We start from the raw sequence: 57,318 nt of genomic DNA, 5'->3' as shown, positions 1-57,318 counted from the left end.
GACGGCTCGCCGCTCGACACCTGCGGCAGCGCGACGCGCGGCGTCGCGCGGCAACTGATGCGGGAAACCGGCATGGCGTCGCTCGTGCTGCGGACCCGCCGCGGTTATCTCGTGTGTTCGCGGGAGACGAACGGCCTGATCACCGTCGAGATGGGCACGCCGCTCACCGGCTGGCGGGACGTGCCGGTCGCCGACGCGCTCGACACCCTCGCGCTGCCGCTGCCCGGCGCGCCGGCCGCCTGCAACATGGGCAACCCGCATTGCACGTTCTTCGTCGACGACCTCCACACGATCGACGTCGCGGCGCTCGGCCCCGCCATCGAAACGCATCCGCTGTTTCCGCAGAAAACCAACGTGCATTTCGTTCAGGTCATCGATCGCACGCATATTCGCCTGCGCATCTGGGAGCGCGGCGGCGGCGTGCCGCTCGGTTCGGGATCGTGTTCGTGCGGTGCGGTCGTCAACGGCATCCGGCGCGGGCTGCTCGACGATACGGTGCGGGTGACCTGCGACGGCGGCGACGTCACCGTTCGATGGGACGGCGCCGGCAGCGTGCTCCTGAGCGGGCCGGTTTCGTTCGGGTTCGACGGGGTGTGGGTGGACGAAGAGAAGCCGGCGATCTGATCGCCGGCATGCGCGGCATTCACGGCGTGTGGCGGCGCACCGCGCCGGTTCGCGCGCGATGCGCAGCCGCATCGGCATCGATCGTCGGGGCAATTCGCCCGGAGCCATGATGCGAGGCCGAGCCCCCGCCGACTTGCGCCGACTCGCATGGTCATCGACGAACGGCGGTCGCCGGACCCGGCGCGGTGCGCGCCGGGCTGCGATACATCGAATCGACGATCAGTGCTTTTCGTCGACCTTCTTCGGCTTCGGCGGCGACGGCACCTTCGCGTACTGGAACGCAGGCGTCGCCTTCAGCGCTTCCTTCGTCGCGCCCGGCAGGTAGATGTTGCCCTTGCGCACGTCGAGCGACGCGATCGGCACCGCGACGTCGTGCGCGGCCACGCCGAGGAAGCCGCCGGCCGACACGATCGCCGCGGACACCGAGCCGTCCGGCGCGACGATCAGGTCGCGCACGGTGCCGACCTTCTGGTTGTCGTCGTTGTAGACGGCCTTGCCGAGCACGCTCTTCTTCACGCTCCAGCCTTCGAGCAGCGCCTGCGATTGCTCGACTGTGACGCTGATCGGCTGCGCACCCGCGATCTGCGCGTGCGCGCTGACGCTCGAGGCGAGGACGGTTGCTGCGATGAGGGTCTTGTAGAACTTCATGTGTATTGCACTCCGGTTCGGTTGTTGTTGATTCCGGGGGCGAAGCGAGGCAGGCGCAACGGCCGATCGGTGAGCACCCCGCGCTTCGTCGGTGGCGTGGCGGCCGGCCGCACCGCCACTGCGTGCGTGCATGACGGACCGGCATGGCCGGGCCGCAGCGTGCAACACGACGTTCATGTTAGCCGCATTCGACGGATCATGCGTTCGGGGTGCAACGTGGCAGGTGGGGCGATCCGGACCGAGATCAACGAACGCGCGGATATTCGATGCCGCGCGGCGGCGGCCTGTCGATCAAACCGTCCGGCTTTCCTCGATCAGCTTGCGGGATGCGAAAAGTTCGGCATCACTACGAATGCCGAGCTTGCGAAACGCCGATTGCTTCTGCGCGCTGATCGTCTTGGGGCTGCGGGAGAACTTCGACGCGATGTCGGATACGGACATGCCGGCGAGAAAGCAGCGCAGCACCTCGTGCTCGCGCGGGCTGAGGCGCAGCTCGGCAGACGATGCCGATTCGGGCGGCAGCGTGCCGTCGCCCGCCGCCTTCGTGTCGGCCATGCGCGGGTCGGGCGTCGCGCTCGATTCCATCCGGGCGGCCAGTTCGGCGCTGATGTACGAACGGCCGCCCGCGACGACACGGATGGCATGCGCAAGCTCGCCGAGATCCTCGCTCTTGCCGAAGAAGCCGAGCGCCCCCGCGCGCATCGTCATGTTGACGGTCGCCGGCGTATCGCTGCTCGACGTCATCAGGATCCGGCATTTCGGGAAGCGCGTATTGACGAGCTTGACGAGATTGAGGCCGTCGATCTCGCCGGGGCCGAGCGTATAGTCGAGCAGCACGACATCCGCGTGATTCGCTTCGAGCCAGCGAATCAGGTCGCGCGACTTCGCGAAACTCGCCGCCACTTCGATGCCGGTTTTCTCCGTCAGGTAACTGGCGATCCCGTGCTGGACGACGGCGTGGTCGTCCAGGATCACGACCCGGATCGGCTGGTGCTTTGGCCTCATTGCTAACCCTTTCTTTATTTCGGTACGACCGTAGCCGGCTGTGCGTTACTGCTTGTCGTCGCAAGCGGCCATCGATGTCATCGGTTATTGGAGTTAGCTTACCGGCTTTCCGGCTAATTTTTAACCCTGTCGGCTAAACGGGGCCGAGGCTTTTCGGCCTGGTCCCCCGCCGCAGGGCGGCGTTGCGCTTCCCTGGCGCGCGACCTATGATGGCGAGCCCGTTTTTCGGCGGCTCCCGGGTTCGTCGGGGCGACCGATGCGGACCCGGCCGCCGCGCGCCGCGATGGACGGGAACCACGACGCCGGAGCGGGCCGGCGCCGCCGCGGCCACGCCGGTATCGCGGCCGGTTCGGTTGCAACCCGAACGATAACGCAAGCGAGGAAAGGACGTGAGCATGGTGAGTTTGAAGGGTTGCGCCGTCCTGATCGGCATGATGATCGGGTTGCTGCCGGCGCCCGGAGACGCGGCCGATGCGCCGCGGTTTACGGCGGAGGAAAAGGCCTGGATCGCCGCGCATCCGGTGGTGCGCACCCGCGTCGATTCGAGGTGGCGTCCGTTCGAATTTCGTGAAAACGGCAAGGTCGTCGGCGTGGTGCCGTCGTTTCTCGACGCCATCGCGCGGATCAGCGGGTTGCGCTTCGAGTATGTCGACGACGTCACTTGGCGCGACTCGATGGACGCATTGCGCTCCGGCCGGATCGACGTCGTTCCCGACGTGACCTGGCGCGGCGCGTCCGATGCACTTCAAATGCCTGGCCCCGGCACCGCCTCCGGTGCGACGGCGGGCGGCGGCGCCACATTGCTCCGCAGCGACCTCATCGTCAGCCGCCCCTATTTCGTCGGCACCGTTTTCGTCATTGCGTCCGAACGCCAGAACCTGTTCGTCGACTCCCGCAATCTCGCCGGCCGGCGTGTCGCGATCAAGGGCGGGGGCGCACTGGAAATCGCGATCCGCCATGGCGACATCCCCGTAACCCTGCTGACCTACGACGACGAACGCGACGCGCTCGAGGCCGTCTCCCACGGTGACGCGGACGTCGCCATCGGCCCCGACATGTCCATCCTGCCGCTGCTGCAGCGGCAATACCGCGACAAGCTGTTCGTAACGGGCGGCCTGCCGGACAGCCCGTATGCGCTCGCGATCGCCACGCGCCCCGACATGCCGGTGCTCGCCTCGATTCTCGACAAGTCGCTCGCGGCGATCCCGGCGCGCGACGCCGAGTACATCGCACGTCAATGGATCGAATCGGCCGACTATGGCAAGCCGTCGCTGCACTCGATCCTTTACTACCGGCGCTGGCAGGTCACCGCGGCCGGAGCCGGCCTGCTCGCGCTGGCCGCAATCGCATTCGTTTCCTGGCGCTCGCGCGTCGCGGCCGTGCGCAGCGAGCGCGACAAGGCAATGTTCTTCGCCTTCATCAGCCACGAGATCCGCACGCCGATGCATACGATCCTGTCGTCGCTGGAATTGCTGCAACGCTCGGCGCTGCCGCCGAAGCAGGCCGGTCGCGCGGACGCGGCGATGGCCGCATCGGAATCGCTGCTGACGCTGCTCGACGACATCCTCGAATACTCGCGCCTCGAATCGCACAACGTGACGCTCGCGCCCGAGCCCACGCATGTCGAGCCCTGGGTGCGGCGCAGCGCCGACATGGTGCGCTGGCGAATCGACGAAAAGAAGCTGAGCCTGGCGCTCGAACTCGCGTGCCCGCCCGGGCTGTGCGTGCTGATCGACCCGGTGCGCACGCGGCAGATCGTGCTGAACCTGCTCGTCAATGCGATCAAGTTCACGTCGGCCGGTTCGGTTGCGCTGCGCGTCGACTATCTCGGCGGCAAGCCGGACCATGCCGGCTCGCTCGTGATCGAGGTCCGCGATACCGGCATCGGCATTCCGCCCGAACGCCAGCGCCGCATCTTCGAGCCCTACCAGCGCGTCGAGCATTCGGGTAACCGTCGCGTCGGCGGCAGCGGATTGGGACTGTCGATCTGTCGCGAACTGGTCGACCTGATGAAAGGCGTGATTACCGTCAGCAGCAGCCCCGACAAGGGCACCATCTTCACGGTGATCGTGCCGGCACGGCGCATCGCTCACATTCAGGCGTCCGACACGACCGGGGCACAGAAGACGACGTCCGACCCGTCGCCGCCGGCACACGGACTGGCGCCAGTCGAAGCCGACACGCGGCAGCCGGCCGGGAGCGGCCCGATGATTCTCGTCGTCGACGATCACGAAGCGGTTCAACATGCGATCGAACATCAACTCGACGCGCTCGCGTGCCGCTCGGCGGTTGCCTGCACCGGCGAGCAGGCCCTCGCGCAGTTCGAGCGCACGGCATTCGACATGGTGCTGCTCGATTGCGACCTGCCCGACATCGACGGCTATACGGTCGTGCGACGCATGCGCGACAGCGAACGCCTGCTAGAACGGGCGCGCACGCCCATCATCGCGATCTCGGCGTCGACCGGCGACGCGCATCGCGAGCGGTGCTTCGACAGCGGCATGGACGGCGTGCTGGGCAAGCCGCTGCGGCTCGATGCGCTGCGCCAGATGATCGACCTGTGGTGTCCGGCCGGCACGGCGGACGAAATCGCGCCACCGGCGCAGGACACGCGGTCGGCACAAGCCGATTTCCGGGCGATCTATCGGCAAAGCGTCGATGCGGATCTGGCGGTGCTCGGCGATGCGCTGTCGAATGACGATGCCGATCGCGCCCGTCATGCGTCGCACCGCATCAAGGGTGCCGCGGCCGTTGCCGGCCATGCGGCGACGAGCGAACTGGCAGCCGAACTCGAGCGCCGGCTGCAGTTCGCATCCGGCCCCATGCCGCCAGGCATCCGGGCGCTCGGCGACGAACTGTTGCGCCTGCATCGCGCCGACATGGCCGGATCGGACGCCCGCGGGCACGATTCGGGCAACGCAGAAACATAGATGGCCCGCGTGGCCGGAAACCCGGGCCCCGGCTGCCGGCGCGCGTCGCGGCCCTATGGCGCGGTCGACGCAACCGGTGCGCCATCCGCATCGGCCGGACACCAGGTCGCGATCGCCTGCCGGAGCGTTTCGAGCCGCAGCGGCTTGCCCAGCACGCCGTCCATGCCGCTTTCCAGGCAACGCGCCTTGTGCGCATCGCCGGACTCCGCCGAAATCGCAATGATCGGAACATGCGTGGCCTTTCGCGCGGTTTCCTCCTGACGAATCATTCGCGCGAGTGCATAACCGTCGATGTCGGGCAGATTGCAATCGAGCAGCACCATGTCGATCCGGCCCTGCGCGAGATGCCGCAACGCATCGTCGCCCGCGCCGGCGACGATGCCGACACAGCCGAGCGCGTCGCATTGATCCTGCAGCGCGGCCCGCACGGCTTCGTGATCGTCGACGATCAGGACACGCGGTGCGCCGCGATGCATCGGCGCTGCCGCTGCGTCGGCCAGTGTCGGCGGCGCCGCGGCGGCCGGTGTCGACGGCACGCCGTCCACTGCCGTCGCCGGCAATTGCACCGTGAATACCGTTTCGACGTGCGGCGTGCTTTCGACCGCGATCGAGCCGTGCATCAACTCGACGAGTTCCCGGCAGATCGCGAGCCCGAGCCCGCTGCCGCCGATGCCCTGTTGCGGCGCACGATCGGCTTGCCAGTAGGTGTCGAAGACCCGCCCGAATCGTTCGGGCGCGATACCGATGCCGGTGTCGCGCACTTCGAGGTGCAACACGCCGTTGCGCCCGTGGCGGGCCGCCAGATAGCGGACGCGCAGCGTAACGGCGCCGGCCGCCGTGAAATTGATCGCATTGACGAGCAGATTCAGCGCAATCTGGCGCACGCGAACCGGATCGATCAGGACGTGCAACGACGGCGCCCCCGAAATCTCGAGCCTCAGCGCCAGCGCCTTTCGCTCCGCACGCCAGCGCACCATGTCGACGGTTTGATGAGCCCACGCCTCGAGCTCGGTCGTTTGCGGAGCCAGCGTCACCTTGCGCGATTCGAGGCGCGAATATTCGAGGATGTCGTCGAGCAGCGTCAGCAGCGTTTCGGATGCCGATGCGGCCGCCTCCACGCGACCGGCCTGCAGCACGGGAAGCCGCGAGCGCTGCAGGAATTCGAGCGACGACAGGACCGTCTGCATCGGCGTGCGGATTTCGTGACTGACGAAAGCCAGGAACATCGCCTTGTCGCGCTTGCTGCGAATGGCCGCCGCACGGGATTTCCACATCAGGTAGGCGAGCACCGCGAACGTCAGCAACGTCAAGGCGATGGCCAGCACCACCGGCGCACGATAATGCACGATCGAGCGGATCGTCGGCTTGCCGTAGTCGCCCAGCTCGATCGAGTCCCGCGTGATCTCGGCCGTCTCGCTGACCGGAATGGCCGCGAGCGACTTGTCGATGATCGACGCGAGCACCGGCAGGTCGGCGCGCGAGAGCATCGCGAGCGACACCGGGCGGTCGGCCAGCATGCCGGACATGTAAAGCTGCCCGGTGAATTGCCGCCGCACGATCGGCAGGATCGTGACGTCGATGCCGAGCGCGGCATCGGCTTCGCCGTTGGCGACCGCGCCAAGCGCCAGTTCCTCGGTGTCGAACGTGAGCACATGGAGCGGCACGCCACTGTGGCGGACGAAGTACTCGACCGCACCGTGCCCCTTGATCGCGATGCGCCGCCCCTTCAGCCGTTGCAGACCAAAGATCATCGCGGAATCGTTGCGCGTCACGACGGTAAGCCGGCCGACCAGGTACGGCGCGCTGACCAGCGCACCGGCGCCGATGCGGTCCGGAACCAGCTCGCGCCAGACACCCGGCAGCAAATCGACCTTGCCTGACGCGAGCGCCTTGTACGCGTGTCCCCATTCGGTGCCCGGCACGGTCTGGAACGCGAGTCCGGTCATCTTCGAGATTGCGCTCAGATAGCCTGCGACAAGACCTGCGTGTCTGCCGTTGCGCATGTACTCGATCGGGTGCCAGTTCGCCTCGACCGCGATATGGACGACCGGGTGGTCGCCGATCCAGCGCAGCTCCTCTTCAGTAAAGATCGGCTTCCAGCAGGCGGTCGCGGCGCCCGTGCCGACCGAGAAGGTCAGCAGCATCGTCGTCAATACGTGGCGAAGCATGCGCCACACCGGGCGATGCGCGGAGAACCTTGCTTCCATGATCGATTCGTTTGGGGTAAAGGCGCTCGGCGCCGCTTCACGGGCGCCGAACGCGCTAGAGACTGGCTGACGACGGCGTAAACGTGATCGTCAGCTTGTTGGTGTACTTGCCCGGACGCTTCCAGGCCGACTGGAATTCCGGTGTCTCGAGTGTCAGTGGCGTCGGCGTGCAGACGACCGGCACCGAAATGCCCGGCAGCGATACCGAGCGACCGGCGCTGTTGTTCACGCCCTGGAGCCGCACCGTCTCGTTGTTCGGCAGCACGATGTTCTTGCCTGCGTACGTCAGGCTCACGTTGTAGTCGATACGCGATTCGTACGCACCGCTCTTGTCCGACGCGAGCAGCACGGAATACTGGCCCTTGTCGCGACGGTCGACCGTCAAACCGTCGCTCGCCGACACGTCGAACCACGTGCTCTGCGAGTTGTAGCCGTCGTACAGGCACATATCGACGTTCGACGTGCCCGACATTCGGCTGCCGTTCGGCAGCTTGCGCAGCTTGAGGTCGACCGTGGGCGTCGCGCTCGTGAACTCCGGCAGATAAACCTGGATGTTGTTCTTGTCGGTGACGTCCAGCTTGATTGACGCCACGAAAGTGGCGATCTTCGGGTTGATTCCGCCGACGTCCCATTGCCTCAGGTTCAGCTTCAGGTTCGCCTTCCAGGTTCCGCCCGACGGGAGCTTCTTCAGCTCCGCGACGGGGATCTTGACGAAAACATTTCGCCCATCCCAGCCTATGGCTGGGCAATTTGCCACGGTAGCGGATTGCGCCATCTCGATTGGCGTTCGCCCGGCCGACAAGCCTTCCGATATGGCGTTGCCGTTGCAATCGCGGTGGCGACTGTATGCACTTTCTCCTTGAAGCTCCAGCACGGCCGTGGCGCCCGTCTTTTCCTCCTTGAACGTAAGCCGGATCGTGGTCGAACTGCCCGCCGCGATCCAGACCGGTTCTTTCGGACACGCACCTGTCGCCGTGGCGGTGTCCGATTCGCACGTCCACGAATTCCGCCCCCATCGCTTGAAATCCGTCGTGTCATAGCCGCCCGACGCGTAGTTGAATACCACGACGTCCCCCGTCGGCGCGCCACGATCCAGCGTGGCTTCCACAGTATCGTTGCGGTTGGCCGGCTGCTGGGAGGCCGCCGATGCATCGAACGCGATCGCGCTCGACGCGACCGCCAGGACGATTGCCCGACAGCGAATTCGACTGATCTGAATCATTTGAATGACTGCTTCCTTGTGTACTCGAAATCGCGGGTCGCGCCGCGCGGCATCCGTGCGTGCGCGTCATTGCGCCGCGTTGATTACGTCCAATGCCTGCGCCCGCATCGACATCACGTAGCGATGCTCCAGCAGCTTGCGCACGCGAGCCTGCTTGCGCAGCGACGCCGGCAGCGCATCGGGTCCGGCCACTTCGCAGCGCACCTTGCCCACCATCATCAGCACGTCCTGCTGCTGCTTCACGTGCAGCGGGCAACGCATCAGCGTCGGACCATCCACAACGAACAGCTCGTTTTCCTTATGATCAAGCTCGGCAATAAAGCCGCCTTCGTTGTCGATCAGCGGCATCGCGCCATTGAGGATCACACTGTCCGACAGCGGCATGCCGCCCTTCGAGAATGCCTGGCCGACATAGGTGTACGTCACCTTCGCTTCGACTTTGCGCAACGCGAGCTGCCCCGGCACCATGAACAGCGTGCGCTTGCCGAGCCCCTCGGTCACGCTCGTCGCGCCCGCGGACGCCTGCGCGCCCGCGTCGTTCACTTCGGTCGTCACGGGCGTGAAGGCAGACACCGGCAGCAGCGCGCGCTGCCCGAACCCCACCTTGATCCGCGCGCTCGAATCGCTGCGCACCTCGGCCGCCATGCCGCTCGCATCGTCGCGCTTGCCGACCCGCACGGCGAACCCCGCGAGCGGATCCGACTGCGACGCGGATGCGCCGAGGAACACGCCCTGCCGCGCCACCGCGAACGACGACGAATAGCTCGCCGTCACCGATGGATTGTTGCCGCCGCTGTCGCGGCTGTAGCTGTTCGCGACCGACGCGGCGACGTCGCCGTAGCGCCCCTTCCAGCGGCCCTGGACCGTACCGGTCAGGCTCTCGGTGCCATAGCCCGACACGCCGATCGCGACTTCCCGGTAGGTGTCGCCCTGCCAGTTCCAGTTGCGGTCGAGCGTGTAGTTCGTCGTCGTGCTGTTGCGATCCGTTCGAACGTCGACGCCCGCCGACGTGTAAGCGGACGCGCGCCCGAGCTGCCTCGCGGGTTCGGCCATCGACAGCGTCACGCCGACGTAACCGCCATACTCGCTGCGGGCACCTGTGCTGCGATTCGCGTACGCGCCGACGCGCAGGTTCGTGCTGACCTTGCGCCATGTGAAGGATCGCGATAGCGATGCCTGAAGCGCACGCGACACCTGGTCGCCCTGGCGAAAGACGGGTGTCGCCCACGGACGATCCGGCGTGTCCGGCTGCCAGTCCTGCGACCGCCCGACGCTCTTGTTGTACGTGTAGCCAAGCATCGCCGACCAGTTTCCCATCGGAAACGACACGGTCACGTTCAGCATGTCGTAGCAACCGATGTCGCGATACGACACGGCCGGGCCGTTGCACGCCGCGCCGCGCATCTGGTAGCGGTACACACTCCACGACACGCCGTCGGCGAACGAAATCTGCTGGGTGTTGCCGCGCGAACCGTCGTTCCCGAAGAAGAACGAACCGCCGGCGGAGAGCACGCCCAGCGGAAATGCATGGCGCCACTCCAGCGCCGTCTCGTTGTACACGTGCCGGCCGACGCTCGCGACGCCGCTTGTCAGCGCCATTTCGCGCGACAGCGGAATCCGCACGCCGGCTGCCGCTGCCATGCCGTCCGGCGCGTCCCGGTCGGACGGGCGGCCGGCCTGCGCGAACCATTGTCGTGTGCGCGAATCGACACCGCCGCCCGTCTTCGTGAACGGCGTTGTCTGCGTGCGCACCTGCACGCCGTTCTCGAACACGCGCAGCGTCAGCGGATACGTGCCTTCCGGAAAGCGAGACGTATCGAGCGCATTGACGCCGGCCTTCATGTAAGACGTGCCCAGCAGCTCCTTCCCGCGGTACGCGTCGATACGCGAATCACGCGGCAACAGCAGCGTGACCGGCGTGCCCTGCTGCGCAACTTCCGGGTTCACGTAGGCCAGCGTCGTGCCGACACGCATGCCGTCGAGCGTGCCGACCGGCAGCATCGTGAACCCGAAGTTGCCGCCGAGCGCACTCGCGAGGTTGCGGTTGTCCATCCGGCCGGCCTGCGCGTAATGCTCGGTGCCGAGATCGTGGCGGTAGTAGAGATCCTGAAGCTGGACGTGGCTGTCCGATCCTCTCGAATAGCCCGTATGGGTGAAGTTCCAGTTCCCGCCGATGAAACTCTTCGGCGTGATGCCGAGCGCCCCCGTGCCCGACACGGACAGGCTCTCGTAGCCGCGCCCGCCCGACAGGTTGATCGTCTGCTGATGGATCAGCGCGTTTTCCGTCATCGGAGACGGCTCGCGAAACCGCTGGTCGCGCTCTTCGACGCTCACCCAGTCGCGCGACAGGAACAGCTCGATGTTGCCTTCGCTTTCGTCGTAGATCACGGCCGCGCTGTCGGTGTCGACATACCCGCAGCCGTTCACGCCCGCCGGCCCCGCGCAGGCGAGGTTGCCGTTGCGCGCCATCGACTTCGACAGCGCGTCGCCGATCGTCGACACGTCCGTCGCCGGGTTCAGCTGCGAGCCGAGCGCCTGCAACAGGCGGGCGGAATCCTCGAAACGCACCGCATCCGGCGTCACGAACACGCGGAACAAGCCGAGCGGCTTGCCCAGAAAGTTGACGTTGATGCGCTCGTCCTGCCCCGTCACGATGTCCTCGAACCCAGGCGGCACAACCGAAGCGGCGTGTGCGACGGACACGATGTCCATCACACAGATAGCGCCCAGGCATGCGACAACGGTCTTCTTGAGGTCGAATGGAATCATGCGGGAATAAGGAAGATTTCCAAAGGAGTGCTACAAAAAACAGGGCGCGCCGTTCAGGCGCGCCCGTCGATACCGTGCAGGAGCTTAGCTACCCGATGCCGCGCTCTGCGTGACGATCACGCTGACGAGGCCTTGATAGCTGCCGGCAGCCGTGATGGCACCGGCCGTCTTCTGTCCGATCGACAGCGGCAGCACGTTCGAGCCCTGCGCCAGTTCGCCGGTAAAGATCTCCGACGCCTTCAGCGTCGTCGCCGTGGTGCTCAGCGCGGTGGTGCCCAGCTTGACCGCCAGCGGAATCTCCTTGGCGCCCGGGCTCGTCTGGTTCTTCAGCGCCGGCTCGGCCGCGAGGCGGATCTGCAGATCCTTCGCCTTGTCGTTCGTGAAGATCTTCGTGTTCATTTCAGCCGCCTGGAGACCCGAGCCCGGCAGATACTGCATCTGCATGGTCGTCGGCAGCGCCGACCCGTCCGCCGACAGCATCTCGAGCGTCGTGTCGACGTTGGCGGTGACGGTGATGTCCTTCTGCACGGCGTGAGCCGACATCGACATCAGGGCGGCGGCAGCGATCGGAACGTATTTCAGCATGGGTTAGTCCTTCTGGTTGGTTGAAACAATGGTATGACCCGACAGGGTCTCGTTATTCGCGCTCGGCGCGTTCATCGCGTCGACGGAATGCGTGCGCACAACCTTCTGCTGTACACCTGCCATTCCCCCCACTCGATATCGGATTCGCACATAAGGTGCGGAATGCAGCCCCTCCAGCCTGAAGTGCTGGCCCGGATAGACACTGCGGTCGAATTTCGTCCATTGGCACGAAGCATCGTCCTTCTCGGACCGGCACGCGCCGGCCTCGAGCAAACCGATCCGCACGTTGCCGGTATTGGCCAGCACGCCATGCGACACGTCGAAATCGGGCACCGGCGTTTTCGGCAGCACACGAATGAGCGGCGCCCAGACGAGGCTGAAGTCGACCTTGCCGGACACATCGCCGGTCGCCGCGGAATCGTCGTCGGACGGCGCCGCCACCGGCTGCAGGTAGACGCGATACAGCACCTCCTTCTTCGGCACGCCCAGCGGAATCACCCTCAGGAGCCGCGTGCCGCCGGCCGGCAACGCGAACCTGGCCGGCGAGATCACGATCGCGTCGTCACCGGAATTCATGCTGGCCTCCTCGCGCTCGTGATCCGTCGCCGGATCGATCACGCGCTTCGCGATCGCCTTCACGTACTGCGTCGCATCGGACTTCGAATAGATGCGCAGCTCCGCGGCCGACTCCTTGCCGCCCCCGATCGATGCCGCCATGGGATAGACCAGCATGTTTGCGCTGGCGACCGATGAAGCAAGCGACATGGCAATTGCGACAAGCAACACCCGATACGGGTGGTATCTCTCGTTTAAAATAATTTGCATACCTTATCTACACGGAATCAATTTCGCGCTATTCCACGCATTAGCGAGCCATCACGCGTCGCTCGACGCAAATTCCAGGCGGCTTCCCAATGACTTGCGACATGCCTGACATGGCTCAGCCAGTCGTTTCCACCGCGGATACGGGCCGGCGTGACACCCGAGCCGCCGAGTCGTCGGCGACGAACGCGGCACGAGTCACGGAGCCCTTCGTCGACTTGGGATGGAAGCGGCAGCCCGATCTTTCCGGCGACCGCGAAATCTCCAGCGCGTTTGCGTATGAGGTGCCATGTCAAGCACCCCGGCTATCCCAACGCATTGCTTGATTAGGATTCTGACTAATCAGGGGGGCACGGAATATAGGATTCGTCCTAAATTTGATGCTTCTGCACCAATCGACAGGGCTAATTCGCCTATAAAGGCCTAACTACCCGCGATCCGCATAGTGAGATGGAACGTGATGGCCTGCAGGGCAAACTCGTTCGCGAGAAGTTTCCGAAGCGAGCCATTTCCGAGCCGCCGAGCGCGGCTATCGGACAATCGAGGCGGGAAGACGCGCGGGCAGGATGCTCGTCGCGCGACGTGACGGCGAAAACGCGGGCGAGCGCGTATCTGGCGGAATGAAGCGATTTGCCCGGCACCCATCTTCGTTGATGTACCACCTCGCCTATGACAACGGCGGGCGTCAACCCGCCGCCGTTATTTCACGCATTGCGCGAATACACTCGCCGATGTCGCACGGCCTCCGCCAGCACGTCGAGCACCGGCTCCGTCTGCGTCCAGCTCAGGCATGCATCCGTGATCGATACGCCGTACTTCAGCGGCACGCCCGGCTTCAGGTCCTGCCGCCCTGCCTCGAGATGGCTCTCGACCATCACGCCGACGATCCGGTGCTCGCCCTGCGACAGTTGCCGCGCGAGATCCTGCGCGACGTCGATCTGGCGGTCGTGCGACTTGTTCGAGTTCGCGTGCGAGCAGTCGACCATCACCTGTTCGCGCAACCCGGCCTTGCGCAGCACCGCACAGCATGCGTCGACATGCGCGGCGTCGTAGTTCGGGCCGTTCTTGCCGCCGCGCAGGATCACGTGCGCGTCGTCGTTGCCGCGCGTCTCGAAGATCGCGGCCATCCCCATCTTCGTCATCCCCATGAACGCATGGCTCGCGGCCGCCGCGACGATCGCGTCGGACGCGACCTGCACGCCGCCGTCGGTGCCGTTCTTGAACCCGATCGGGCAGCTCAGGCCCGACGCGAGCTGGCGGTGGCTCTGGCTCTCGGTCGTGCGCGCGCCGATCGCGCCCCATGCGATCAGGTCGGCGATGTACTGCGGGCTCAGCAGGTCGAGGAATTCGGTCGACGCCGGCAGGCCCAGTGCGTTGATGTCGAGCAGCAATTGCCGCGCGGCGCGCAGCCCTTCGTTGATGCGGAAGCTGCCGTCGAGGCGCGGATCGTTGATGTAGCCCTTCCAGCCGACCGTCGTGCGCGGCTTCTCGAAGTAGACGCGCATCGTGATCAGCAGGTCGTCCTTCAGCGCATCGGCGGCGGCCTTCAGCCGGCGTGCGTAGTCGAGCGCCTGGTCGTGATCGTGGATCGAGCACGGGCCGACGACGAGCAGCAGCCGGTCGTCGCGGCCGTGCAGGATGTCGCCGATCGCACGGCGCGTATCCTCGACGAGCGTCTGCGTGGCGGCCGGCACCGGCAGCTCGTCCAGCAGCAGCGCGGGCGAAATCAGCGGGCGCACGGCGCCGATGCGGACGTCGTCGATGCGCGTGGTGTCCTGCGTCGCGTCGGCGCTGCCTACCTCGCGATCGTGGGAAGGATTGTCGAGGTTCTGCATGGTGATTCTCCGGGGGACGTCTGTAATGATGAGCAGGCTCGATTATGGCACCCGCGCGGGGCGGCGAAGGGTTCCGGCGGGAGGGCCGGGCGCGGCAAAGGCCGCGTTGACGCGACCAGGGTCAATTCCGGAATGAAAAAAGGCGACCCGTGAAGGGTCGCCCGGCCATGCGCCGCGTCGCGCGGTGCGGTGCGGTGCGGTGCGGTGCGGCTAATGCAGCGTTTCGGGCGCCAGCGAATTGCTCGGCAGCAGCGACGTCAGCCAGCAATTGCTCGGCGCGGCTTTCCCGTTGAAACGGTCGTAGAGCCACGGCAGCATGCCGGCCACCCACGGCACGATCGCCCCGGCATGCTCGAGCGGATACTCGTTGTACGTGACCGGCGCGCCGCTGGCGCAGAACTTCTGCGCGAGGGCGCGCACGTCGTACGCGAGCATCACGCCGTCGCCCACCTGGCTGCTGAAGGTGCCGTCCAGCGCGCCCGCGGTGCCCTGGCCGATGAACATCGGGATCGTCGGCGATGCGGCCAGCCCGGCATTCACCTTGTTGGCATACGTCACGTACGCGGGAATGCTGTTGATGTCATTCGCGTATTGCGGCTTGAACAGCGTGCCCCAATGCAGCCCCGTGTATTTCGGCAGGATGTACGCGAGCGACTGGCTCTGGATGTCGTTGAACACGGCGACGCCGGTATCGCTGAGATAGGGCGTCAGGTCGAAGCCGTAGCCGCGCGACAGCCCGGCCAGCGCGGCCGCGGCCACGCCGCCCCACACGATGCTGCCGTCGACATAGCGCAGGTTGTGCGCGGGGTCGACCAGCACACCGCCTTCCGCCGCGCCGACGAGCTGCCGGTTGATCTCGGGCGCATAGCTCGGTGCGAGCTGCGCGGCCCAGTTCGTCGCGATCGCGCCGCCGGAATAGCCGATCATCGCGACCTTGCTCGACGGACTCAGGCCGGTCGACGACGTATTGAGCGCCGCGCGGATCGAATCGAGCGTCGTCATCCCGTATTCGGGGCCGGCGGCGAAGTCGGCCGTCTGGCCTTCCGTATCGGGCACGATGACGTTGTAGCCGAGCAGCAGCAGCGTCGACAGCGGAATCGATTCCGCGCTGTAGAGCAGCGTGCCGACGTTGATGATCTTCGTGACGTCCCGATCGCCGGCGATCACCTGCGACGGCTCGTCGTACGGGTTCAGCGAATCGTAAGCCGACTGGTACGAGATGGCCCGGCCGTTGCTGACCTGGCTCCGGATCACCGACGTCACGTTCACGACCGGCTGGTTCAGCGCGTTATTGGTGCGATACAGCAACTGCTGCGCGGTCAGCGCGGTCGGAATGCCGGCCACGTGATAGGTGACGTTGCGCGTCTTGAGCACCGTGCCCGGTGGAATCGATGCCAGCGGCGTGGTGCCGGTGTAGGTATAGAACGGATCGGACACGGCCGGTGCGCCGGCGCTGGCCGGCGATGCGGCGACCGCCAGCGCGGCGGATACGGCTGCCGCGGCCAGCATGAAACGTCTGGAGGACATGGTTGGGGCCCCTGGGATAACCTGCTTTCATCGAAGGAAGTTCGGCGGTGTTGCAGACCATCGTGTGCGCCGCGTCAAAACCGTTTCCGTGCCATCGACTGTCTCCTGTGAAAGAATGATCCGGCCTGTTCTGAATTCGTAGTTTTAGTAGGAGTACAAATCGGATTAATTGAAGCACATCGAGAACGCGCTCGACGGGCGTTTTCCATTGTTTGAAGGTAAACGTCTAAACCCGCCGCCGCACGATGCGGAGCGCGCCGGCCATTCGGCCGACTGTCCGCGTTTCGCGGAAGTACCGTACGATCACGGCTGTCGGTTACCGAAGCGGCCGCGTCGTGCGATGCCGGCCGCACGGCGCACCGCCTGCCTGTGACCGATCGTTTCCTGCCCAACCGACACGCCACGATGACCGTCTCCGAACTGCTCCGCGCCATTCGCCAACCGTATGCCGACCTGCTCGCGAAAGCGGCCGCACAACCGGCCGTGATCGCCGAACCGGCCTACCGGCGTGCCGACGGCACGCTCGCCACCGAAGGGCCGCTCGCGCTGCCGTGCCGGGCCGACATCATCGCGACCGAAGGCGAATCGGCCGGCCGGCCGGCGATGGTCGATTCCGCCACGCAGCTGGATTTCGAGCCGTTCGCGTTCGATCTCGACACGGCGGCCGTGTCGATCCGCCCGTTCGTGTGGGACTGGGCCGCGATCGAGGCCGACGGTCTCGACGAAAGCGCGGCGGCCGACGCGTTCAAGGCATGGTTCTTCGCGTGGTTCGATACCGACGACGAGAACACGCCGGCCGAAGACGGCCTGCACGGGATCGTTCACTACCTGTCGGAGCCGGTTCGCGCGGAACAGGGGTGGCGCGTCCATGCGGATCTCGGCTCCGCGCCCGAAACGGCCGTGGAGGATCTGCTGTTCCGGCTCGTCGATGCGGGCGCTTCGCGGATCAGCATCGGTTGACTGGTCGCTCCGTTTCCCTTACGCCACCATGAAAAAAATCTTCGCAACCGTGCTGCTTTGCGTGTCGCTTCCGGCACTCGCCAAGGTGTCCACCGACGTGTTCTGCTTCAGGTCGGACGGCGACAAACCCGTGCGCTTCGAGATGCGCACCTACTATGACGATGCAGTCAAATGGTCGGGCGGCATGGTCCGGTACGCGCAATCGAAAACGGCCCTGCCGCTGGTGATCGAACACGAGGAGGATGAAGTGCTCGACGAAAGCCGTCCGCACCAGTACACGACGACCTGGGTCGAAATGGTCGGCGGCAAGGTCAACGGGCGCTACGAAATGATGACCCAGGGCGCGATGGTCTATTCGATGACCTACACCAACGCACGCACCGGCAAGCAGACCGCGTTCGGCCGCGCGCTGGATGTCGACGCGTCCGAACAGACCGGGTGCCGCTGGTGATGCGCCCGCTGATCCGGATCGCATGGGTGCTGGTCGCGCTGCACGCAGGCTTCGCGCATGCCGCGCCGCGCACGGTCTACGAAGGCACGCTGCAAGGTGCCGGAGCCGTCGTGATGGAACTCGACGATCGCCCGGCCGCGGACGGTTCGATCTCGGGGCGCTACTTCTATGCGCAGCACGGCGTCGATATTCCGCTGCACGGCACGCCCGCGCAACTGATCGAACCGCTCGTGCGAACGCAGTTGCCGGACGATGCGCGCGACGCGTCGGGATTCCGTGAGCAAGCCGATTTCGATCATGCCGCGGCCACCTGGCAAGGCACGCGGGACAAGGCCGGCTATCGCGGCCGCTGGACCGATGCGCGCTCCGGCAAGACGCGCAGCTTCACGCTGCGGCGCGTCGCTGAATACGATCCCGATGCGGTTGCGCCCGGGTCCGTCGAAGCGATCACCGCGGTATCCGCAGGGGGTGTCGGTAGCGGCATCGCGCGCAGCGCGGAGATCGACATGCAGCACGCTCCCTATGCCACGCTGAAGCTTGCCGGGCACGTACGGCCGGTGGGCCCCGAGATCGGCGACGGCCTGGTTGCCTACCGGATGTGGAGCGACCCGCGCACCGTGCTCGCGTATCCGCGGCTGAGCCGCCATCCCGATCCGGCCGTGATGGCACGGGTCAACCATCTGCTGGAACAACGGCACTGGCAGATGAGTCTCGCGGCGCTCGAATGCGCGGCGACGCGCTATACGGACGACGGGCCGGCAGCCGGTACGCTCGGCAGTTACGACGACGAGCACGTAACGGTCACGTGGCTGTCGCGCGCGGTGTTGGGTATCGTGGAATCGGGCAGTCTGTTCTGCGGCGGCGCGTACCCGGACAATCACTACGATCCGGTCACGTTCGACCTGCTGCGTGGCGCGTATCTCGACTGGAATCGCGTGATCGACGCCGCTACGACGAGCAAGGACGGGGAGCCGGCAACGAGCCCCGCGCTGGTGAGTTTCATTACGCAGTTGCGCGACAAGGCAACACACGGTCTGCAAGTGACAGACGGCAAAGACGTCTCGCTGTCGTGCGCGGATGTGTTCCCCGAGTATCTGGCGTTCGAACTCGACGCACCCGGCAAGCTCTCGTTCGTCGTATCCGGGATCGGCCACGCGATGGGCGCCTGTCTCGGGCCGCAACTCGATGTGCCGTTCGCGGCGCTCGCGCCGATCCTGAGGCCGGGCGGCGCGCGTTATCTCGTACCGGGCGTCAAGCTGAAGTAACGCAGCGGCGCGGGCGCTATCCGCGTCGCGCCCCGGCCCCACCGCGTGGCGACGGGGGCCGGGCGACGCACATGCATCGCCGTCATTTACGTCAGGACGCGTCGCCTTGCGCGTCGACGTCGATGCCGAGCTCGCCGGCCATTCGCAGAACCAGCGCATTCAGTCGCGCCACTTCATCCGCGAGGCGCTTCTGTTCGGCCTTCAGCGCTTCGAATTCCGAAGGCGGCACGGAATCCGCCCCGCCGGCATCCGCACCCGCGAAGTCGGCCACGTTCACTTCGCCGCACATCAGGTGCATCCAGCGGTTCTCGCGCGCGCCCGGCGCACGCGGCAACCGGACGACGAGCGGCTGCGCGCGCGCCGCGAGTTCGTCGAGGAACGCCTCGACCGACGAGATATCCGCGAAACCGTGCAGGCGCGCGCTGTTCAGGCGCAGCTCGGCGGCCGTCTGCGGGCCGCGCAGCAGCAGGATCGTCAGCAGCGCGATCGCCTGGCTCGGGATGCCGAGCACGCGGTTCACGTTGTGCTCGAAACGCGGCACGCGGCTGCTGCTGCCCTCCATCACGAGGCTCAGGTGCTTCAGCCCGTCGAGCGCGGTCGTGACTTCGTCCTCGCTGACGTTCATCACCGGCGAGCGCGCGGTTTTCTGGTTGCAGCCCGCGGTCAGCGCATTCAGCGACAGCGGATAGGTGTCCGGCACCGTGTGCTGTTTCTCGACGAGCACACCGAGAATGCGGGCCTCGAGGGGCGTGAGTTCGCGAAGGGCGCGTGGCGTGGGCGTATCCGGCGTGGTGGTCATGAGTGGCGTCGCAGCGTGCAGCAGGTGAAGGGAAACAGTCGCGGCCCGTCCGGCATCGCGCACGGGCGAGCCATATGATAGCTCGCGTCGCACGGCCCGGCGCCACTCGCCAGCCGCCGCGCGCACTTGCCGCAGCCGGCTTTCGTCCGGCCGGCCTGCCTGCCGGCCGGTGCCGCGCGGCAACGGATGCGCGCCGTGCCGGCGATTCCGCCGCCTCGCACGCGGCGGCGTTTGCGCGACACGCATGCCGGCGCTACGATATGCGTCACCCCGACGTCCGCGGCGCGGCGCGAGCGCTCTCGCACGCATCACCACGCATCGCCCGTCCCGCACGCCATGCCGCCACGCATGCGCGTCGCCCGTCGACGCCGCTCATCCGTTCATCCATTCACCCCTTCGACCCGCTCACCGCCATGACCGCATCCTCTTCCGCACCGCACGTGCGCGCCATCGTCACCGGACACACGCGCGGCCTCGGCGCGTCGCTCGCCGAACAGCTGCTGCTGGAAGGCATCGCCGTGCTGGGCGTGTCGCGCAGCCGTCATCCGACGCTCGCGTCGCAAGCCGGCGACCGATTCTCCGAAATCGAACTCGACCTGTCGGACACGCCGGCCGTCGCGGCGTGGCTGGCCGGCGACACGCTGCGCCGCTTTGTCGACGGCGCGTCGATCGTGCTGCTGTTCAACAACGCGGGCATCGTCGATCCGATCGGCCCGCTCGCCGCGCAGGATCCGGCGATCGTCGCACGCGCGGTCGGCGTGAACGTCGCGGCGCCGCTGATGCTGTCGGCCGCGCTCGCGCAAGCGGCATCGGCCACGACCGAATGCCGGATCCTGCACGTGTCGAGCGGCGCGGCGCGCAACGCGTACGCGGGCTGGAGCGTCTACTGCGCGACCAAGGCCGCGCTCGATCACCATGCGCGCGCGGTCGCGCTCGACGCGAACCGCGCGTTGCGGATCTGCAGCGTCGCGCCGGGCGTCGTCGACACGGGCATGCAGGCAACGATCCGCTCGACCAGCGAAGACAACTTCCCGATGCGCGAGAAATTCGACCAGTTGAAGTCGAGCGGCGCGCTCGCGACGCCCGAGGCAGCCGCGCGGCAGCTGATCGGCTATGCGCTGAGCGATGCGTTCGGCTCGGTTCCGACCGCCGACGTGCGGGAACTGCCGAGCCACTGAGCCACGCCGCACGTCAACGTCCTTCGAGCCGCTTGATCCAGTCCTCGACCTGCCGCTCCGCCCGGCGCTTGTCGAGCATCCTGCGCCAGCCGGCCGGCAGTATCGGGACCTCGCACAGCGCGTCGAGCGCGGCCATGTCGAGCGTGCGCCGGTACAGCACGTCGAGCACCGCCGACAGCGTCCATTGCGGATAGGCGCGCCGGTGCAGCGCCAGCACGTCGCCCGGCGCCACCCAGCCCGCCTGCAGCACGCGGTAATACCAGCCGGTCCGGCCGCTTTGCTGCACGAGCGCGGCCATCCGCGGATGATCGAAGCGCGCGTTGAGCTTCCAGCACGGCTGCCGCGACTGCGACACCTGAAGCACGGCGCCGCCGAGCGTGAACTCGTCGCCGAGACACACGTCGTGCTCGGTCACGCCGTGCGTCGACAGGTTCTCGCCGAACGCACCCGGTTGCGCGAGCACGTCGCGTGCGCCGATCTGCGCGGCCCACCATGCGTAGTGATCGTGCGCATAGTGGTGCACCGCCTTGTCGGGGCCGCCATGATGCCGCGCATCGGCCTGCTCGTCGCCGGCAAAGCCGAGCGTGCCCAGCCACAAGCGCGATCCGACCGGCTGCTTGTCGATCGCGCTGGCGTGCGGCGTGCCGGCCAGCGGCCGGCTCGCGCCGATCCGCACCGCGCCGATAGAGGCCGAGATCGCCGGCCATGCCACGTCGCTCATGTCGTCACACCGTCAGGCAATGCCGCGAGCAGGCGTTCGAGTTCGCGCGTGCGCGCGTCGCCGAGCGGCATCAGCGGTTTCCTCGGTTCGCCCGCATCGAAGCCGCACAAGCGCAGCCCGGCCTTCACGGTCACCGGCAACCCACCGTTGACGATGAACTGCAGCAGCGGCAGCTGCGCCTGAAAGACCGTCCGGGCGCGCGCCAGGTCGCCCGCGCGCATCGCGTCGAACAGCGCCAGCGGCAACGCCGCATTCAGGTTCGGCGCGGCCGTGCACCATCCGGCCGCGCCGGCCGCGAGGGCGGCGAGCGCCATCGGGTTGCTGCCGTTGTAAAACGGAATCGCGCCGTCGCTCAGTTGCGCGAGACGGTGCATCCGCCCGATGTCGCCCGTGCTCTCCTTCACCATCGTCACGTTGTCGACGGTCCGGCAGATCGTCGCGATCAGGTCGGGCGACATGTCGACGCCGCTCGTCGCGGGGTTGTTGTACAGCATGATCGGGATGCCGATGGCGGCGCCGATCGCGCGATAGTGCGCGACGATCTCGTCGTGACCGAGCTTCCAGTACGACACCGGCAGCACCATCACCGCATCGGCGCCGGCCTGCTCGGCGAAGCGCGCGCGGCGCACCGCGCCCGCCGTGGTGAGATCGGAAATGCCGACGACGGTCGGCACGCGCCGGCGCACCGCGCGGATCGACGCGGTGGCGACCGCCTCCCATTCGGCATCAGACAGGTACGCGCTCTCGCCGGTACTGCCCAGCGGCGCGATCGCGTGAACGCCGTCGGCAATCAGGCGCTCGATCAGCGCGTCGAGCGCCGTGAGGTCGACGCCGCCGTCGGCGGAGAACGGTGTAACCGGGTAGGCAATGATGCCTTTCAGCAGGATGGACACGATAGGTAATCCTCAATGATGGTCGGACACGGCAGCGGCGAATCGCCCGCTCACGCGACGCAGTCCCGATGCGTGCGCAATGCCCTGCGCGCGTAGTAGTCGAAAGTCACCGCATCGCGCTTCGGCTTCGAAATCCAGTCGTGCGCTTCGCGCGCCAGCGCCGGCGGCACCGGCCTGATCTCGCCGGCCGCCATCGCGAGCAGTTGCAGCTTCGCGGCCCGCTCGATCAGCAGCGCGAGGATGCACGCTTCCTCGATCGTCTTGCCGACCACGAGCTGGCCGTGATGCGACAGCAGGATCGCGCGCTTGCTGCCGAGCGCCTTCGAGATGATCTCGCCCTCCTCGTTGCCGACCGGCACGCCGGGCCAGTCCTTCAGGAACGCGCAATCGTCGTACAGCGGGCAGGTATCCATGTGCGACACGACGAGCGGCTGCTCGAGCATCGACAGCGCCGCGACATGCGCCGGATGCGTATGGATGATGCAGTTCACGTCCGGGCGCTCGCGATAAATCCACGTATGGAACCGGTTGGCCGGATTCGGGATGCCTTCGCCGTCGACGACGTCGAGATCCTCGTTCACGCGCAGCAGGTTCGCGGCCGAGATCTCGTCGAAACCGAGCCCGAGCCGCTGCGTGTAGTACGTGCCGGCGTCGCCCGCGCGGCAGGTGATCTGCCCGGCCAGGCCGGAATCGTGGCCGGCGTCGAACAGGATCCGGCACGTGAGCGCGAGCTTCTGCCGCGCGGACCAGCCGCTGTCGCCCACCTCGTTGTCGAGACGGCGCTCCGCCAGTGCGACCAGCGCCTCCTTCGTCAGATTCAGCGTTTCCGCCATGTTCACCTCCTGAATGGACCGGGTCGGTCGCGCCGTTCGCGCCGCTTTCCCGGGAACACGTGACACACGATACACCACAGGACACTTTGTGTCATGCGTTACAATCCGTTTTTCGAAGGACACCTGGCGCCCCATGACGATTCGCCTGAAGCTGCTCAGAAAACAGAAGGGCTGGACACTCGACGTGCTGGCCGACGAGACGGGCCTCACCAAGAGCTACCTGTCGAAAGTCGAGCGCGGCCTGAGCGTGCCGTCGATCGCGGTCGCGCTGAAGCTGTCGAAGGCACTGAATGTCGATGTCGAACAGTTGTTCTCGGAAAGCCGCAACCGCGAGCTGATCACGGTCACGCGCGCCGGCGAGCGCACGGCGATGGGCGCGGCCGCCGACAGCCACGCACACCGCTTCGAGAGCATCGCGGCCGGCGTCGCACCGAAGAAGATGCTGCCGTTCGTCGTGCATCCGCCGCACGAGTTCGTCGCATCGACGTTCCGCGAGCACGAAGGCGAGGAATTCCTGTTCGTGCACAAGGGGCGCGTCGAAATCGAATTCCCGAACGAGACGGTGCAACTCAAGACCGGCGATTCAGTCTATTTCAACGCACTTATCCCGCACCGCACGCGCAGCCTCGGCGCCGCGCAGGCGGAGATCCTGGTCATCGTCAGTCACGACGACTAGCCTCGCCACCTCTTCGCGCAAGGATCCCCGATGGTCACGAAGGCCACCGCACCGTTCCAGCAGATCAAGACGCTCGTTCGCCAGAACGTCGACTCGGGCGACTGGCGCCCCGGCGACCGCATTCCGTCCGAGCTCGATCTCGCCGCGCAGTTCGGCGTCGCGCGCATGACGGTCAACCGCGCGTTGCGCGAGCTGACCGAGGAAGGCGTGCTGAAGCGCATCGCGGGCGTCGGCACGTTCGTCGCCGAGGCGAAGCCGCAGTCGAACCTGCTGATGATCGCGCACATCCGCGACGAAATCCGCGCGCGCGGGCACGAATACCGCTGCCGCGTGCTGAGCCAGTCGAGCGAGCCCGCGTCGTTCGACGTCGCGGCCGCGTTCGGCCTGCCGGTCAATACGCCGGTTTTTCACGTGGTGTGCGTGCACGAGGAAAACGGCCGCCCGATCCAGCTCGAGGATCGCTACGTGAACCCGGCCGCCGCGCCCGGTTTCATCGACCAGGATTTCCAGGTCGAGCCGCCGTCCGAGTACCTGTACAACAACGTGTCGCACTACGAACTGGAAATCGAGCACGTGGTCGATGCGTCGCTGCCGACCGGCGAACAGGCGCGGCTGCTCGACATGCGCGCCGACGAGCCGTGCCTCACGCTCACGCGCCGCACCTGGACGAACGGGCTGCCCGTCACGTTCGTGCACTTCCTGCATCCGGGCAACCGCTACCGGCTCGGCTCGCGCTTCAAGCCGGGCGCCGGGCGCCACCCGACCTGATCCTTCGTCCCACACCGGCACGCATAAATGCGCGCGGCGGCCGTTTCGTCGAGAAACGGCCGCCGCGTCCTTCACGCGCGCCCGCCGGCGTCAGAGCACGCCGGCCTGCCCCGCGCCACGCGACCACACGACCGGAAACAGCGGGTGGTCGAGCGGCGCGCCGTCGGGCAGTTGCTCCGCGAGCCCGGGGAAATCGGGCGACGTCTTCCAGCGGCGCGGCGCGTGACGGATATCGTCGCCGACGAAGCGGATCGAGAACGCGCGCCGACGGTTCTGCGTACCGCCCGACGCGTGCAGCGTGAGCATCCGGAAGCACACCATGTCGCCGGGCTCGAGCGCCCAATGGCGGATCGGGAAGGCCGCACGGTCGCCTTCGATGTCGGGCAGGTCCGCGAGGCTGCCTTCCGGAAACCACTTCGCTTCCTTGTCCATGAACGTGCGCGGCATCAGCCACGGCCCGCGATGCGAGCCCGCGACGAACTCCAGCGTCGATTCGAGCGGCACCGGATCGACCGGAATCCACATGCTGACGTTGTCGTCGCCCTCGATGTTGTAGTACGGCTGGTCCTGATGCCACGGCGTGCGCTGCCGCGTGCCGGGCTCCTTCACGAGCAGGTGGTCGTGATGGAGCCGCACGTTCTCCGTGCCCATCAGCGCGGCGGCCGCCGACGGCGCCGGCGAGCGCACGATGAAGTCGCGATACGCGTCGTTGTGCTGCCAGTTGCAGAAATCCTCGAAGAACCAGCCCGGATCGTCGGGCCGGCTCGCGACTTTCGCGCGCGGGCTCGGCTGCGCGAGATTCGCGTCGATGCCGGCGCGCAGCGCGGCGACTTCGTCGGGCGAGAAGATCCCCTTGATGCAGACCGCACCTTCCTCGCGGAACGCGGCGATCAGTTCGGGCGTCACGGCTTGCGCGACGCGATCCTCGATACTCGTCATGGTGTGCCTGTCGATTGAGTGAATCACGGAATCACCGAATCACGGTGCCGAAGTCAGCTGCTGCTTCGCACCGTAGATGTCGAAGTCTAAATATTTCGCGGCGATCTTCTGGTACGTACCGTTCGCGCGGATCGCGACGATCGCGTCGTTCAGCCGCTTCTTCATCGCGTCGTCGCCCTTGCGCACGCCCATCGCGACGCCGTAGCCGGTGATCCGCACGTCGGTCACGTCGGGGCCCGCGAACGCATAGCCCTTGCCGCGCGGCGTCTTCAGGAACGAATAGCCGGCCTGCGTCTTGTCCTGGAAGGTCGCGTCGAGGCGGCCGTTGACGAGATCCTGGTACACCTGGTCCTGGTTCTGGTACGAGACGATCGTCACGCCCCTGGTCGCCCATTCGGCCTTCGCGTACGCCTCCTGCGTCGTGCCCTGGTCGATCCCGACGCGCTTGCCCGCGAGCGACGCGGCGGTCGGCAGCAGCTTCGAGCCGACCGGCGCGACGAGCGCGCCCGGCGATGCATACAGCTTGTTCGAGAAGTCGATCTGCTTGAGCCGCTCGTCGGTGGCCGTCATCGCGGACATGATCACGTCGAACTTGCGTGCGCGCAGCGCCGGAATCATTCCGTCGAAGCCCTGCTCGACCCAGACGCACTTCGCACGCAGCTGCTCGCAGATCGCATTGCGCAGGTCGATGTCGAAGCCGGCGAGCGAGCCGTCGGGCTGCTTCGCCTCGAACGGCGGATACGTGGGATCGATGCCCCAGCGGATCGTCGACGTGTCCTGCGCGAACGACACGAGCGGCGCGAACGCCAGCGCGGTAACGAGAAGCCTTGCAGTGCGGTTCATGGCGTGTCCTTGATGGTCTCGACGCGGCGCGCAAGCGCCGGCGTCCGGTGGGTGGCGTTGCGCCGGAACGCCCGGCGCGGTGCGCGAAAGACTGGGACTTCGATGAAACTGCGATGCAGTCTAGACCGCTCAAATTTCGAGCGCAAGCGGGGGGAAGGCAGAATGCGCGGATTGAGGTCGGGAGACCGTGAGAGGCCGGAAATGACGCCCTGAACACACGCGCATAGCGTGGATTTACGAGATTTTCGGGTGTTTACCCTACGAGACGCGCGCCCGCCACAGGGCGCGTTTTTCCGGATTTCCGTGAAATAACGATGTCTATACAGGCACCCGCTCGATCGCCGCATACCCGCGCCGCCGCGCATGCCGCAGCGGCGTCTCGCCGTTCGAATCCGCGAGATCGACGTTCGCGTGCCCGTCGACGAGCAGTTGCACGATCCGCGCATAACGCGCGCTGCCGTCGCCGAGCATGATCGCCTCCAGCAGTGCGGTCCAGCCGAGCCGGTTCACGTGGTCGACGTTCACGCCCGCGTCGATCAGCGTGTGCACCGTCTCCACATGGCCGCGCTCCGCTGCCGGAATCAGCGCGGTGCCGCGATACCGGTTCGTGCTGCTCAGGTCGGCGCCGTGCGCGAGCGTCATCCGCAGGATGTCGAGATGGCCGCGCGCACCGGCGTACAGATACGGGCTGTCCTGGATCGCATCATTCGCGTTGACGTCCGCACCCGCGTCGATCAGCACGCGCGCCGCCTCAACGTGATTGCCGTGCGTCGCGAGCAGCAGCGCCGTGCGGCCCTGCCCGTCGCGCGAATCGATCGGCGCGCCGCGTTCGAGCAGCGTGCGCACTTCGCCCGCGTCGCCACGGTCGGCCGCGCTGCGCAACCGGCCCTCGAGCGCGCCGCCGTCGGCGGCGGCCACGGCCGACGTGAGCGTGGTCAACGCAAACGAGCCGATGATCGCAATCCGTTTGAAAAACATCCGGTGTCCTCCTTGCGTGCGGCGCACGCCGATGCCCGGTCGATGCGTTCCGTCAGGCGCCCCCGCGATGCCACCCGACGCCGCGCCGGGTCCGGCGAAACCGCGATTGCCCACGGCATCCGGCCATGTTAAAAGTCGTCGCACGCATTTGAAAACGAAATGTTCGAATCCACAGAAGTGCAGAAATGAATAGACCCCTGTTCGACATCGACCTGCTGCGCGCGCTCGTGATGGTCGCCGACTGCGGCAGCTTCACGACGGCGTCCGCGCGCCTGCACTCGACGCAGTCGACGGTCAGCCAGAAGGTGCGCCGGCTCGAGGAAATCGCCGGGCACCGCCTGCTCGACCGCGGCACGCGCGACGTGCGGCCGACAGACGCGGGCGTGACGGTACTCAGCTATGCGCGGCGCATGCTCGCGTTGAACGACGAGATGCTGGAAGCGCTGTCGGGTGCGACGGTCGCGCTGACGATCCGGCTCGGCGTGCCCGACGATTTCGCGGCGGGCCGCACGACGCATGCGCTCGCCGCGTTCAAGCGCGAGCATCCGCAGGTGAAGCTCGAGGTGATGTGCGGGCTGAGCCGCGACATCAGCGCCGCATACGACCGCGGCGAACTCGACCTCGTACTGATCAAGCAGCGCCGCGACAGCCGCGAGGCCGTCGTGCGCTGGCCCGAGAAGCTGCGCTGGATCGACAGCGCCGCGCATCCGTCGATCGATCTCGACCCGGTGCCGATCGTCGTGTTTCCGCCGCGCGGGCTCTATCGCGACGACATGATCAAGGCGATCGAGGAGCGCGGCCGCCGCTGGCGGATCAGCTTCACGACGTCGAGCCTGAGCGGCATCCAGGCCGCCGTCGCCGACGGGCTCGGCATCAGCGTGCTGCCCGCGCGCGTGGTGACGGACGAGCACGTCGTGCTGACCGCCAAGCAGGGTTTCGCGCCGATCGAACACATGGACATCGCGATCCTGCATCGGCCGACGGCCGACCCGATGGTCAGCGAACTGACGAAGGCGCTCGCAGCCATGCTGGAGCACGAGGAGTAGTAAGAAAGAAAACGCCGGATGCGGCAAGCGAGCAAGCGAACGACCGCCGCGACGCCGCCGGCACGGCCGATGCGACGCGATCGCGCGCCCGATCCCCGTCAGAACATCGTGTTCCCGTTCGCGGCCTGCTCGGGCACGGGTTGATTGACGTCCCAGTGCTCGACGATCTTGCCGTTCTCGAGCCGGAAGATGTCCATGATCGCGCTGCCGCGCGTGCCGGGTTCGCGCACCGCGTGCACGTGCAGGATCACGTAGTCGCCGTCGACGAACGAGCGCTTGATCTCGCTGTGCGACCGCGGATACTTGTCGCGCAGGAACGCGACGAATTGGCGGAAGCCGTCGCGGCCGTCGGCCGCGTTCGGGTTGTGCTGCACGTAACGATCGCCGACATACGCGAGTGCGGCGTCGGCATCCTTCTCGTTCAGGCCTTTTTCATAGAACGCGAGCACCGTGCGCCGGTTCGCTTCCTGCTGCGCGTCCGTCGGCCCGGCCGCCACCGCATGCGCGGCGCTCACGGCGAACAGGGCCGCCGCCATCCATCGTGCGGCCCGTGCCGCGGTCGTGCGTCGCATCGTCTTCTCCCGGGAAATCCGGCTGAAAACCGGATCATACCGGGGCGATGCTTCACCCGGGTTTCGCTCAGACCAGCGCGCCGTTACGCGCCACGATCTTCCCCGACGACACGACGAGCCGCCGCACCGGCCGTGCGACTACGGCTTCGGCGAACGTCAGCGCGTCGACCAGCACGACGTCCGCGCGGCTGCCCGGCTGCAGCCCGTAACCGTCGAAGCCGCAACCGCGCGCCGCGCCGTGCGTCACGCAGTCGAGCGCGACCTCGAGCGCGTCGTCGCGGCGGAAATCGTTGCGCATGCCGATCAGCATCGCGCGTTCGAGCATGTCGGGCGACCCGTACGGCGTCCACGTATCGCGCACGCCGTCGTTGCCGCCGATGACCGTCACGCCCGCCGCACGGCACGCGGCCACCGGCGGCACGGGCACCGCCGCCGGCGCGGTCGTGACGAGCCCGACGCCGAGTTCCGCCATCCGGGCAAGCAGCGCATCGCGCTCGCGTTCGGCGATATCGCCCAGACAGAACCCGTGGCTGATCGTCACCTTGCCCTGCATGCCGCGCGCCGCCGTGCGCTGCAGGATCAGGTCGAGCGAATACGCGCCCATCGAGCCGCGCTCGTGCAGGTGGAGGTCGAGCCCGCGGCCGTGGCGTTCGGCGATCGCGAACAGCACGTCCACCGCCTCGACCGGATCGCCTTCGATCGCGCACGGGTCGAGCCCGCCGAGCAGATCGGCGCCGGCGGCGAGCGCGTCGGACAGCAGTGCGTCGGTGCCGGGCCGCTTGAGCACGCCCGATTGAGGAAACGCGACGATCTGGATTTCAACCTGCCCGCGCAGCGTCTCGCGCGTCGCGAGCACGCCGTGCAGATGCCGCAGCCCGGCTTCGGTATCGATATCGACGTGGGTGCGGATACGCGTCGTGCCGGCCGCGAGGAATGCGCGCGCCAGCGCGAGCGACGCGACGCCGGCGTCGTGGCCGCTCGTCGCGCGATAGTGGCGCTCGTTCTCGATCCGGTCGACGAGGCGCGGGCCGACCTCGTTGCGATACCACGGCATCCCCCAGTGCGTCTTGTCGAGGTGCGTGTGGCCTTCGACGAGGCCGGGCAGCGCGAGCGCCCCCGCGCCGTCCTCGATCGCGCAGCCGGCGGGTGCGTCGAGCGACGGGCCGATGCGCGCGATGCGATCGCCTTCGATCAGGATGTCGAGCGCGGCGTCGGCGCTCGGGCGGACGTTGCGGATCAGCAGGTTCGTCATGTCGGTTCCGGTGTGGTCAGTCAGTGCATCGGAGCACGGCGCGTGCCGTGCCGCCGGCCGAGTCGGTCAGCGCGTGAAGCGCAGCGCAGGGGCGAACGGCGCGCCCGTGTCGCTTTCGCCGCGGCGGAATACCCAGCGCTCGGCCGGCACGCCCGCGACGGCCGCCGCCGCATTCGGCGCACGCACCGCGACGAACGTCGCGTCGCAGCCGACAGCGATTCCATAGTTCTCCTTGCCGATCACGCGCGCGCCGGCATGCGTCGCCATGTCCAGCGCGATGCCGAGCGCTTCGTCGGTGTAGAAGCCCGACCGATAGCCGACCATCATCGCGCGCTGCAGCATGTCGCCGTTGCCGTACGGCCACCATGCGTCGCGGATGTTGTCGTTGCCCGCGAACACGTGCACGCCCGCGTCGCGCAGCGGCTGTACCGGCGGAAACGCGCAGTCGCCCGGCGCATTCGTCAGGATCGACACGCCGGCTTCGGCCAGTGCCGCCGCGGTGCGCCGCACGTCGTCGTCGCTCACCTGGCCGAGCGCGTATGCATGGCTCACGTTCACGCGCCCGCCGAGCCCCGCCGCGCGCGTGCGCGCCGCGATCCGCAGCAGTTGCGCGATGCCCGTCTCGCCCGGCTCGTGCAGGTGGATGTCGATCTTCGCGCCGCGCTTCTCGGCGATGCCGAACACGATGTCGAGCTGGCCGTCCGCGTCGCCGTCGAGTGTCGTCGGGTCGATCCCGCCGACCACGTCCGCGCCTTCGCGCACCGCTGCGTCGAGGATCTCCGCGGTGCCGGGGCACGTGACGACGCCGGCCTGCGGGAACGCGACGAGTTCGATATCGACGATGCCGCGCCATTGCTCGCGCGCGGCCATCACGGCCTGCAGGTTCGACAGGCCCGTCGTCGCATCGACGTCGACGTGGCTGCGCATCGCGACCGTGCCGAACGCGGCGGCCTGCGCGATCAGCGCATTCGCGCGCTCGACGATCGGCGGCGCGGCCGCGAGCTGGCGCTTCTCGACCGCGAGCCGCTCGCGCAGCGTGCCGACCGTTTCGTGCGGCACCCAGCGATCGCCGACGAAGCTCTTGTCGAGGTGGATGTGGCCATCGACGAAACCGGGCAGCACGACGCGGCCGTCGAGGTCGATCGTTTCCGCGCCGGGCGCGGCCGCACGATCGGCGCCGATCGCGGTAAAGCGGCCGTCACGGACGACGAGGTTGATGGGCTGGCCGCCGGCGTCGACGGCGTTGATGAAGATACGATCGGTCATGGCTCGGAATGTGGGGCGGTCGCGGCACGTCACCGGCGCGGACAGGAGAAGGAACCGCAGCCGGCCCGGCGCGAGCGTTGGCAGGGAATCCGGCCACGATATCGGACGGCGCGGGCCGAGGCCAATTAAATGTCGCGATGCCGCACATTCGATTTCGCGATGCGCGGCGCAAACGCCGTGCCAGCCACGTGCGGCTGCGGGGTCCGATCTCGTCGGGGACGGCCCGCATGCCGATGGCGCGTCGGGTGACGTCGCCGAAGCCGAAGTTTCGCGCGCCGGCATCGAGGGGCCGACTGCCTCGCAGGATAAGCCGCCGGACCGCTGTCGATCCGCGTCATCGCAGTTGCCGAACGGGCGCCGCCGCCCTCGCCGGGCATTGCACGATCGCCCTGCCCGGGCGGCGATTTACGCGGCAACAGACTTTACACGTTGTTACCCGGCCGCACCGGACGCGCCACCTGCCATTCCTTATACTCACGCCGAGTTCGCCACCCGTCCTGGAATTCGTCGGCGAACCCGTTGCCGATGCAGGAATCATCATGATGCGCATGCCTTCCACGAAGACCGTTCTGTTCGCCTCGCTCGTCACCGTCGCGGCGCTTCCGCTGACCGCCTGCGTCGCGCCGGGTTACTACGGCGCGCAGCCGGGGTATCAGCAACAGCAATACGCGACGCCCGGCTACGCGCAGCCCGCGTATTCGCAACCGGGCTACGTGCAGCAGCAACAGCCGTATCCGAACCAGGCGCCGCAACCCTACGATCAGTACGGCAACCAGCAGCAATACGGGTCGCAGCCGTATGACCAGTACGGCAATCAGCAGCAATACGGCAACGGCTACGGCACGCAGTACGGCACGGTCTCGAACATCCAGCCGGTCAACGGTTCGGTCGGCCCGTCGGGCGTGGCCGGCACCGTCGTCGGTGCGCTGGTCGGCGGCCTGGTGGGCAACCAGTTCGGCCGCGGCCACGGCCGCGATGCGGCGACCGTGATCGGTGCGCTCGGCGGTGCGGTGGCCGGCAACCAGATCGGCCAGCAGATGGGCGCCGCGCAAGGCCCGAGCAGCTACCGGATCGACGTGCAGGTCAGCGACGGCACGATGCGCTCGTTCGACGTGCAGTCGCCGGGCAACCTCCGGCCGGGCGATCGCGTGCAGATCAACGGCAACCAGCTGGCGCGGTATTGATTCGGACGCGGTGCGCCTGACCTGATCGGGCGCATCTTCGCGCGTTTGACGTCGGGGCCGGTTCGGCGCGACGGCGTACCTGCTTCACCCCATCCTCATCCTTCGTGCCGGTGCGGCGCACATGATGCGCCGCCGACATTGCCGCGACACCGTCGCCCTCAACGCCCCCGTCGCGCGATCGCTCACCCGCATCAACGCCCGCGCTCCCGCGCCTGGCCGTCACACCCGCTCGATGCCGAGCCCGACGCGCGTCGACCGCGCGGCTGCGCGACGCGCGCAAGTCACGCGGCCTGACGCTCGCGCAACTGTCCGAGCGTTCCGGTATCGCGGTGTCGACGATTTCAAAGGCCGAGCGCGGCGACATTGCGCTCACCTACGACAAGTTCGCGGCGCTCACGCATGCGCTCGCGCTCGACTTCGACACGATGTTCGGCCGGCCCGCGCCCGCCGGCGCGATGACGCCGTCGTTCACGCCGGCCGGCCAGCAGATGGTCTACGACACGCCGAACTATGCGTACGGGATGCTCGCGAACGACCTGACCGGCAAGCGGATGGTGCCCGTGCGCGGGCGGATCCATGCGCGCAAGCTGTCGGACTTCGCCGACTACATCCGGCACAGCGGCGAGGAGTTCGTGTTCGTGCTGAGCGGCGAACTGGAGCTGCGCTTCGAGAACGGCCACGCGTACCGGCTCGGCGCCGGCGACAGCCTGTACTTCGACAGCGCTGTCGGGCACGTGTACCCGAGCCTCGGCGACACCGATGCCGAGGTGCTCGCGTGCTGCGTCGATGGCGACGCGCGGCGGCCGCGCGACGCGATCTGAACGCAACGGCGCGGCCACGGCGAGCGGTGCGCCGAACGCCGACACGCGCGATCCGGATTCCCGTTAGGATCAGTACGATGCATCCCGCGGTCGTATCGGCCATATCGGCCCGCGCCGGCATGCACGACCCTCAACCGGAATCCCCTCGATGACGATCACGACTCGCCTGCTCGACGCGGCCGACGCCGCCCGTTTCCAGACCGTTCGCCTGCGTGCGGTCGACACCGCACCCACTTCTTTCCTGCCGACGCCCGACGAAGAATCGCAGGTGCCGGTCGACGAATTCGCGATACGCATCACGCCGACCCACGAACGTGCCGTGTTCGGCGCATTCGACGGCGATACGCTCGTCGGCATCACCGGCGTGCGCCGCGATGCGCGCGCGAAGATCGCGCACAAGGCGACGATCTGGGGCGTGTTCGTCGATCCCGCCTATCGCGGGCAGGGCATCGCGCAGACGCTGCTCGAAAGCGCGACCGCGCATGCGGCGCAGGCGTGGGGCTGCAAGCAACTGATGCTGTGCGTGAACGAGGTCAACGCCAACGCGGAGCGGTTGTACGCCTCGCAAGGGTTCGTCCGGTTCGGCACGGAACCGCGCTCGCTGTTCGTCGACGGGCGGTTCTACGACGAACACCACATGATCAAGACGCTGGCTTGACGCGTCCGGTCTGGCGATCGCGTTTGCCGGCCGCGCCCGGACGCAAACGCTCGCCCCCTCTCGCCCATGCGCATGCCGGCATGCCTGCCCGGCAATCGTCTCGTTCGTCGGCGCCGACTACTGGCGGCGCCTCCCCGACGAGATGTTGTGAATATTTATGCGCAAAAACTTTTATTGAAAAACGCGCGCCAAGCGATGCCCACCGGGTCGATTGCTCACTCACCCGTCGCCGCGATCGTTCCCGTCGCCGGCTCGCGCCCTGCGGAGGCGGCCGGCTCGAAGATCAGCACCATGTCGCCACGGTAACGTCCATTGGCTGGCGCCGCGTCGCCGGCAGCCCGCGCTTGCGCGCTGACCTTCACCTGACGGGTTTCGTCATAACCGTCGAAGCCGTCGTGCCCACGCTTTCCCAGCGTGAGCACGCGAGCGGCGTCGACAGTAATTTCGGCGTCGGCCGCGCTGCCCGCCAGCACGACCTTCGCGTTGGTCAGGTCGTCGCGGCCATTCGACAGCCTTAGCGGCTGCAGCAATGTGACGTTGATGTCTGGATTCGTCGTCCGTACGCGGATCGGCAGCGTTGCGCCGAGGGCCCGCTGGTCGCGATCCGTCGCGGTCAGTTCGACCACGTCGTATGCGGCGTTGTCCGGCCTCGAAACGAACAGGCTGTCACCAATGTGCGCGGTCAACGTGATCCGCTTGACGACGGCTTGCGGCGACGTCGGGCCGGCGTGGGCAATGCCGGCCAATGCGCCGCATGCGACGAGTGCGGTGAGATGTGTTCCGATCTTCATTGAAGTGCTCCGTTTTCCGGATGGTTGTCGTTCGGGCACCTGATTCCGTCATCGCAGGAAAATCCGGGATTCATTTATCCCAAAATTAGCCGGCAATATCCCCGTGGAATTCGATATACCCAGCCGCATACGCGAACGCGCCGAGTCGGCGGATGCCATCTCGTACGCCGCCAGGATACGATCGCCAGCCTTTACCGGCAGGCTCCGACGCGCTCCTCTCGTCACGGCATGCAATAACGATAGGTCACGGAACGTCCACTAAAAATCCATGGAAACCTGCACGGTTCTTTCAGGATTCCATTCACCAATGCCATCTCGGAATCAAATAGGACACGGGAGTCGATCGCACCAATTTCCGCCCGCCCCCAACCCGCCTCGGTAATTCCGCCTCTGTTCAGCCCCCTGCCGGCCGCGCTATCGTTTCTCCTTCTTCACAGCCCAGGAGCTGCCTTTGCCTTCCCGCCACGGAGTCGACCTCATCCGCGCCCGCGCGCTGTTCGATCGCGAGCGCCAAGCGTTCACCGAAGCCATGCCGGTCTCCCGCGCCCTGTCCGCGGAAGCGTCCGAGCACTTGCTGTTCGGCGTGCCGTTGCACTGGATGCAGGACTGGTCGACGCCGTTCTCGCTGTATGTGAAGGAGGCGCGCGGCGCGACGTTCACCGACGTCGACGGCCATCGCTATGTCGATTTCTGCCTCGGCGATACGGGCGCGATGTTCGGTCACGCGCCCGAACCGGTCGCGCGTGCGCTCGTCGAACAGGCGACGCGCGGCTACACGACGATGCTGCCGAGCGAAGACGCCGCATGGGTGTCGCGCGAACTCGCGCGCCGCTTCAAGCTGCCGGTCTGGCAATTTGCGCTGAGCGCCAGCGACGCGAACCGCTTCGTGCTGCGCTGGGCGCGCGCGGCCACCGGCCGCAACACGATCGTCGTGTTCAACGGCTGCTATCACGGCACGGTCGACGACGTATTCGTCGATCTCGTCGACGGCCGCCCGGTGCAGCGCGACAGCCTGCTCGGGCAATCCTACGACCTGCTCGCCAACACGCGCGTCGTCGAATTCAACGACCTGGCCGCGCTCGAAGCCGCGCTGAAGGATGGCGACGTGGCATGCGTGCTGGCCGAGCCCGCGATGACGAACATCGGGATGGTGCTGCCTGACCCGGGCTTCTGGGCGGCCGCGCGCGAGCTGACGCGCCGCTACGGCACGCTGCTCGTGATCGACGAGACGCACACGATCAGCAGCGGCCCGGGCGGCTACGCGGTCGCGCACGATCTCGACGCGGACATGCTGGTGGTCGGCAAGCCGATCGCGGGCGGCGTGCCGTGCGCGGTGTACGGGTTCAGCGCCGAATTCGCGGAACGCGCGAAGCAGGCGAAGCTGAACGCGCCGCCCGGCCATTCGGGCATCGGCACGACGCTCACCGCGAACATGCTCGCGATGCATGCGATGCGTGCGACGCTCGCCGAAGTCGCGACCGACGCCGCGTATGCACACATGTTCGAACTCGCCGCGCGGCTGGCGACGGGGCTCGAACAGGCGATCGCGAAACACGGGCTGCCGTGGTGCGTGACGCGTATCGGCGCGCGCACCGAGTTCCAGTTCGCACCCGTGCCGCCGCGCAACGGCACGATCGCGGGCGCGCAGCTCGACAGCGAACTCGAGCACATCGTGCACCTGTACCTGCTGAATCGCGGCGTGCTGATCACGCCGTTCCACAACATGATGCTCGTGTGTCCGCAAACGACGGCCGACGATGTCGACCGGCTCGTCACGCAATTCGACGCGTGCCTGGGCGAACTGGCGTGATGTGATGCACCGCGCGTCCGGCCCGCCCGCAGCAGCGCGGCCGGACGCACGCCCGGCGCGACTTCCGCAGATCAGTCGGCGCGCGCACTCGCTTCCGGCTCCACACGCTGCGCCTCACGCGTATCGCCATGGCTACTTCGGCAGATCCGTCGGATCGACCTGCGTGCCGGGCACGCCTGCGGAGCGCGCACTCACTTCAAGCTCGTCGCGCAGCGCCGCACGCGTATCGGCGCCGCCCGAGCCCGGCCCCGACGCCCGCCCGCCATCGAGCGCCGGCAGGATGTAGCCGTTCACCATCCGGCGGAACAGCTTCACGTTCTCCGCATCGCGCAGGCCACCGTCAATCGGCAGGACGCCCGTCATCACGATCACCGTGTTGCGCTTCGGCAGCACCGTGATGAATTGCCCCTTGAAGCCCATCGCGTCGAATTCGGGCTCGCTTTCGACGATGTTGTTGATCCACCAGTAGTAGCCGAAATGCGCCGACACACGCGGCGACGTCATCTGCGCGATCCACGCCTGCGGCACCACCTGCCTCCCCTGCCAGCGTCCACCGTCGAGCACGAGCATGCCGATCTTCGCCATGTCGACCGCGCGCAGCCGCAGCCCCCAGCCGGCCGACACGAGCCCCGTGCGATCCGCGCGCTCCCATGTCGCGCGCTTCATGTCGAGCGGGGCGAACAGACGCGCCTGCGCATAGCGCTCGACGGGTTGGCCGGCCGCCGCGCTCAACATCGCCGACGCGAGGATCGGGTTCACGTCGGTGTAGTCGAACGCGGTGCCGGGCGCGACCTTCGGCGCGGCCGAGACAGCAAGCTTCAGCCGGTCGGGCGCGGTGTAGTAGATCGGATCGTCCTTCGGGCTGAAGTCGTAATGCAGTCCGCTCGACATCGACAGCACGTGCTTCAGCTCGATGCCTCGCTTGTCCGCGAGCGCGCCGCCGAGGTCGGGGCGCCACGCGGCGAGCCGCGCGGCCACCGGCTCGTCAAGATGCACGGCGCCCTGATCGACCAGGATGCCCGCGACGAGCGACGTCACGGCCTTCGTCACCGAGTACAGCTCGTAGGTCGAATCGCGCGACGCGTTCGCACCGTAGCGCTCGAAGATCAGCTTGCCGTCCTTCACGACGAGCAGGCTGTAGACGTCGAGCTTCTGCTCGCGGATCCAGCGCGACAGCTCGACGAGCTTGCGCGAATCGACGCCGGCGTCCTCCGGCGCGGCGGCTTCGATACCGGTTTCATGCAGTGGCGGCAGTGCATCGGCCGCATGCGCTGCCGCCAGCGTCGGCACCGGCGCGAGCGCACCGCTGCCGATCAGCAGCGTCGCAAGCCGCGCGAGCAGCCGGCGCATGAAAGGCGCGGCACGCGATGCGGGCCGCCGCGAATCGGGCCATGCATCCGGATTGGCGATCATGTTCGTCATCTTTATCAAATCTCCGGCGCATCGTTGAATGCGGCGGCCGTGCCGGGCACGCCCTTCGTCTCGCGGCTGCGCGCCAGCTCGTCGCGCAGCGCCTGCGTCGTTTCCGCGCGCTCGACCGGCCGCTGCGCCGGCGTCAGCGCGGGCAGGATGTAGTCGTTCACCATCCGTCGATACAGGTTCAGGTAGGTTGCGTCGCGCAAGCCGCCGTCGGTCGGCAGCAGGCTCGTCATGACAACGACCGCGCGCTGGGCGGGCAGCACCGTGATGAACTGCCCCTTGAAGCCCATCGCGCCGAATTCCGGCGTGCCGTGTTCGACGACGTGACTGATCCAGCAGTAGTAGCCGTAATCGGCCGCGGCCGGCGACGGCGTCGTCATCTGCCGGACCCAGCCGGCCGGCACGATCTGCTTGCCGTTCCAGCGGCCGTTGTCGAGCAGCAGCATGCCGATCTTGGCCATGTCGACCGCACGCAGCCGCAGTCCCCAGCCGCCCGCCACCGCGCCGGTACCGTCGGCGCCACTCCAGCGGTAGTGCGCGAAGCCGAGCGGCTCGAACAGCCGCGAACGCGCGAACGCGTCCTCGCGCTCGCGCGCGGCGATCGACACGGCCGTGCCGACCAGCACCGGGTTCACGTCGATGTAGTCGAACTGCGTGCCGGGCGGCCGCGCCGCGCGGCTCGTCACCGCGACTTTCAGCCGGTCGGGCGCTTCGTAGTACAGCGGATCGGTGCCTTCGCGCGTCGTATAGCGCAGCCCGCTCGACATCGACATCAGGTGGCGCAGCTCGATGTCCCGCTTGTCCGCGAGTTCGCTCGCGAGATCGGGCCGCGCGGCCGCGATCAGCGGCGTGACCTTCGTCGACGGGGCGAGCTTGCCCTCGCCGTCGAGGATGCCGGCGAGCAGCGCGGTGATCGTCTTCGTCACCGAATACAGCTCGTAGTTGTGATCGCGCGTGAGGCCGTCGCCATAGCGCTCGAACACGATCTTGCCGTCCTTCACGACGACGAGGCTACGCACGTCCATCCGGTCGCGGCGCAGCCATTCGGACAGCCGCACGAGCGGCGCCGAATCGACGCCGGCCGATTCGGGTACGACGCTCGGCATGTCCTGCGGCGCGCCGCCGGCGGCCAGCGCTGGCCCGCCGCATGAACCGGCGACGATCGCTGCGGCCGCGATGCCGCGCATTGCGTTGGAAATACTCATCCTTGCTCCTGCTGAAACCGCGCCAGCCGCGTGGAACGGGCGCTCACATCGATGGACGTCAATCGAGGCACGGCTTGCCGGCCGGCACGAACTGCCCGCGCCCCGGCTCGGCCGCGAGCAGGCGGCCATCCTCGACGAGCAGCTCGCCGCGCGACAGGCAATGACGCGGCCAGCCCGTCACCTCGATCCCTTCGTAGGGCGTGTAGTCGACCGCATGATGCAGCGACGCATTCGCGATCCGCACGCGCTTGTCCGGATCCCACACGACGATGTCCGCATCGGCGCCGACCGCGATCGTCCCCTTGCGCGGATACAGCCCGTACAGCTTCGCGGGGCGCAGCGACGTGAGCTCGACGAACTGGTGCAGCGACAGCCGCCCGTGACGCACGCCGTCGAACAGCAGCGGCAGCCGCGTCTCGAGCCCCGGAATCCCGTTCGGGATATGGTCGAACGAAACGGCCTGCCCGCCCGGATGCTTGCCGCACGGATCGTCGTAGCTGAACGGCGCATGGTCGGACGAGAACACCGAGAATACGCCCTGCTTCAGCGCCTTCCACACGGCCTGCTGGTTCGCCGGATCGCGCGGCGGCGGGCTGCATACGCACTTTGCGCCTTCATAACCGTGATCGTCATGGCCGAGATCGGCGGCCGTCAGATACAGGTATTGCGGGCACGTTTCGGCGAGAATCGGCAGCCCGCGCGACTGCCCCCAGCGGATCTGCTCGATCGCCTCCGCGCCCGACACGTGCACGATCAGGATCGGCACGTCGACGAGTTCCGCGAACGCGATCGCACGATGCGTCGCTTCGCGCTCGACCACGGCCGGCCGCGCATGCGCATGGAAACGCGGTGCGACGTGGCCGTCGCCGAGCAGCCGCTCGGTGAGCCAGCCGATGCAGTCCGAATTCTCCGCATGCACCATCACGAGCGCGCCGTGCTCGCGCGCGACCGACAGCACGTCGAGCATCTGGCGGTCGTTCAGCTTCAGGTCGTCGTAGGTCATGTACACCTTGAACGACGTGTAGCCGTTCGCGATCAGCCGCGGCAACTCTTCCGCCAGCACGTGCGGCGTCGGATCGGCGACGATCAGGTGAAAGCCGTAGTCGACCAGCGCACGCCCGTCGGCGCGCCGGTGATAGTCGTCGACGGCCGCCTGCAGCGACTGCCCCTTCGCCTGCGCGGCGAACGGGATCACGGTCGTCGTGCCGCCGCACAGCGCCGAGCGCGTGCCGGACAGGAAATCGTCGGCCATCCGCAGCCCGTCGGGCATCGGCTGGTCGAGATGGCAGTGCGCATCGACGCCACCCGGCATCACGAGCATGCCGCTCGCATCGAGCTCGCGCGGCGCGCGCGGCAGCCCGTGACCGAGCATGGCCACGCGCCCCGCGCGGATGCCGATGTCGCACGAGAACCGGTCCGCCGCCGTGACGACGTCGGCATGCCGGATCACGAAATCGAGATCGTTCGACATGGCGCCCGCCTCAGATCACTTCGCTGAAGAGACGGCCCCAGCCCTTCACCTGCCGCGTGTCGTAGTCGGCAAGCTGCAGCGACTTCCACACGACGGTCGAGATCGTGTCGTAGATCGGGATGCCCGTTTCCTCCTCGAGCGCCGGCACCAGGTGCGCGGCGTTCAGGTTCGTGCAGAAGATCGAAATCGCGCGCGGGCCGGCCGCCGCGACTTCGCGCACCATGTTGCCGATCTCGTCGCCCGTCACTTCGGAGAACGAGAAATTGACCTTCAGGTTCAGGTGACGCTCGGCGATGCAGTTCAGCCCCGAACGGCGATAGTTGTCGACGATCTTCGTCTGCACGTCGTCGAGATACGGCGTGACGAGGCCGAACTCGTGCGCGTTCGTCTTCTTCAGGATCTCGTTGAGCGCGAGCACCGACGTGGTGGCCGGAATGCCGGTCGCCGCAGTGATGCGCTCGCACAGCCGCTCGTCGGCTTCGAAGCCGAGCCAGCCCGACGACGTGCCGTTCCAGGCGATCACGTCGACCTTCGCGTCGGCGAGCAGCAGCGCGGCCTGGATGATCTTGTCGTCGTCGAACTGGCCGAGCGCCTGGCCCGTCAGCGAGATCTCGGTGACCGGAAAACGCGCGAAGTGCGCGGACACGCCCGGCAGGCCGGCGACCATCGCGCTCGTCAGCGGTTCGAGCGACGTGTTGGAGGACGGGGTGAGCATGCCGAGCAGGGTACGTTTTTTCATGACGGGTTTCTCTCTACCAGTGAATGCAGTCGATGCAGTGAAAGGGGTCGGTCAGACGGGGAGCTTGTTTTCGTAGTCGATCGCGCTGGAGCACACGAGCAGGCCGACGCCGGCCGCCGCGAACACCATCAGCGCAAGGAAATAGGAACCGGTGAACTGCACGATCGCGCCGACGACGATCGGCACGGTGACACCGCCGATGTTGCCGCCGAGGTTCATCAGGCCGCCGAGGAAGCCGATCTTGTTGCGCGTGCCGAGCGACGACGGGATGCACCAGTACAGCCCGCACCAGCGCAGAAAGAACAGCGTCGACGACAGCAGCGCGACGCACACGACGGCGTCCTTCACATACGCGACCGAGAAGATCGACACGGTGGCGATCACCGCCGCGATGCCGAACAGCGTGCGCATCACGACGTTCGGGCGGCCGCCCGCGGCCTTCCACTTGTCGGCGATCCAGCCGCCGAGCAGTTCGCCGACGAAGCCGCTGAAAAAGATGATGAAGGTCGAGCCGCCCATCTGCTTGATGTCGAAGCCGTGCACCTTGTGCAGGTAGTTCGGCATCCACGTGAGCAGCCCGTAGAACACGCTGTTGAAGCACATCCAGCCGAAGAACATGCACCACACCGAGCGGTACTTGAAGAAGTCGCGCGAACGGCCCGACGCGCCGGCCGGCTCGGCCGCGAGATCGCTCGCATGCGACGCCTCGATGTATTCGGCTTCGAGGTCGTTGACGCCCGCATGCTCGCGCGGCGAATTGCGGATGTAGTGCCACGCGAGCAGCCCGGCCAGCACGGTGCCGATGCCGGCCACCGCGAACGCGAGCCGCCACGAGCCGAGCACCGCGATCAGCCCGGCGATCAGCACCGCGCCCAGGGCCGCACCGAGCGGCGCGCCGCCGTCGAGCAGCGTGGCGCCGCGGCCGCGCTCGGTCTGCGTCATCCAGATCGCGTTGAGCTTGCCGCCGGCCGGGTAGATCGGCGCTTCGGCCGCGCCGAGGCCGAGGCGCGTGAGCAGCAGCGACGGTGCATTCGTGCACAACGCGGCGATCGCCTGGAAGAAGCCCCAGAACACGGTCGCCGTCGCGATCACGATACGCGGCTTGAACCGGTCGGCCAGCATCCCGCCCGGGATCTGCATCACGGCATAGGTCCAGAAGAACGAGCTGAGGATCAGACCCTCCATCGCGGGCCCGATATTGAACTCCTGCGAGATGTAAGGCATGGCGACGGACAGCGATGCGCGATCGACGTAGTTGATCGCGATGAGGCTCAGCATCACGACGAATATCTTCCAGCGAACAGCGGATTTGCCGACCGTCATGGCGGCGACACCGGAGGTTGAAGACATGGACGGACTCCAGGAGTGAACGAGGATGATCAGGACGTCGCGCAACGTGGAGCCGAGTATAGGATTAGAAATTTATAATTACCGTTAGCGTAAACACTTGGTTTGATTGAGATTCTTTTATCACGATGTTGGTGCAGGGTAAGCCCCGATATCGTGATAAGCTCGCACCATCATGAGCCAGACACCCCGCAATCCCCTGCTTCTGCGCACGCGCGGCATGGCCGCCGAGATCGCCGCGCGCCTGCGCGTGATGATCGACGAGGGCGAATTGCCGCCCGGCGCGCGGATCGACGAAAAGGAACTCAGCCTCGCGTTCGACGTGTCGAAAACGCCGCTGCGCGAAGCGCTGAAGGTGCTCGTCGCGGAAGGCGCCGTCACGCATCGCCAGTACATCGGCTATCGCGTCGCGTCGATCGACCTCGACGACCTGGTCTCGACGTTCGAGCTGCTGCACGGGCTCGAGGCGATGGCGGGCGAGTTGCTGCGCAAGCGGATCGGCACGGCGACGCTCGCCGCGCTGCAGGCGAAGCACCGGAAGATGGTGGAGTGTCATGAAGCCGGCAAGCGCATCGAGTATTTCCGGCTGAACCAGCAGATTCATCAGATGATCGTCGACGCGGCCGGCAACCCCGTGCTGTCGGGCATCTATGCGTCGCTGATGTCGAAGGTGCACCGCGCACGCGGCGCCGCGAACACGGACACGCTGCGTTGGGCCGAGTCGCTGCACGAGCACGAGGACATCATGGCCGCGCTCGCCGACCCCGACCATGCGGTGCTGCCGCAGGTATTGCGCAGCCATTCGGAAAACACCGCGCGCGAGGTGCTCGCGATCCTCGATCGCACGCGCACGGCCGACTCGCCGGAACAGCGCTCGGCCGGGCGCGTGAAGGCTGCCGGCTGACGATCCGCTAGGCTGCCTGCAACGCCCGCCGCGCCACTTCCGCGAAATACCGCGCGCCCACCGGCAGGATCGCGTCGTTGAAGTCGTACGTCGCGTTGTGCAGCGGCACGCCGCCGAGGCCACCCGCTTCACCGTTGCCGATGAACACGAAATTGCCGGGCACTGCCTGCAGGAACGCGCCGAAATCCTCGGAGATCATCATCGGCTGCACGTCGGCATTCACCGCCTCCGCGCCCGCGACCTGCGCCGCGGCCCGCACCGCCGTGTCGACCCACTCCGGCGAATTCACCGTCGGCGCGAACTCGTGCGTGTACTCGAACGTGCACGCCGCGCCGTGCGTGCGGCAGATCCCTTCGCTGATCTCGCGCATCCGCGTTTCCAGCAGCGCCTGCACGTCGCGCGAATAGCTGCGCGTGTCGCCCTTGATCGTCACCGTCGACGGCAGCACGTTGCGCAGCCCGTCGGTGATGAACTCCGTGCACGAGATCACCGCCTGCTGACCCGGGTCGAGATTGCGCGACACGATCGTCTGCAGCGCGAGCACGACCTGCGCGCCGATCACGATCGGATCGATGCCCATATGCGGGCGCGCCGCATGCGTGCCGCGCCCGTCGATCCGGATCACGAAGTTGTCCTCGCTCGCCATGATGCCGCCCGCGCGCGTCGAGAAGGTGCCCGCGCGCATGCCCGGCATGTTGTGCGCGCCGAAGATCGCGTCGACCGGGAAGCGCTCGAACAGCCCGTCGGCCATCATCGCCTTCGCGCCGCGGCCATGCTCCTCGGCCGGCTGGAAAATGAAACGCACGGTCCCGTCGAAATCCTTGCGCTCGGCCAGCAGTCGTGCCGCACCGAGCACCATCGACATGTGGCCGTCGTGCCCGCACGCGTGCATCTTGCCCGGCGTGCGCGACGCATGTTCGCGGCCCGGCGCGTGCTCGGCGATGTTCAGCGCGTCCATGTCCGCGCGGATGCCGATCGCGCGCTTGCCGGTGCCGGCCGTCAGGTTCGCGACGAGCCCCGTGCCGCCGATCCCGCGATGCACGTCGAGCCCGAGTGCCGTCAGGATGCGCGCGACGTAGTCCGACGTGTTCACTTCCTCGAAACCCGTCTCCGGATGCTGGTGCAGGTGGCGGCGCCAGGTCTTCAGTTGCCCCTGCAGCGTGCTTTCGTCGATTGCGTCCATTGCGTTTGCCTCGTCGGTCGGAGTTGGTCGTAGTCGGTCGTCGTCGGTCGTGATGTCGTTCAGGCCGCCACCGTCGCGCGGTCCAGCCAGTCGCGCTGCCGCGCGAGCACGGCGTCGGCCGCCTCGCCGACGCAGCTCCGGTACACGGACGGCGCCGTCGCGCCTTCCGTATTGATCGCCAGCACACGCGAATGCGCGTCGAGCCCCACCTGCCGCGCGCGTGCCGGGTCGCGCATCAGCACGTCCAGCCCCGCGACGCCGGCCGCGCCCGATTCGCCGGCCACGACCGGCACGTCGCGTTCGCTGCCGGCCGCGAGGCCGCGCATCGCCTGCACCGCGTCTTCGTCGTCGATCAGCATGAAATGGTCGATGCACATCTCGAGGAAATCCCACGCCAGCGGCGACGCCTCGCCGCACGCGAGCCCGGCCATCACCGAATCGACGCTGCCGGTCGCCTTGGTGGCGCGCCCGGCCAGTGCACTCTGGTACAGGCAGTCGGCCTGGCGCGGCTCGACGACGATGAAATGCGGCCGCTCCACGCCGTCGCGCTCCCACAGATAACTCGCGACGCCCGCGGCGAGGCCGCCCACGCCGCCCTGCAGCAGCACATGCGTGAACGGCCGCCCGCCGTCCGGCGCCGCCTGCGCGGCGGCCTCGGCGGCGATCACGCCGTAGCCCTGCATCACGTCGCGCGGAATCGCTTCGTAGCCGTCGTACGACGTATCCGATACGACATACCAGCCGTTCGCCTGCGCGAGCTGTGCCGCGCAGACCACCGATTCGTCGTAGTTCCCCGCGATGCGCACGATCCGCGCGCCGTACGCGGAGATCGCGCGCTCACGCTCCGCCTCGACGTTCGCGTGCAGCACGATCACGCACCCGCAGCCGATCGCGCGCGCGGCGGCGGCGAGCGCGCGGCCGTGATTGCCGTCGGTCGCGCTGATCACCGTCAGGTCGGCCAGTTCGGACGCATAGCGGCCGGTGACGAGCCCTTGCGGATCGAGATCCTGCTGGCGGCGCAGCCGCTTCACGAGCCGCACCAGCGCGATCGGCGCGCCAAGCGCCTTGAAGCTGCCGAGCGGCGAGCGGCACGACTCGTCCTTCACGCTGACGCTCGCGACGCCGAGCCGCGCGGCGAGATCCGGCAGCACGCGCAGCGGCGTGCGCGCGTGGCCGACGAGCGGCCAGTGCGACAGCCACGCGCCGCTTTCGTCGGCCGACGCGATGTTCATCACGCGTCGCAGCGCGTGGGGATAGGTGGCGCGCGATGCGCGGGGGTTGGCGATCAGCATGGCGAAAGGCTCGGGAACAGGGCCGCGCCGGCGGCCCGTCGGGTGGATCGGATCGGGCAAGCGCGGGTTGCGCTCGCTGTCGGTCCGAAAAATAATATTGCGCATCACGGTCAATAAAATCGCCGAATCGACCGTCCATACGCAAAAATTTCTCATTCTTTCGAGGTTTCACGCACCATCATGACCACCCCACTCGATGCGTTCGATCGCAAGCTGCTGATGGAAATCCAGCGCGACGCGCAGACGCCGCAGAGCGAACTCGGCGCGCGCGTCAACCTGTCGACCGCGGCCGTGAACCGGCGCCTGAAACGTCTCGCGGACGACGGCGTGATCGAGCGCTACACCGCCGTCGTCGCACCGGACAAGGTCGATCATCCGCTGACGATCGTCGTCAACGTCGAGGTCGAAAGCGAGCAGATCGACCAGCTCGACGCGATGAAACGTGCGTTCGAGCGCTGCCCGCAGATCCAGCAGTGCTACTACGTGACGGGGGAATGGGATTTCGTGCTGATCGTCGCGGTGCGCAACATGGATCAGTACAACGCGCTCACGCGCGAGCTGTTCTTCGCGAACAACAACGTGAAGCGGTTCAAGACGCTGGTGAGCATGAGCCGCGTGAAGGTCGGGCTCGAGGTGCCGGTCGATCCGGGCGAATGAGTAAGTGAACGAGTGAGCGATTGCACACATGAAGCGGCCGGCACCCGATCGCGCGCACCGGCCGTTTCCCATCGACGGCTACGTCAGCGGCAACTGAAGCTCGCCGCCGAATTCACGTCGCCTGAACCGTTGTAGCGCGCCACCTGCGGATACGGGCACAGCGGGCGCGTACGACCCGCGCCCCATGACGCCGGCACATCCGCACTCGGCACCGCGTTCGTCGCGTCGCGCGCGGCGGCCACCACCGTAGCGGGCGCCTGCCCCTGCTCGACCCACGCGACGAGCGGCGTCAGCAGGTCGAACTGGTCGGCCGCCGGCCCGCCCGAACAGTGGTTCATCCCCGGCACCGGATAAAGGCGCGCGAAATCCGACGCATCGCCGCCGTTTGCCTGTGCGAGCCGCGCATACCAGTCACGCGTGTCGTCGAACGAGAACACCGGGTCGCCGGTGCCGTGATAGACGAGCAGCTTCGCGCCGCGCGCCTTCAGCGCGGACAGGTTCGTCTCGTCGGGCGGCGTCATGAACGTCCACGCGGATTGCGTGTACGTGCCGTTCGTCGCGAAGATCGCCGGTGCGTCGTTGTCCATGTCGAAGCCGAGCGCGAAACCGGGCAGGTTCGCGAGCGTCGCGGCGCTTTTCGGCGGCGTCGTGAACGTGAACGCCATCGCGGCCGGATCGAGCGTGATCGAATTCGACTGCTTCCACGCGGCCCAGCCGCCACCGGCGATGCCCGGGTCGTACGGAAAGCCCGCGTAGAGTGCCGTGCCCGCGCTGTTGCGTGCGCCCGTGAACACGTTCTCGAGCGCGGTCTTCTGTGCGGGCGTCAGGCAGGCGCCCGTGCGCGTGCCGTTCGCGCAAGTCGGGACGTCCGACTCGACGCTGAAGTGCGCCTGGCACGCGGCGACGTCCTGCACCATCCCGTCGGCCGTGCCGTCGAGTGCATCGCATTTCTCGAGGATCTTCGCGCCGACGAACTGCCGCTCCGCGTCGGTGAAGCCGCTGCGGATGTCCGGCAGCCCGTTCGTCCCGGTCGCCGAGGCGATCTTCGCGAACTGCTGCGCGCCGTACATCTCGCCGATCGCCGCCTTCGGCAGATGAAAGCCCGGATCGCCCGCGATGATGCCGTCGTAGTCGGCCGGGTTGCGCACGGCGGTGACCATCGCGTGACGGCCGCCGTTCGAGCAGCCGCCGAAATAGCTGCGGTCGGGCGCCTTGCCGTATGCGAGCCGGATCACCTGCTTCGCCATCGGCGTGAGCGCGTCGACCGCACCGTAGCCGTAGTCGATGCGCGCCTGCGGATCGAAGCCGAACAGCGGATTCTGCGCGGCACTGTGCCCGGAATCCGAACTGATCACGGCGAACCCCATGTTCAGCGCATCGTTCAACGGCCCGCCGCCGCCGATCTCGCCGGTCGCGGTCACGACATTGCCGTCGAGCCCGCCGTTCGCCTGGTAGAAGAAGCGGCCGTTCCACGCCTTCGGCAAGCGCATCTCGAAGCCGATTGCGTAGGTCTTGCCGTCCACCGCGCTCACGCGCTCGTTCATCTTTCCTTCGATCACGCAGTGCTCGGCGACCGGCTTGCCGGCCACCTTCAGCGTGCCCGCGGCCGCGGTCGTCACCGACGTGAACGACGTGTTCGCATACGCGAGCTTCGCGGCGAGCGCGTCGCAGGTCTGCGCCATCGCGGCCGGCGTCGCGGCGCTCATATGTGTCGGCGTGGCGTTGACCGAATCGTCGCCGCCGCACCCGGCGAGCATCGCCGCCGCGGACAGCGGCGCAATGCAAAGGAATGCAGATTTTCTGTTCAAGATATCCCTCGTTCGTCAGGCTGCCGAATCAGAACATGTGCCGCACGCCGACCATCGCGCCGAGCTGCCCCATCCCTTCGCCGGGCGTCGTGCCGGGCCCGCCGCCGCTGACCGCGTAGCGTGCATGCGCGCTGTTCCACAGATACGACGACTGCGCATAGACGGCCGTGCGCTTGGTCAGCAGATAGGTCGCGCGCAGCGTGGCCATCGTCGCGCGCGTGTCGTGCGCGCTGTTGACGATCCGGTAGCCTTCGCCGTCGACGACGAAATCCGGCTTGACCGCATACGACGCGCCGACGAAGAACAGGTCGGAATGCGCGCCCGGCGCGGCCGGCGAACCGGTCGACACGCGCCGCCCGATCCAGCCCGCGCCGATCCGCGCGCCGGCCGCCTGCGCATACGCGCTCACGTGCGTGCGTGCGTCCTTGCCGCCGCTGCTCGTGAAAGGAACGGGCGCCACGCCGTCGAAGAAGTTGGCGGCCGCGCCGGTGCCGCCGCGCTGCTCCTCGTACGACGCCGCCGCACCGAAATACGCGCTGTCGTACTTGAGCATCACCGACCAGTTGCGGCACTGCGTGGCGTCGCCCGGCACCTGCCCCGCGCACGTGCCCTGCCCCGGCGAGTTGCCGGTGCCCGCGCCGTCGCGGCCGAACGAATACGCGGCGCCGAGCGTCACGCCGCGATAGGTGCCGACGTAGGTCACCGCATTGTCGGAGCGGCCGTTCGGCACGTACGCGTCGAACGAGCCGAGGCCGTAGATGTCGGGGCCGATGATGTCCGCGCCCTGCAGCGCGAGATAGGTCATCGTGTACTGGCGGCCGAACGCGAGCGTGCCGAAACCGCCCTTCAGCCCGACGAACGCCTGCCGCCCGAACAGCCGGCCGCCCTGCCCGAGATCGCCGCCGCGCACGTTGAAGCCGCTTTCGAGCGTGAACACCGCCTGGTAGCCGCCGCCGAGATCCTCGGTGCCGCGCAGGCCCCAGCGCGACGGCAGCTCGCCCGTCACGCCCGGCATGCGTACCACATGGTCGCCGGCCGCGTTCGCGTGCGACACGAACTCGACGCCCGTGTCGATGATCCCGTACAGCGTCACGCTCGACTGCGCGTGCGCGCCGGTCGCGGCCAGCGCGCATGCGCCGGCCGCCAGCAAGGCTTTGGTGTGCTTCATGGTGTTCGTCTCCAGACCTGTGTCGTAATCGCGCTCTACCGGCGCTCGTGGTTGAAATGGGAAGAAATCAGTCGTGCGCCTGCGGGCGCCGGATCAGCATCAGCGCAGCGATGGCGGCGACGAGCGTGACGGGAATGCTCGCGCCGATCACGACCGACGCGCTGCGGCCCATGGCGAGCAGTTCGGCGGCGGCGAGCGGCCCGACCACCGAGCCGAGGCGGCCGACGGCAACGGCGGAGCCGACGCCGGTGCCGCGCATCGCGGTCGGGTAATAGATCGCGGCCAGCGCATACAGCACCGACTGGCCGCCGACGACGAACATCCCGGCCGCGAACGCGGCGACGGACAGCCACAGGAGGCCGGGCGCGATCGCCAGCGCGGCGAGCGACAGCACGATCCCCGCGTACATGCCGCCGACCACGCGCGACGGACGCAAGCGGTCCATCGACATGCCGATGCCGAGCACGCCGAGGCCGCTGCCGATGTTGAAGAAGATCTGCACGATCCCGGCCTGGCTGCGCGCGAGCCCCTTCGCGGCCATCAGCGACGGCAGCCAGTTCAGCAGGAAATACAGCACGATCAGCGTGCAGAAGTAGCTGAGCCACAACGCCAGTGTCGTGCCGGTGCGCGAGCCGCCGAACAGCGTCTGTCCGACGCTGGGGCGCGCCGCGCCCGATGCGCTGACGTCGAGGAACGCACGCGATTCGGGGAGCAGTGCGAGCAGCAGCGGCGCGAGCAGCAGCGGGCCGACGCCCCCGACATAGAAAATGTGCCGCCATTCGGTGTCGCCTGCGAGCAGCACGCCGATCAGCGACGCGATCACGCCGCCGAACGGAATCCCGCAGTACATCACGGCCACCGCGCTGCTGCGCGAGCGTGCGTCGACCGCTTCCGACGACAAGGCAATGAGGTTCGGCATCGCGCCGCCGAGGCCGAGGCCGGTCAGCGCACGAACGGCGACCAGCATCGCGAAGCTCGACACCTGCGCGGTCGCGATCGACAGCAGCCCGAACAGGCAGACCGACGCGATCAGCACGTGCTTGCGGCCGACCCGGTCGGCCAGCCAGCCGCCGAGCATCGCGCCCGGCAGCAGGCCGAACGTGCCCGCGCTGAACGCGAGCCCCATCTGTGAAACCGAGAGCCCGAATTCGTGGGCCATGCGCGGTGCCGCGACGCCGACCGACTGCAGGTCGAGCCCCTCGAGCAATGCGATCGCGAAACACAGGCCGAGCGTCGTCGCGACGGCCGGCCTTGCGGCAACGGAAGTGTCCATGTCGTCTCCTAACCGTGACTCGCGCGGCATACGCGGAACGCATGCGCGGTGTCCTTGCTTTATCGTGATCGGGTCTCGTCTATTTATCAGGTAACCTGATTAAGAACCCGAAAGAAAATCCCGTCGAGGGACGGGATGATTTAATAACAGGTAACCTGATATTTCAAGTGTCGCGAGCGCGGTGTTAACCCGCAACCCGTTCGCGACCCGGGCCATGCCGCGGCATGGCCCGGAACGGCCGGAGAAACCGGAACGAAAGACGCGGCGGCGTGCTCAGTCGCGCAGGTTGCGCACGAACAGCTCGAGCGTGCGGTGAACCTGCGCGACGTCGTCGGCGCTCACGTCGTCGCCGAGCATCCGGCGTTCGAGCGGCCGCAGCACCTGCTCGCATTCGCGCAGGATTGCCGAGCCCTCGTCGGTCAGACGCAGCAGGATCACGCGGCCGTGGCTGGGATCGGCCTCGCGCGTCACGAAGCCGCGGGCGGCCATCGCAACCATCACTTCGTTCGCGGATTGCGGCGTGATGAACGAGCGCACCGCGAGTTGCGCATTGGACAGCGCGCCGCGCGCCTCGAGCACCGACAGCGCCGTGTACTGCGCGAGCGTCACACCGAGCGGCGCGAGCGCATCGCTCATCTGGCGGCGCAGCAGCCGGTCGAGATTGCCGATCAGGTAGGTAAGCCGCTGCTGCGAACGCATGCGCGGCCTGGCTTCGCTGGCGCGGGCCGTGCGTTTCGTGCCGGCCGGTTTGACGGGTGTCGAACTCATGAACGTGTCGGAAGGAGGATCGCGGGCCATCTTACCTCACGCGGTCCGTATATCAGGCCGTAATCAGCCCGTATATCGGCCCGCACGGCGGCTCGCGCCGGCCGGCGAGCCGCCCAGGGGGCCGTCCACGCCCGGCTCGGACGAACCTTATGCCGCGGCAACCGGCAACGCCGCGCGGCAGCCCGCGTCGACCAGCGCGAGCCGGTGTGCGAATGCCGCGAGCGGATAGTCGAAGAAGTAGGTGCCGACCGCGCGCTTGCCCGCACGGAACGAATCGTCTCCCGGCGCATCGCCGACGATGCGCAGCGTGCGCGCCCACGCGAACGCGAGCAGCAGCCAGCCGACCAGCGCGAGATAGTCGTCCGCGACGCGGTAAGGCAGATCCGGATCGTGCTCGCTCGCGCGGATCACGCCGGCCGTCACGCGCTCGAGGTCCGCGCACAGCGTGGCGACGCGCGCCCCGGCGTCCCTCGCCCGCTCGTCCGCTGCCGCCTGGACGCACTGCGCGGCTTCCGCGTGAATCGACTCGAGCAGCGCATGCAGCGCCTCGCCGCGATCCCCCAGCACCTTGCGCACCAGCAGATCGATCGCCTGGATCTCGTTGGTCCCTTCGTACAGCATCGACACGCGGCAATCGCGCACCGTCTGTTCGATCCCGTATTCGTGAACGTAGCCGTAGCCGCCGAATACCTGCAGCGCGTTCGACGCGGCCGCGAAGCCGTTCGCGGTGAAGAACGCCTTGGCAACCGGCGTGAGCAACGATGCCAGCCGCGACGCCGCAAGCCGTGCCGGCGGCTGCGGATCGTGCGCGGCGACGTCGAGCCAGTGCGCGATCCAGTAGCCGATCGCGCGCTCGCCTTCGACGATCGCCTGCGCATCGAGCAGGATGCGGCGGATCGCGGCGTGTTGCGCGATCGGCGCCGCCCTGCCCTGCACGCGCTCGCGCGCATAGGCCGACGCGGCCTGCCATGCGCACTGCGCATGCCCGACACCCTGCATGGCGACCTGCAGGCGCGCCGCGTTCATCATCACGAACATCGATGCGAGCCCGCGATGCGGCTCGCCGACGAGCCAGCCCGCAGCCGCGTCGAAACGCATCGTGCAGGTCGGGCTTGCCTTCAGCCCCATCTTCTTCTCGATGCCGTCGCACCAGACGCCGTTGCGCACGCGGCCGCCCGGCGCGTCGAGCCACTTCGGCACGACGAACAGCGACAGCCCCTTCGTTCCCGTCGGCGCATCGGGCAGCCGCGCGAGCACGAGATGCACGATGTTGTCGGTCAGGTCGTGCTCGCCGCCGGTGATGAACAGCTTGCTGCCGCTGATCCGGTAGCCGTCGGCGGCCGGGTCCGGCACTGCCTGCGTGCGCAGCAGGCCGAGATCGCTGCCCGCCTGTGGCTCGGTGATGCACATCGTCGTCAGCCACTCGCCGCTCGCGATCTTCGGCAGCACGTCGCGCTTCAGGCGCTCGCCGCCGTGCGCGCGCAGGCACGCCACCGCGCCGTGCGTGAGCCCCGGCGACATCAGCCACGCATGGTTCGCCCCCGCGAGCATCTCCTGCAGCGCGACGTCGAGCAGATGCGGCAGCCCCTGGCCGCCGCAATCGGCGTCGAGCGCCAGCGTCGGCCAGCCGGCGTCGACGTAGTCGCGGTACGCATCGCGAAAGCCCGCCGGCATCGTCACGCCGGCACCGTCGAACCGGCAGCCCTCGAGATCGCCGGTCGAATCGAGCGGCGCGATGCGTTCGACGACGAAGCGGGCGGCTTCGTCGAGCACCTGCCCGGCGGTCGACAGGTCGAGCTCCGCCCAGTCGGGCACGCGGCGCCACAGCGCCGGCGCATCGAGCCATTCGCCGATCACGAACAGCATGTCGCGCAACGGCGCGCAATACGCGTTGCTCATCGCGCGCGCCTCATGCGCGGCGCGCCGTGCCGGCGACGATCACACCCGCGTCGGCCGCGCCCGGTTCGTACATCGCGTCGACCACCGCCGCACGGTGCATGAGCACCGCACGCTGGTTGATCGAGCCCTTGTCGGTGACTTCGCCGAGATCGAGCGAAGGCGGCGTTTCGAGCACGCACAGCCGCGTGACGAACGTCGCGCTGCCGGTCGCATCGCGGTTCAGGCGCTCGAGCAGGTCCGCGAAGAACGCCCTCACCGCGGGCGCCTGCAGGACGGTGCGCATGTCGGCATCCGGTGCCGCGCCGGCCAGGCGACGGCAATCGTCGACGCGCGGGAAGATCATCACGCCGACGTCGTCGCGGTTCATCCCCGTGACGACCGCGTCCTGCACGTACGGCGCGCCGTTCGACACGATCCTCGCGCGCATGGGCCCGACGCTCACGAAGGTGCCCGACGACAGCTTGAAATCCTCCGCGATGCGCCCGTCGAACATCAGGCCGATCTCCGGCCGCGCGGGATCGACGAAACGCACCGCATCGCCGCTGCGGTAGTAGCCCTCCTCGTCGAATACCTCGCGCGCGTCGTCGCCGCTCGCGCGCCAATAACCGGCCATCACGTTCGGCCCGCGAAAGCGCGCCTCGAGCTTGCCGTCGACCGGCACCAGCTTCGCGTCGCAGCCGGGCGCGGGCAGGCCGATGTAGCCGGCTCCCGACATCGGCCCGGTGGTGAACATGCACGATGGCGCGGCCTCGGTCATCCCGAGGCCCGCCATGATCCGGATGCGCTCGCCGCAGTGCGCGAGCGTCACGCGCTCGAGCCGGTCCCATGCGGCCTGCGACAGTCCGGCGCCCGCGAAGAAATACATCTTCACGCGCGAGAAGAAGGTTTCGCGCAGCGCGGCATCCGTTTCGAGCGCCGCGGTCAGCTCTTCCCAGCCCTTCGGCACGTTGAAATACACGGTGGGCGCGATCTCGCGCAGGTTGCGCAGCGTCTCGCCGAACTTGCCGGCGACCGGCTTGCCGTCGTCGATGTACAGCGTGCCGCCGTTGTACAGCGCGATGCCGACGTTATGGCTGCCGCCGAACGTGTGATTCCACGGCAGCCAGTCGACCAGCACCGGCGGCTCCAGACCGAACTGCGGAAACGTCTCGAGCAGCATCTGCTGGTTGCTGCACAGCATCCGGTGCGTGGTCGGCACCGCCTTGGGCAGCCGTGTCGACCCAGACGTGAACAGGAATTTCGCGATCGTGTCGCCGGTGATCGCACCGTGCGCGGCATCGACGCTGCCCGGTGTCGTGTCGAGCAGCGACGAAAAACGCGTGACGCCATCCATCCCGTCGGGTGCCGACACGACCACGCGCTCGACATCAGGCGGCACCGACGCGTCGAGCGCGGCACGAAACGCCGCGCCGTCCGACGCGAAGACCAGCCCCGGCGTGAGCACGGCGAGCGCGTGGCGCAGCTTGCCGTAATCGCTCGACACGAGCGAATACGCGGGCGACAGCGGCGCATGCGGAATGCCGGCCCACATCGCGCCGAACGCGAGTTGCAGATGTTCGAGGTCGTTGCCCGACAGGATCGCGACGGGCCGCTCGGCCGACAGCCCGCGATCGAGCAGCGCCTGGCCGATTGCGCGGGCGCGCTCGAGCATCTGCGCATACGTGATGCCGATCCACGTACCGTCGGGCCCGCGCCGCGCGACCAGCCAGCGGTCCGGATGCGCGCGCGCGCCGCTCGCGAGCCGGTCGGTCAGCCGGTGTGGGTACGCGCCGAGCGGGGTCGTCGCGCGCAAGGTCCAGCAGCCGTCGCGTTGCACGATCTCCGGCGGTGCCGTGCCGATCGCCACGGGGCGATAGCCGGCGGGAACGCGCTGCGCGGCAGCCGCGTCGCGCAGTTGGGTCGGATCCGCATCCAAGTTCTGTCTCCGGTCGGTTCCGCCCCGCGCGCGTGCGCGCGCCGGGCGGGGACTTCATTGTGTCGTTGTCTCAACTGGGGCGCCGCGGCGCCCGGGACTGCTCAGATCGGGTAGTGACGCGGCGTGGTCTGGACCGTGATCCAGCGCAGGTCGGTAAACTCGGCGATCGACGCCTTGCTGCCGAAGCGGCCGTAGCCGCTTGCCTTCACGCCGCCGAACGGCATCTGCGCCTCGTCGTGCACCGTCGGCCCGTTGATGTGGCAGATGCCCGATTCGACCTGCTTCGCGACCTGCATCGCGCGCGCGATATCGCGGCTGAACACCGCCGCCGACAGCCCGTACTCGCTCTCGTTCGCGGCCGCGAGCGCTGCGGCGTCGCCGTCGACGCGCTGCACGGTCACCACCGGCCCGAACGATTCGTCCGCATACAGCTGCATGTCGCGCGTGACACCGTCGACGATCGTCGGCTGCATCACCGCGCCGTCGACTTCACAGCCGAGCGGCAGCGCGGCGCCGTGCGCGCGCGCGTCGTCCACCATCGCCGCGATCCGCTGCGCGGCGGCCGCGCTTTCGAGCGTGCCCAGCACAACGCCCGGCGCGGCCGGGTTGCCTGCCTTCAGCGTGCGCGCCTTCGCGACGAGCCGTTCGACGAACGCATCGGCGACCTTGCGATCGACGATCACGCGCTCGGTCGACATGCAGATCTGCCCCTGGTTGAAGAACGCGCCGAATGCGACCGCCTCGACCGCCGCGTCGAGATCGGCGTCGTCGAGCACGAGCACCGGCGCCTTGCCGCCGAGTTCAAGCAGCGCCGGCTTCAGGTGCTGCGCGGCGAGCGTCGCGACGATGCGGCCGACGCGTGTCGAACCGGTGAAGTTCACGCGGCGCACCGCCGGGTTCGCGATCAGCCGCTCGACGATCGCCGGCGCGTCCTGCGGCGCATGCGTGATCACGTTGACCACGCCGTCGCCGAGCCCTGCGTCGTGCAGCACGCTGCCGATCAGCCGGTGCACGCCCGGACAACCCTCGGACGCCTTCAGCACCACCGTGTTGCCGCATGCGAGCGGCATCGCGAGCGCACGGGTCGCGAGAATCACCGGCGCATTCCACGGCGCGATCCCGAGCACGACACCGCACGGCTGGCGCACGGCCATCGCGAGGCTGCCGGGCACGTCCGACGGGATCACCGCGCCGTCGATCTGCGTGGTCATCGCGGCCGCCTCGCGCAGCATGTTCGCCGCGAGCATCACGTTGAAGCCGTACCAGTTCGCCATCGCACCGGTTTCCGCGCGGCCGGTTTCGATGAATTCACCCGCGCGCGCGTCCATCCGGTCGGCCGCCGCGAGCAGCCGCCGACGGCGCTCGGTCGGCGCGAGCGCGGCCCACGCGGGG

Annotated in this window: 50 protein-coding genes (1 of these 50 only partly in view); 16 read left to right on the top strand and 34 right to left on the bottom strand. The window is 67.7% G+C overall.

From position 1 onward, the window contains the following. Positions 1-624: the 3' portion of a diaminopimelate epimerase gene (dapF, locus tag DPV74_RS07100; RefSeq protein WP_059693128.1), read on the top strand. The gene continues 207 nt to the left of window position 1, outside the view; 624 of the gene's 831 nt are visible here — the last part of the coding sequence; its start codon lies off the left edge, out of view; it ends in the stop codon at positions 622-624. 219 nt (positions 625-843) lie between these two features. Here dapF and DPV74_RS07095 read toward each other — a convergent pair whose 3' ends face one another. Beyond that, entirely contained in the window at positions 844-1,272 is a 429-nt protein-coding gene (locus DPV74_RS07095; RefSeq protein WP_059693130.1) for a PRC-barrel domain-containing protein, read from the bottom strand. A 291-nt stretch (positions 1,273-1,563) separates the two neighbouring features. Continuing rightward, on the bottom strand, positions 1,564-2,277 hold the full coding sequence (gene cblR / locus DPV74_RS07090) for a cable pilus system response regulator transcription factor CblR (RefSeq protein ID WP_059693132.1): 714 nt from the start codon (positions 2,275-2,277) through the stop codon (positions 1,564-1,566). A gap of 395 nt (positions 2,278-2,672) precedes the next feature. Between cblR and DPV74_RS07085 the strand changes: the two genes are divergently transcribed. Then, positions 2,673-5,207, top strand: coding sequence for an ATP-binding protein (locus DPV74_RS07085; protein ID WP_119336851.1), 2,535 nt, complete (start codon positions 2,673-2,675; stop codon positions 5,205-5,207). A gap of 53 nt (positions 5,208-5,260) precedes the next feature. Here the strand turns inward: DPV74_RS07085 and DPV74_RS07080 are convergent, their stop codons facing one another. The 7 genes from DPV74_RS07080 to DPV74_RS07050 form a co-directional block, all read right to left on the bottom strand. Further along, positions 5,261-7,414, bottom strand: coding sequence for an ATP-binding protein (locus DPV74_RS07080; RefSeq protein WP_119336850.1), 2,154 nt, complete (start codon positions 7,412-7,414; stop codon positions 5,261-5,263). A 55-nt stretch (positions 7,415-7,469) separates the two neighbouring features. Beyond that, positions 7,470-8,636 carry a CfaE/CblD family pilus tip adhesin gene (locus DPV74_RS07075; protein ID WP_119336849.1) on the bottom strand — a complete coding sequence of 389 codons (1,167 nt, stop codon included), beginning with the start codon at positions 8,634-8,636 and terminating at the stop codon, positions 7,470-7,472. A 66-nt stretch (positions 8,637-8,702) separates the two neighbouring features. Further along, entirely contained in the window at positions 8,703-11,405 is a 2,703-nt protein-coding gene (gene cblC, locus DPV74_RS07070) for a cable pilus usher protein CblC (RefSeq protein WP_119336848.1), read from the bottom strand. Between the two features lie 84 nt (positions 11,406-11,489). After that, positions 11,490-11,990 (bottom strand): cable pilus major pilin CblA, encoded by a 501-nt coding sequence (cblA, locus tag DPV74_RS07065; protein ID WP_059693141.1) that lies wholly within the window; start codon positions 11,988-11,990, stop codon positions 11,490-11,492. A 3-nt stretch (positions 11,991-11,993) separates the two neighbouring features. Then, a complete protein-coding gene (gene cblB / locus DPV74_RS07060) occupies positions 11,994-12,815 on the bottom strand; it encodes a cable pilus chaperone CblB (RefSeq protein WP_119336847.1) in 822 nt (273 codons plus the stop codon). Between the two features lie 701 nt (positions 12,816-13,516). Further along, positions 13,517-14,647 (bottom strand): 3-deoxy-7-phosphoheptulonate synthase, encoded by a 1,131-nt coding sequence (locus DPV74_RS07055; RefSeq protein ID WP_027790280.1) that lies wholly within the window; start codon positions 14,645-14,647, stop codon positions 13,517-13,519. A 210-nt stretch (positions 14,648-14,857) separates the two neighbouring features. Further along, positions 14,858-16,174, bottom strand: coding sequence for a lipase family protein (locus tag DPV74_RS07050; RefSeq protein WP_119336846.1), 1,317 nt, complete (start codon positions 16,172-16,174; stop codon positions 14,858-14,860). A 169-nt stretch (positions 16,175-16,343) separates the two neighbouring features. Between DPV74_RS07050 and DPV74_RS07045 the strand changes: the two genes are divergently transcribed. The 4 genes from DPV74_RS07045 to DPV74_RS07030 are packed head-to-tail and all read left to right on the top strand — an operon-like array spanning position 16,344 to position 18,850. Then, complete coding sequence (locus tag DPV74_RS07045; protein ID WP_162922974.1) at positions 16,344-16,547, top strand: hypothetical protein; 204 nt, start codon at positions 16,344-16,346, stop codon at positions 16,545-16,547. Positions 16,548-16,579: 32 nt separating this feature from the next. Beyond that, positions 16,580-17,134, top strand: coding sequence for a hypothetical protein (locus DPV74_RS07040; protein WP_119336845.1), 555 nt, complete (start codon positions 16,580-16,582; stop codon positions 17,132-17,134). A gap of 28 nt (positions 17,135-17,162) precedes the next feature. Then, the gene (locus DPV74_RS07035; RefSeq protein WP_060083866.1) at positions 17,163-17,585 is read left to right on the top strand and encodes a hypothetical protein; all 423 of its coding nucleotides are present in this window, start codon (positions 17,163-17,165) and stop codon (positions 17,583-17,585) included. Beyond that, the gene (locus tag DPV74_RS07030) at positions 17,585-18,850 is read left to right on the top strand and encodes a hypothetical protein (protein ID WP_119336856.1); all 1,266 of its coding nucleotides are present in this window, start codon (positions 17,585-17,587) and stop codon (positions 18,848-18,850) included. Before DPV74_RS07035 ends, DPV74_RS07030 begins: the two co-directional genes overlap by 1 nt. 91 nt (positions 18,851-18,941) lie before the next feature. On the opposite strand, the gene DPV74_RS07025 is transcribed toward DPV74_RS07030, so the two are convergent. After that, positions 18,942-19,649 (bottom strand): YceH family protein, encoded by a 708-nt coding sequence (locus DPV74_RS07025; RefSeq protein WP_027790275.1) that lies wholly within the window; start codon positions 19,647-19,649, stop codon positions 18,942-18,944. A 413-nt stretch (positions 19,650-20,062) separates the two neighbouring features. Between DPV74_RS07025 and DPV74_RS07020 the strand changes: the two genes are divergently transcribed. After that, entirely contained in the window at positions 20,063-20,827 is a 765-nt protein-coding gene (locus tag DPV74_RS07020; RefSeq protein WP_091920736.1) for an SDR family oxidoreductase, read from the top strand. A 13-nt stretch (positions 20,828-20,840) separates the two neighbouring features. On the opposite strand, the gene DPV74_RS07015 is transcribed toward DPV74_RS07020, so the two are convergent. From DPV74_RS07015 to DPV74_RS07005, 3 genes are read right to left on the bottom strand one after another with little or no spacing between them, the layout of a single operon-like run. After that, positions 20,841-21,548: an MOSC domain-containing protein gene (locus tag DPV74_RS07015; RefSeq protein WP_119336844.1), complete on the bottom strand. Its 708-nt coding sequence runs from the start codon at positions 21,546-21,548 to the stop codon at positions 20,841-20,843. Further along, the gene (locus tag DPV74_RS07010) at positions 21,545-22,441 is read right to left on the bottom strand and encodes a dihydrodipicolinate synthase family protein (RefSeq protein WP_119336843.1); all 897 of its coding nucleotides are present in this window, start codon (positions 22,439-22,441) and stop codon (positions 21,545-21,547) included. Before DPV74_RS07010 ends, DPV74_RS07015 begins: the two co-directional genes overlap by 4 nt. Before the next feature lie 50 nt (positions 22,442-22,491). Beyond that, positions 22,492-23,274, bottom strand: coding sequence for an aldolase (locus DPV74_RS07005; RefSeq protein WP_048023762.1), 783 nt, complete (start codon positions 23,272-23,274; stop codon positions 22,492-22,494). 133 nt (positions 23,275-23,407) lie between these two features. Between DPV74_RS07005 and DPV74_RS07000 the strand changes: the two genes are divergently transcribed. Then, the gene (locus DPV74_RS07000; protein WP_021158662.1) at positions 23,408-23,950 is read left to right on the top strand and encodes a helix-turn-helix domain-containing protein; all 543 of its coding nucleotides are present in this window, start codon (positions 23,408-23,410) and stop codon (positions 23,948-23,950) included. Positions 23,951-23,980: 30 nt separating this feature from the next. Further along, complete coding sequence (gene hutC, locus DPV74_RS06995) at positions 23,981-24,718, top strand: histidine utilization repressor (RefSeq protein WP_027790270.1); 738 nt, start codon at positions 23,981-23,983, stop codon at positions 24,716-24,718. A 90-nt stretch (positions 24,719-24,808) separates the two neighbouring features. Here the strand turns inward: hutC and DPV74_RS06990 are convergent, their stop codons facing one another. From DPV74_RS06990 to DPV74_RS06980, 3 genes are all read right to left on the bottom strand, one after another. Next, positions 24,809-25,657, bottom strand: a complete 849-nt coding sequence (locus DPV74_RS06990; RefSeq protein WP_060359421.1) for a phytanoyl-CoA dioxygenase family protein — start codon at positions 25,655-25,657, stop codon at positions 24,809-24,811. A 39-nt stretch (positions 25,658-25,696) separates the two neighbouring features. After that, positions 25,697-26,500, bottom strand: a complete 804-nt coding sequence (locus DPV74_RS06985) for an ABC transporter substrate-binding protein (RefSeq protein WP_119336842.1) — start codon at positions 26,498-26,500, stop codon at positions 25,697-25,699. Between the two features lie 318 nt (positions 26,501-26,818). Next, positions 26,819-27,478, bottom strand: coding sequence for an ankyrin repeat domain-containing protein (locus DPV74_RS06980; protein ID WP_119336841.1), 660 nt, complete (start codon positions 27,476-27,478; stop codon positions 26,819-26,821). Between the two features lie 185 nt (positions 27,479-27,663). Here DPV74_RS06980 and DPV74_RS06975 point away from each other — a divergent pair, with 185 nt between their 5' ends. Then, positions 27,664-28,524: a LysR family transcriptional regulator gene (locus DPV74_RS06975; protein WP_027790266.1), complete on the top strand. Its 861-nt coding sequence runs from the start codon at positions 27,664-27,666 to the stop codon at positions 28,522-28,524. 98 nt (positions 28,525-28,622) lie between these two features. Here the strand turns inward: DPV74_RS06975 and DPV74_RS06970 are convergent, their stop codons facing one another. The 3 genes from DPV74_RS06970 to DPV74_RS06960 all read right to left on the bottom strand — a co-directional run bounded on the left by DPV74_RS06970 (position 28,623) and on the right by DPV74_RS06960 (position 31,614). Continuing rightward, positions 28,623-29,096: a nuclear transport factor 2 family protein gene (locus DPV74_RS06970; RefSeq protein ID WP_027790265.1), complete on the bottom strand. Its 474-nt coding sequence runs from the start codon at positions 29,094-29,096 to the stop codon at positions 28,623-28,625. A 67-nt stretch (positions 29,097-29,163) separates the two neighbouring features. Beyond that, the gene (locus DPV74_RS06965) at positions 29,164-30,348 is read right to left on the bottom strand and encodes an amidohydrolase family protein (protein ID WP_119336840.1); all 1,185 of its coding nucleotides are present in this window, start codon (positions 30,346-30,348) and stop codon (positions 29,164-29,166) included. A gap of 66 nt (positions 30,349-30,414) precedes the next feature. Further along, on the bottom strand, positions 30,415-31,614 hold the full coding sequence (locus DPV74_RS06960) for an amidohydrolase family protein (protein WP_119336839.1): 1,200 nt from the start codon (positions 31,612-31,614) through the stop codon (positions 30,415-30,417). A 539-nt stretch (positions 31,615-32,153) separates the two neighbouring features. On the opposite strand from DPV74_RS06960, the gene DPV74_RS06955 reads away from it, so the two are divergent. From DPV74_RS06955 to DPV74_RS06945, 3 genes are all read left to right on the top strand, one after another. Then, positions 32,154-32,798, top strand: coding sequence for a glycine zipper 2TM domain-containing protein (locus tag DPV74_RS06955; RefSeq protein ID WP_119336838.1), 645 nt, complete (start codon positions 32,154-32,156; stop codon positions 32,796-32,798). Positions 32,799-33,010: 212 nt separating this feature from the next. Further along, a complete protein-coding gene (locus DPV74_RS06950) occupies positions 33,011-33,619 on the top strand; it encodes a helix-turn-helix domain-containing protein (RefSeq protein WP_240439939.1) in 609 nt (202 codons plus the stop codon). A 148-nt stretch (positions 33,620-33,767) separates the two neighbouring features. Further along, on the top strand, positions 33,768-34,277 hold the full coding sequence (locus tag DPV74_RS06945; RefSeq protein ID WP_059693168.1) for a GNAT family N-acetyltransferase: 510 nt from the start codon (positions 33,768-33,770) through the stop codon (positions 34,275-34,277). 215 nt (positions 34,278-34,492) lie between these two features. Here the strand turns inward: DPV74_RS06945 and DPV74_RS06940 are convergent, their stop codons facing one another. Then, positions 34,493-35,107, bottom strand: a complete 615-nt coding sequence (locus DPV74_RS06940; protein WP_226230484.1) for a hypothetical protein — start codon at positions 35,105-35,107, stop codon at positions 34,493-34,495. Positions 35,108-35,519: 412 nt separating this feature from the next. Between DPV74_RS06940 and DPV74_RS06935 the strand changes: the two genes are divergently transcribed. After that, on the top strand, positions 35,520-36,878 hold the full coding sequence (locus tag DPV74_RS06935; RefSeq protein WP_042974168.1) for an aspartate aminotransferase family protein: 1,359 nt from the start codon (positions 35,520-35,522) through the stop codon (positions 36,876-36,878). A 132-nt stretch (positions 36,879-37,010) separates the two neighbouring features. Here DPV74_RS06935 and DPV74_RS06930 read toward each other — a convergent pair whose 3' ends face one another. The 5 genes from DPV74_RS06930 to DPV74_RS06910 form a co-directional block, all read right to left on the bottom strand. Further along, positions 37,011-38,228, bottom strand: a complete 1,218-nt coding sequence (locus DPV74_RS06930) for a serine hydrolase domain-containing protein (protein WP_374708956.1) — start codon at positions 38,226-38,228, stop codon at positions 37,011-37,013. Positions 38,229-38,305: 77 nt separating this feature from the next. Then, complete coding sequence (locus DPV74_RS06925) at positions 38,306-39,502, bottom strand: serine hydrolase (RefSeq protein WP_119336836.1); 1,197 nt, start codon at positions 39,500-39,502, stop codon at positions 38,306-38,308. Positions 39,503-39,560: 58 nt separating this feature from the next. Continuing rightward, positions 39,561-40,973: a dihydropyrimidinase gene (gene hydA / locus DPV74_RS06920; protein ID WP_059487674.1), complete on the bottom strand. Its 1,413-nt coding sequence runs from the start codon at positions 40,971-40,973 to the stop codon at positions 39,561-39,563. A 10-nt stretch (positions 40,974-40,983) separates the two neighbouring features. Continuing rightward, positions 40,984-41,712 carry an aspartate/glutamate racemase family protein gene (locus tag DPV74_RS06915; RefSeq protein ID WP_021158640.1) on the bottom strand — a complete coding sequence of 243 codons (729 nt, stop codon included), beginning with the start codon at positions 41,710-41,712 and terminating at the stop codon, positions 40,984-40,986. A 51-nt stretch (positions 41,713-41,763) separates the two neighbouring features. Next, positions 41,764-43,062: an MFS transporter gene (locus DPV74_RS06910; protein ID WP_060174066.1), complete on the bottom strand. Its 1,299-nt coding sequence runs from the start codon at positions 43,060-43,062 to the stop codon at positions 41,764-41,766. A 172-nt stretch (positions 43,063-43,234) separates the two neighbouring features. Here DPV74_RS06910 and DPV74_RS06905 point away from each other — a divergent pair, with 172 nt between their 5' ends. Then, positions 43,235-43,963, top strand: coding sequence for a GntR family transcriptional regulator (locus DPV74_RS06905; protein WP_119336835.1), 729 nt, complete (start codon positions 43,235-43,237; stop codon positions 43,961-43,963). Between the two features lie 7 nt (positions 43,964-43,970). Here DPV74_RS06905 and DPV74_RS06900 read toward each other — a convergent pair whose 3' ends face one another. Further along, positions 43,971-45,146: a M20 aminoacylase family protein gene (locus tag DPV74_RS06900; RefSeq protein ID WP_119336834.1), complete on the bottom strand. Its 1,176-nt coding sequence runs from the start codon at positions 45,144-45,146 to the stop codon at positions 43,971-43,973. A gap of 59 nt (positions 45,147-45,205) precedes the next feature. Continuing rightward, positions 45,206-46,438: a diaminopropionate ammonia-lyase gene (locus DPV74_RS06895; RefSeq protein ID WP_119336854.1), complete on the bottom strand. Its 1,233-nt coding sequence runs from the start codon at positions 46,436-46,438 to the stop codon at positions 45,206-45,208. A 180-nt stretch (positions 46,439-46,618) separates the two neighbouring features. Between DPV74_RS06895 and DPV74_RS06890 the strand changes: the two genes are divergently transcribed. After that, positions 46,619-47,095 (top strand): Lrp/AsnC family transcriptional regulator, encoded by a 477-nt coding sequence (locus tag DPV74_RS06890; RefSeq protein WP_027790255.1) that lies wholly within the window; start codon positions 46,619-46,621, stop codon positions 47,093-47,095. Positions 47,096-47,178: 83 nt separating this feature from the next. On the opposite strand, the gene DPV74_RS06885 is transcribed toward DPV74_RS06890, so the two are convergent. From DPV74_RS06885 to DPV74_RS06855, 7 genes are all read right to left on the bottom strand, one after another. Beyond that, positions 47,179-48,903 carry a tannase/feruloyl esterase family alpha/beta hydrolase gene (locus DPV74_RS06885; RefSeq protein ID WP_119336833.1) on the bottom strand — a complete coding sequence of 575 codons (1,725 nt, stop codon included), beginning with the start codon at positions 48,901-48,903 and terminating at the stop codon, positions 47,179-47,181. A 28-nt stretch (positions 48,904-48,931) separates the two neighbouring features. Continuing rightward, positions 48,932-50,071 carry a porin gene (locus tag DPV74_RS06880; protein ID WP_027790253.1) on the bottom strand — a complete coding sequence of 380 codons (1,140 nt, stop codon included), beginning with the start codon at positions 50,069-50,071 and terminating at the stop codon, positions 48,932-48,934. 67 nt (positions 50,072-50,138) lie between these two features. After that, complete coding sequence (gene mhpT / locus DPV74_RS06875) at positions 50,139-51,344, bottom strand: 3-(3-hydroxy-phenyl)propionate transporter MhpT (RefSeq protein ID WP_119336832.1); 1,206 nt, start codon at positions 51,342-51,344, stop codon at positions 50,139-50,141. 273 nt (positions 51,345-51,617) lie between these two features. Further along, complete coding sequence (locus DPV74_RS06870; protein ID WP_027790251.1) at positions 51,618-52,112, bottom strand: MarR family winged helix-turn-helix transcriptional regulator; 495 nt, start codon at positions 52,110-52,112, stop codon at positions 51,618-51,620. A gap of 147 nt (positions 52,113-52,259) precedes the next feature. Then, the gene (locus DPV74_RS06865) at positions 52,260-54,011 is read right to left on the bottom strand and encodes an acyl-CoA dehydrogenase (protein WP_119336831.1); all 1,752 of its coding nucleotides are present in this window, start codon (positions 54,009-54,011) and stop codon (positions 52,260-52,262) included. A 10-nt stretch (positions 54,012-54,021) separates the two neighbouring features. Continuing rightward, entirely contained in the window at positions 54,022-55,926 is a 1,905-nt protein-coding gene (locus DPV74_RS06860; protein ID WP_119336830.1) for a feruloyl-CoA synthase, read from the bottom strand. A 101-nt stretch (positions 55,927-56,027) separates the two neighbouring features. After that, the coding region (locus tag DPV74_RS06855; RefSeq protein ID WP_162922973.1) for an aldehyde dehydrogenase at positions 56,028-57,318 on the bottom strand (1,291 nt) is incomplete at its 5' end.

The sequence above is a fragment of the Burkholderia sp. HAN2018 genome, from assembly GCF_024704855.1.
Classification (GTDB): Bacteria; Pseudomonadota; Gammaproteobacteria; order Burkholderiales; family Burkholderiaceae; genus Burkholderia; species Burkholderia cepacia.
This window is presented reverse-complemented; position numbering and strand designations above follow the sequence as displayed.

Coding starts and splice junctions, on each gene's coding strand:
- cblA (WP_059693141.1), bottom strand. CDS start 11,990: ATGCTGAAATACGTTCCGATCGCTGCCGCCGCCCTGATGTCGATGTCG.
- DPV74_RS06870 (WP_027790251.1), bottom strand. CDS start 52,112: ATGAGTTCGACACCCGTCAAACCGGCCGGCACGAAACGCACGGCCCGC.
- DPV74_RS07025 (WP_027790275.1), bottom strand. CDS start 19,649: ATGACCACCACGCCGGATACGCCCACGCCACGCGCCCTTCGCGAACTC.
- DPV74_RS07050 (WP_119336846.1), bottom strand. CDS start 16,174: ATGTCCTCCAGACGTTTCATGCTGGCCGCGGCAGCCGTATCCGCCGCG.
- DPV74_RS06910 (WP_060174066.1), bottom strand. CDS start 43,062: ATGTCTTCAACCTCCGGTGTCGCCGCCATGACGGTCGGCAAATCCGCT.
- DPV74_RS06965 (WP_119336840.1), bottom strand. CDS start 30,348: ATGACGAACCTGCTGATCCGCAACGTCCGCCCGAGCGCCGACGCCGCG.
- DPV74_RS07040 (WP_119336845.1), top strand. CDS start 16,580: ATGACCGTCTCCGAACTGCTCCGCGCCATTCGCCAACCGTATGCCGAC.
- DPV74_RS07015 (WP_119336844.1), bottom strand. CDS start 21,548: ATGAGCGACGTGGCATGGCCGGCGATCTCGGCCTCTATCGGCGCGGTG.
- DPV74_RS07030 (WP_119336856.1), top strand. CDS start 17,585: ATGCGCCCGCTGATCCGGATCGCATGGGTGCTGGTCGCGCTGCACGCA.
- DPV74_RS06985 (WP_119336842.1), bottom strand. CDS start 26,500: ATGAACCGCACTGCAAGGCTTCTCGTTACCGCGCTGGCGTTCGCGCCG.
- DPV74_RS06880 (WP_027790253.1), bottom strand. CDS start 50,071: ATGAAGCACACCAAAGCCTTGCTGGCGGCCGGCGCATGCGCGCTGGCC.
- DPV74_RS07095 (WP_059693130.1), bottom strand. CDS start 1,272: ATGAAGTTCTACAAGACCCTCATCGCAGCAACCGTCCTCGCCTCGAGC.
- DPV74_RS06905 (WP_119336835.1), top strand. CDS start 43,235: ATGAGCCAGACACCCCGCAATCCCCTGCTTCTGCGCACGCGCGGCATG.
- cblC (WP_119336848.1), bottom strand. CDS start 11,405: ATGATTCCATTCGACCTCAAGAAGACCGTTGTCGCATGCCTGGGCGCT.
- DPV74_RS06975 (WP_027790266.1), top strand. CDS start 27,664: ATGAATAGACCCCTGTTCGACATCGACCTGCTGCGCGCGCTCGTGATG.
- mhpT (WP_119336832.1), bottom strand. CDS start 51,344: ATGGACACTTCCGTTGCCGCAAGGCCGGCCGTCGCGACGACGCTCGGC.
- DPV74_RS07080 (WP_119336850.1), bottom strand. CDS start 7,414: ATGGAAGCAAGGTTCTCCGCGCATCGCCCGGTGTGGCGCATGCTTCGC.
- DPV74_RS06900 (WP_119336834.1), bottom strand. CDS start 45,146: ATGGACGCAATCGACGAAAGCACGCTGCAGGGGCAACTGAAGACCTGG.
- DPV74_RS07055 (WP_027790280.1), bottom strand. CDS start 14,647: ATGCAGAACCTCGACAATCCTTCCCACGATCGCGAGGTAGGCAGCGCC.
- DPV74_RS06990 (WP_060359421.1), bottom strand. CDS start 25,657: ATGACGAGTATCGAGGATCGCGTCGCGCAAGCCGTGACGCCCGAACTG.
- DPV74_RS06890 (WP_027790255.1), top strand. CDS start 46,619: ATGACCACCCCACTCGATGCGTTCGATCGCAAGCTGCTGATGGAAATC.
- DPV74_RS07020 (WP_091920736.1), top strand. CDS start 20,063: ATGACCGCATCCTCTTCCGCACCGCACGTGCGCGCCATCGTCACCGGA.
- DPV74_RS07085 (WP_119336851.1), top strand. CDS start 2,673: ATGGTGAGTTTGAAGGGTTGCGCCGTCCTGATCGGCATGATGATCGGG.
- DPV74_RS07005 (WP_048023762.1), bottom strand. CDS start 23,274: ATGGCGGAAACGCTGAATCTGACGAAGGAGGCGCTGGTCGCACTGGCG.
- DPV74_RS06955 (WP_119336838.1), top strand. CDS start 32,154: ATGATGCGCATGCCTTCCACGAAGACCGTTCTGTTCGCCTCGCTCGTC.
- DPV74_RS06980 (WP_119336841.1), bottom strand. CDS start 27,478: ATGTTTTTCAAACGGATTGCGATCATCGGCTCGTTTGCGTTGACCACG.
- DPV74_RS06945 (WP_059693168.1), top strand. CDS start 33,768: ATGACGATCACGACTCGCCTGCTCGACGCGGCCGACGCCGCCCGTTTC.
- DPV74_RS06925 (WP_119336836.1), bottom strand. CDS start 39,502: ATGAGTATTTCCAACGCAATGCGCGGCATCGCGGCCGCAGCGATCGTC.
- hutC (WP_027790270.1), top strand. CDS start 23,981: ATGGTCACGAAGGCCACCGCACCGTTCCAGCAGATCAAGACGCTCGTT.
- DPV74_RS07075 (WP_119336849.1), bottom strand. CDS start 8,636: ATGATTCAGATCAGTCGAATTCGCTGTCGGGCAATCGTCCTGGCGGTC.
- DPV74_RS06970 (WP_027790265.1), bottom strand. CDS start 29,096: ATGCGACGCACGACCGCGGCACGGGCCGCACGATGGATGGCGGCGGCC.
- DPV74_RS06930 (WP_374708956.1), bottom strand. CDS start 38,228: ATGCGCCGGCTGCTCGCGCGGCTTGCGACGCTGCTGATCGGCAGCGGT.
- DPV74_RS06915 (WP_021158640.1), bottom strand. CDS start 41,712: ATGAAAAAACGTACCCTGCTCGGCATGCTCACCCCGTCCTCCAACACG.
- cblB (WP_119336847.1), bottom strand. CDS start 12,815: ATGCAAATTATTTTAAACGAGAGATACCACCCGTATCGGGTGTTGCTT.
- DPV74_RS06865 (WP_119336831.1), bottom strand. CDS start 54,011: ATGAGCAACGCGTATTGCGCGCCGTTGCGCGACATGCTGTTCGTGATC.
- DPV74_RS06960 (WP_119336839.1), bottom strand. CDS start 31,614: ATGACCGATCGTATCTTCATCAACGCCGTCGACGCCGGCGGCCAGCCC.
- hydA (WP_059487674.1), bottom strand. CDS start 40,973: ATGTCGAACGATCTCGATTTCGTGATCCGGCATGCCGACGTCGTCACG.
- DPV74_RS06895 (WP_119336854.1), bottom strand. CDS start 46,438: ATGCTGATCGCCAACCCCCGCGCATCGCGCGCCACCTATCCCCACGCG.
- DPV74_RS07000 (WP_021158662.1), top strand. CDS start 23,408: ATGACGATTCGCCTGAAGCTGCTCAGAAAACAGAAGGGCTGGACACTC.
- cblR (WP_059693132.1), bottom strand. CDS start 2,277: ATGAGGCCAAAGCACCAGCCGATCCGGGTCGTGATCCTGGACGACCAC.
- DPV74_RS07035 (WP_060083866.1), top strand. CDS start 17,163: ATGAAAAAAATCTTCGCAACCGTGCTGCTTTGCGTGTCGCTTCCGGCA.